This window comes from Flavobacterium psychraquaticum (assembly GCF_034497725.1).
Classification (GTDB): Bacteria; Bacteroidota; Bacteroidia; order Flavobacteriales; family Flavobacteriaceae; genus Flavobacterium; species Flavobacterium psychraquaticum.
Genome location: NZ_JAXKVR010000026.1, coordinates 1 through 57,671 on the forward strand (window position 1 = coordinate 1; position 57,671 = coordinate 57,671).

General features: G+C 31.9%; 51 protein-coding genes, 1 other RNA gene and 1 pseudogene (1 of these 53 running past the window's edge). 19 read left to right on the forward strand and 34 right to left on the reverse strand.

What is annotated here, in order from left to right:
• Together T1L09_RS05055 and T1L09_RS05060 are read right to left on the reverse strand one after the other, a co-directional pair.
• On the reverse strand, window positions 1–3,195 hold a 3,195-nt coding region (locus T1L09_RS05055), incomplete at its 3' end, for an HYR-like domain-containing protein (RefSeq protein ID WP_322549866.1).
• Between the two features lie 54 nt (window positions 3,196–3,249).
• Window positions 3,250–3,738 carry a hypothetical protein gene (locus tag T1L09_RS05060; protein WP_322549867.1) on the reverse strand — a complete coding sequence of 163 codons (489 nt, stop codon included), beginning with the start codon at window positions 3,736–3,738 and terminating at the stop codon, window positions 3,250–3,252.
• Window positions 3,739–4,055: 317 nt separating this feature from the next.
• On the opposite strand from T1L09_RS05060, the gene T1L09_RS05065 reads away from it, so the two are divergent.
• From T1L09_RS05065 to T1L09_RS05075, 3 genes are read left to right on the forward strand one after another with little or no spacing between them, the layout of a single operon-like run.
• The gene (locus T1L09_RS05065; protein ID WP_322549868.1) at window positions 4,056–4,547 is read left to right on the forward strand and encodes a SixA phosphatase family protein; all 492 of its coding nucleotides are present in this window, start codon (window positions 4,056–4,058) and stop codon (window positions 4,545–4,547) included.
• Window positions 4,540–6,627, forward strand: coding sequence for a polyphosphate kinase 1 (gene ppk1 / locus T1L09_RS05070; RefSeq protein ID WP_322549869.1), 2,088 nt, complete (start codon window positions 4,540–4,542; stop codon window positions 6,625–6,627). Before T1L09_RS05065 ends, ppk1 begins: the two co-directional genes overlap by 8 nt.
• A 15-nt stretch (window positions 6,628–6,642) precedes the next feature.
• A complete protein-coding gene (locus T1L09_RS05075) occupies window positions 6,643–7,533 on the forward strand; it encodes a Ppx/GppA phosphatase family protein (protein ID WP_322550057.1) in 891 nt (296 codons plus the stop codon).
• Between the two features lie 33 nt (window positions 7,534–7,566).
• Here the strand turns inward: T1L09_RS05075 and T1L09_RS05080 are convergent, their stop codons facing one another.
• The 7 genes from T1L09_RS05080 to dnaX form a co-directional block, all read right to left on the reverse strand.
• The gene (locus T1L09_RS05080) at window positions 7,567–8,286 is read right to left on the reverse strand and encodes a YoaK family protein (protein ID WP_322549870.1); all 720 of its coding nucleotides are present in this window, start codon (window positions 8,284–8,286) and stop codon (window positions 7,567–7,569) included.
• Between the two features lie 14 nt (window positions 8,287–8,300).
• Window positions 8,301–8,846 (reverse strand): GNAT family N-acetyltransferase, encoded by a 546-nt coding sequence (locus tag T1L09_RS05085; RefSeq protein ID WP_322549871.1) that lies wholly within the window; start codon window positions 8,844–8,846, stop codon window positions 8,301–8,303.
• A 67-nt stretch (window positions 8,847–8,913) separates the two neighbouring features.
• Window positions 8,914–9,399, reverse strand: a complete 486-nt coding sequence (locus T1L09_RS05090) for a hemerythrin domain-containing protein (RefSeq protein ID WP_322549872.1) — start codon at window positions 9,397–9,399, stop codon at window positions 8,914–8,916.
• Between the two features lie 10 nt (window positions 9,400–9,409).
• Window positions 9,410–9,727: a phosphoribosylpyrophosphate synthetase gene (locus tag T1L09_RS05095; protein ID WP_322549873.1), complete on the reverse strand. Its 318-nt coding sequence runs from the start codon at window positions 9,725–9,727 to the stop codon at window positions 9,410–9,412.
• Window positions 9,724–10,077: a DUF488 domain-containing protein gene (locus T1L09_RS05100; protein WP_322549874.1), complete on the reverse strand. Its 354-nt coding sequence runs from the start codon at window positions 10,075–10,077 to the stop codon at window positions 9,724–9,726. The genes T1L09_RS05095 and T1L09_RS05100 overlap by 4 nt, the downstream gene beginning before the upstream one ends.
• Window positions 10,078–10,429: 352 nt before the next feature.
• Window positions 10,430–10,903 carry a DNA polymerase III subunit gamma/tau gene (locus T1L09_RS05105; protein WP_322549875.1) on the reverse strand — a complete coding sequence of 158 codons (474 nt, stop codon included), beginning with the start codon at window positions 10,901–10,903 and terminating at the stop codon, window positions 10,430–10,432.
• Window positions 10,904–11,100: 197 nt separating this feature from the next.
• Window positions 11,101–12,174 (reverse strand): DNA polymerase III subunit gamma/tau, encoded by a 1,074-nt coding sequence (dnaX, locus tag T1L09_RS05110; RefSeq protein ID WP_322549876.1) that lies wholly within the window; start codon window positions 12,172–12,174, stop codon window positions 11,101–11,103.
• A 170-nt stretch (window positions 12,175–12,344) separates the two neighbouring features.
• Here dnaX and rnpB point away from each other — a divergent pair.
• Window positions 12,345–12,668: RNase P RNA component class A (gene rnpB, locus T1L09_RS05115), an RNA gene on the forward strand.
• Window positions 12,669–12,676: 8 nt separating this feature from the next.
• Here the strand turns inward: rnpB and rsmD are convergent.
• Genes rsmD through T1L09_RS05130 form a run of 3 tightly spaced genes read right to left on the reverse strand, consistent with a single transcriptional unit; the run spans window position 12,677 to window position 14,803 of the window.
• On the reverse strand, window positions 12,677–13,252 hold the full coding sequence (gene rsmD / locus T1L09_RS05120; protein WP_322549877.1) for a 16S rRNA (guanine(966)-N(2))-methyltransferase RsmD: 576 nt from the start codon (window positions 13,250–13,252) through the stop codon (window positions 12,677–12,679).
• Window positions 13,249–14,061, reverse strand: coding sequence for a DUF3822 family protein (locus T1L09_RS05125; RefSeq protein ID WP_322549878.1), 813 nt, complete (start codon window positions 14,059–14,061; stop codon window positions 13,249–13,251). Before T1L09_RS05125 ends, rsmD begins: the two co-directional genes overlap by 4 nt.
• Window positions 14,045–14,803 (reverse strand): hypothetical protein, encoded by a 759-nt coding sequence (locus T1L09_RS05130; protein WP_322549879.1) that lies wholly within the window; start codon window positions 14,801–14,803, stop codon window positions 14,045–14,047. The genes T1L09_RS05125 and T1L09_RS05130 overlap by 17 nt, the downstream gene beginning before the upstream one ends.
• Before the next feature lie 120 nt (window positions 14,804–14,923).
• On the opposite strand from T1L09_RS05130, the gene T1L09_RS05135 reads away from it, so the two are divergent.
• Window positions 14,924–16,348: an ATP-dependent DNA helicase gene (locus T1L09_RS05135; RefSeq protein ID WP_322549880.1), complete on the forward strand. Its 1,425-nt coding sequence runs from the start codon at window positions 14,924–14,926 to the stop codon at window positions 16,346–16,348.
• 25 nt (window positions 16,349–16,373) lie between these two features.
• Complete coding sequence (gene kdsB, locus T1L09_RS05140) at window positions 16,374–17,102, forward strand: 3-deoxy-manno-octulosonate cytidylyltransferase (protein WP_322549881.1); 729 nt, start codon at window positions 16,374–16,376, stop codon at window positions 17,100–17,102.
• An 8-nt stretch (window positions 17,103–17,110) separates the two neighbouring features.
• Here kdsB and T1L09_RS05145 read toward each other — a convergent pair whose 3' ends face one another.
• Window positions 17,111–17,773 carry a spermidine synthase gene (locus T1L09_RS05145; protein ID WP_322549882.1) on the reverse strand — a complete coding sequence of 221 codons (663 nt, stop codon included), beginning with the start codon at window positions 17,771–17,773 and terminating at the stop codon, window positions 17,111–17,113.
• 56 nt (window positions 17,774–17,829) lie between these two features.
• Between T1L09_RS05145 and T1L09_RS05150 the strand changes: the two genes are divergently transcribed.
• Window positions 17,830–18,393, forward strand: coding sequence for a 1-acyl-sn-glycerol-3-phosphate acyltransferase (locus T1L09_RS05150; RefSeq protein WP_322549883.1), 564 nt, complete (start codon window positions 17,830–17,832; stop codon window positions 18,391–18,393).
• Window positions 18,394–18,519: 126 nt separating this feature from the next.
• A complete protein-coding gene (locus T1L09_RS05155; RefSeq protein WP_322549884.1) occupies window positions 18,520–19,557 on the forward strand; it encodes a hypothetical protein in 1,038 nt (345 codons plus the stop codon).
• 55 nt (window positions 19,558–19,612) lie between these two features.
• Here the strand turns inward: T1L09_RS05155 and T1L09_RS05160 are convergent, their stop codons facing one another.
• Window positions 19,613–20,077, reverse strand: a complete 465-nt coding sequence (locus T1L09_RS05160) for a helix-turn-helix domain-containing protein (protein WP_322549885.1) — start codon at window positions 20,075–20,077, stop codon at window positions 19,613–19,615.
• Window positions 20,078–20,378: 301 nt separating this feature from the next.
• On the opposite strand from T1L09_RS05160, the gene T1L09_RS05165 reads away from it, so the two are divergent.
• The 3 genes from T1L09_RS05165 (at window position 20,379) to T1L09_RS05175 (ending at window position 22,641) form a co-directional block, all read left to right on the forward strand.
• Window positions 20,379–21,533 (forward strand): M14 family zinc carboxypeptidase, encoded by a 1,155-nt coding sequence (locus tag T1L09_RS05165; RefSeq protein WP_322549886.1) that lies wholly within the window; start codon window positions 20,379–20,381, stop codon window positions 21,531–21,533.
• A 57-nt stretch (window positions 21,534–21,590) separates the two neighbouring features.
• On the forward strand, window positions 21,591–22,070 hold the full coding sequence (locus tag T1L09_RS05170) for an Lrp/AsnC family transcriptional regulator (protein ID WP_262318519.1): 480 nt from the start codon (window positions 21,591–21,593) through the stop codon (window positions 22,068–22,070).
• A 61-nt stretch (window positions 22,071–22,131) separates the two neighbouring features.
• On the forward strand, window positions 22,132–22,641 hold the full coding sequence (locus T1L09_RS05175; protein WP_322549887.1) for a DinB family protein: 510 nt from the start codon (window positions 22,132–22,134) through the stop codon (window positions 22,639–22,641).
• A 39-nt stretch (window positions 22,642–22,680) separates the two neighbouring features.
• Here T1L09_RS05175 and T1L09_RS05180 read toward each other — a convergent pair whose 3' ends face one another.
• The 4 genes from T1L09_RS05180 to aroB all read right to left on the reverse strand — a co-directional run bounded on the left by T1L09_RS05180 (window position 22,681) and on the right by aroB (window position 26,885).
• Window positions 22,681–23,037 (reverse strand): DNA primase, encoded by a 357-nt coding sequence (locus tag T1L09_RS05180; protein WP_322549888.1) that lies wholly within the window; start codon window positions 23,035–23,037, stop codon window positions 22,681–22,683.
• Window positions 23,038–23,125: 88 nt separating this feature from the next.
• The gene (locus T1L09_RS05185) at window positions 23,126–24,100 is read right to left on the reverse strand and encodes a deoxyhypusine synthase family protein (protein WP_322549889.1); all 975 of its coding nucleotides are present in this window, start codon (window positions 24,098–24,100) and stop codon (window positions 23,126–23,128) included.
• A gap of 11 nt (window positions 24,101–24,111) precedes the next feature.
• Window positions 24,112–25,521: a type III PLP-dependent enzyme domain-containing protein gene (locus T1L09_RS05190; protein WP_322549890.1), complete on the reverse strand. Its 1,410-nt coding sequence runs from the start codon at window positions 25,519–25,521 to the stop codon at window positions 24,112–24,114.
• Between the two features lie 296 nt (window positions 25,522–25,817).
• Window positions 25,818–26,885, reverse strand: coding sequence for a 3-dehydroquinate synthase (gene aroB / locus T1L09_RS05195; RefSeq protein WP_322549891.1), 1,068 nt, complete (start codon window positions 26,883–26,885; stop codon window positions 25,818–25,820).
• 93 nt (window positions 26,886–26,978) lie between these two features.
• Here aroB and T1L09_RS05200 point away from each other — a divergent pair, with 93 nt between their 5' ends.
• On the forward strand, window positions 26,979–28,145 hold the full coding sequence (locus tag T1L09_RS05200; RefSeq protein WP_322549892.1) for a proline dehydrogenase family protein: 1,167 nt from the start codon (window positions 26,979–26,981) through the stop codon (window positions 28,143–28,145).
• Window positions 28,146–28,212: 67 nt separating this feature from the next.
• On the opposite strand, the gene trpA is transcribed toward T1L09_RS05200, so the two are convergent.
• The 9 genes from trpA to T1L09_RS05245 all read right to left on the reverse strand — a co-directional run bounded on the left by trpA (window position 28,213) and on the right by T1L09_RS05245 (window position 40,282).
• Entirely contained in the window at window positions 28,213–28,977 is a 765-nt protein-coding gene (gene trpA / locus T1L09_RS05205; protein ID WP_322549893.1) for a tryptophan synthase subunit alpha, read from the reverse strand.
• A gap of 3 nt (window positions 28,978–28,980) precedes the next feature.
• Window positions 28,981–30,174, reverse strand: a complete 1,194-nt coding sequence (gene trpB / locus T1L09_RS05210; protein WP_322549894.1) for a tryptophan synthase subunit beta — start codon at window positions 30,172–30,174, stop codon at window positions 28,981–28,983.
• Window positions 30,164–30,799: a phosphoribosylanthranilate isomerase gene (locus tag T1L09_RS05215; RefSeq protein ID WP_322549895.1), complete on the reverse strand. Its 636-nt coding sequence runs from the start codon at window positions 30,797–30,799 to the stop codon at window positions 30,164–30,166. The genes trpB and T1L09_RS05215 overlap by 11 nt, the downstream gene beginning before the upstream one ends.
• Complete coding sequence (trpC, locus tag T1L09_RS05220; RefSeq protein ID WP_322549896.1) at window positions 30,796–31,581, reverse strand: indole-3-glycerol phosphate synthase TrpC; 786 nt, start codon at window positions 31,579–31,581, stop codon at window positions 30,796–30,798. The genes T1L09_RS05215 and trpC overlap by 4 nt, the downstream gene beginning before the upstream one ends.
• A gap of 11 nt (window positions 31,582–31,592) precedes the next feature.
• Window positions 31,593–32,585, reverse strand: a complete 993-nt coding sequence (trpD, locus tag T1L09_RS05225; RefSeq protein WP_322549897.1) for an anthranilate phosphoribosyltransferase — start codon at window positions 32,583–32,585, stop codon at window positions 31,593–31,595.
• Window positions 32,586–32,677: 92 nt separating this feature from the next.
• Window positions 32,678–33,241, reverse strand: a complete 564-nt coding sequence (locus T1L09_RS05230) for an anthranilate synthase component II (protein WP_322549898.1) — start codon at window positions 33,239–33,241, stop codon at window positions 32,678–32,680.
• Between the two features lie 97 nt (window positions 33,242–33,338).
• Complete coding sequence (locus T1L09_RS05235) at window positions 33,339–34,739, reverse strand: anthranilate synthase component I family protein (protein WP_322549899.1); 1,401 nt, start codon at window positions 34,737–34,739, stop codon at window positions 33,339–33,341.
• A 208-nt stretch (window positions 34,740–34,947) separates the two neighbouring features.
• Window positions 34,948–37,350, reverse strand: coding sequence for an alpha-ketoacid dehydrogenase subunit alpha/beta (locus T1L09_RS05240; RefSeq protein ID WP_322549900.1), 2,403 nt, complete (start codon window positions 37,348–37,350; stop codon window positions 34,948–34,950).
• A 181-nt stretch (window positions 37,351–37,531) separates the two neighbouring features.
• The gene (locus tag T1L09_RS05245; protein ID WP_322549901.1) at window positions 37,532–40,282 is read right to left on the reverse strand and encodes a gluzincin family metallopeptidase; all 2,751 of its coding nucleotides are present in this window, start codon (window positions 40,280–40,282) and stop codon (window positions 37,532–37,534) included.
• Window positions 40,283–40,536: 254 nt separating this feature from the next.
• On the opposite strand from T1L09_RS05245, the gene T1L09_RS05250 reads away from it, so the two are divergent.
• Both T1L09_RS05250 and T1L09_RS05255 read left to right on the forward strand, forming a co-directional pair.
• The gene (locus T1L09_RS05250; protein ID WP_322549902.1) at window positions 40,537–42,507 is read left to right on the forward strand and encodes an endonuclease; all 1,971 of its coding nucleotides are present in this window, start codon (window positions 40,537–40,539) and stop codon (window positions 42,505–42,507) included.
• A gap of 101 nt (window positions 42,508–42,608) precedes the next feature.
• On the forward strand, window positions 42,609–43,046 hold the full coding sequence (locus T1L09_RS05255) for a hypothetical protein (protein WP_322549903.1): 438 nt from the start codon (window positions 42,609–42,611) through the stop codon (window positions 43,044–43,046).
• Between the two features lie 57 nt (window positions 43,047–43,103).
• On the opposite strand, the gene T1L09_RS05260 is transcribed toward T1L09_RS05255, so the two are convergent.
• The 5 genes and pseudogenes from T1L09_RS05260 to T1L09_RS05280 all read right to left on the reverse strand — a co-directional run bounded on the left by T1L09_RS05260 (window position 43,104) and on the right by T1L09_RS05280 (window position 49,603).
• Window positions 43,104–43,829, reverse strand: coding sequence for an LOG family protein (locus T1L09_RS05260; protein ID WP_322549904.1), 726 nt, complete (start codon window positions 43,827–43,829; stop codon window positions 43,104–43,106).
• A gap of 87 nt (window positions 43,830–43,916) precedes the next feature.
• The gene (uvrA, locus tag T1L09_RS05265; RefSeq protein WP_322549905.1) at window positions 43,917–46,748 is read right to left on the reverse strand and encodes an excinuclease ABC subunit UvrA; all 2,832 of its coding nucleotides are present in this window, start codon (window positions 46,746–46,748) and stop codon (window positions 43,917–43,919) included.
• Window positions 46,749–46,834: 86 nt separating this feature from the next.
• Window positions 46,835–47,008 (reverse strand): annotated as a pseudogene (locus T1L09_RS05270) (Fic family protein); the annotation flags it as partial.
• Between the two features lie 139 nt (window positions 47,009–47,147).
• A complete protein-coding gene (locus T1L09_RS05275) occupies window positions 47,148–48,965 on the reverse strand; it encodes a chloride channel protein (RefSeq protein ID WP_322549907.1) in 1,818 nt (605 codons plus the stop codon).
• A gap of 50 nt (window positions 48,966–49,015) precedes the next feature.
• Window positions 49,016–49,603, reverse strand: a complete 588-nt coding sequence (locus T1L09_RS05280; RefSeq protein ID WP_322549908.1) for an acyl carrier protein phosphodiesterase — start codon at window positions 49,601–49,603, stop codon at window positions 49,016–49,018.
• 167 nt (window positions 49,604–49,770) lie between these two features.
• On the opposite strand from T1L09_RS05280, the gene glmM reads away from it, so the two are divergent.
• Window positions 49,771–51,168 carry a phosphoglucosamine mutase gene (gene glmM, locus T1L09_RS05285; protein WP_322549909.1) on the forward strand — a complete coding sequence of 466 codons (1,398 nt, stop codon included), beginning with the start codon at window positions 49,771–49,773 and terminating at the stop codon, window positions 51,166–51,168.
• A gap of 42 nt (window positions 51,169–51,210) precedes the next feature.
• Here the strand turns inward: glmM and T1L09_RS05290 are convergent, their stop codons facing one another.
• Window positions 51,211–51,591: a RidA family protein gene (locus T1L09_RS05290; RefSeq protein ID WP_322549910.1), complete on the reverse strand. Its 381-nt coding sequence runs from the start codon at window positions 51,589–51,591 to the stop codon at window positions 51,211–51,213.
• Window positions 51,592–51,602: 11 nt separating this feature from the next.
• Entirely contained in the window at window positions 51,603–54,290 is a 2,688-nt protein-coding gene (locus tag T1L09_RS05295) for a putative LPS assembly protein LptD (RefSeq protein WP_322549911.1), read from the reverse strand.
• 71 nt (window positions 54,291–54,361) lie between these two features.
• Between T1L09_RS05295 and T1L09_RS05300 the strand changes: the two genes are divergently transcribed.
• The 4 genes in view from T1L09_RS05300 to T1L09_RS05315 are tightly spaced (at most 33 nt apart) and all read left to right on the forward strand, a layout consistent with a single transcriptional unit that may run on beyond the window.
• Entirely contained in the window at window positions 54,362–55,447 is a 1,086-nt protein-coding gene (locus tag T1L09_RS05300) for an N-acetylmuramoyl-L-alanine amidase (protein ID WP_322549912.1), read from the forward strand.
• Window positions 55,448–55,449: 2 nt separating this feature from the next.
• Window positions 55,450–56,574, forward strand: a complete 1,125-nt coding sequence (locus tag T1L09_RS05305) for an N-acetylmuramoyl-L-alanine amidase family protein (RefSeq protein WP_322549913.1) — start codon at window positions 55,450–55,452, stop codon at window positions 56,572–56,574.
• A gap of 33 nt (window positions 56,575–56,607) precedes the next feature.
• Window positions 56,608–57,561, forward strand: coding sequence for an MlaD family protein (locus tag T1L09_RS05310; RefSeq protein WP_322549914.1), 954 nt, complete (start codon window positions 56,608–56,610; stop codon window positions 57,559–57,561).
• A gap of 12 nt (window positions 57,562–57,573) precedes the next feature.
• Window positions 57,574–57,671 carry the start of a (Fe-S)-binding protein gene (locus tag T1L09_RS05315; protein ID WP_322549915.1) on the forward strand. 1,240 nt of this gene lie beyond the right edge of the window, so only the first 98 of its 1,338 coding nucleotides appear in the window; the start codon lies at window positions 57,574–57,576; the stop codon falls past the right edge of the window.

Sequence of the window (57,671 nt, forward strand, 5' to 3'; positions counted from 1 at the left end):
AGTAGCAGCAGTTGGTACTGCATCACATTCTACAGTCACATTTGCGGGAGCTGTTGAAGTGAATGTTGGAGCTGTTGAATCTTTAACCGTTATGATTTGCGATACAGAAGTTGCGTTTCCACATACATCAGTTGCAGTCCAAGTGCGCGTTAAGGTATAATCGCTTGCACAAGATCCATCTGTTCTTACTTCGTTAAACGTTACAGTTGCATTTCCACAAGTATCAGTTGCTAATAAAGTAGCAGCAGTTGGAACAGCATCACATTCTACAGTTACATTTGCTGGAGCTGTTGAAGTGAATGTTGGAGCTGTTAAATCTTTAACCGTTATGATTTGTGATACGGAAGTTGCGTTTCCACAATTATCAGTTGCAGTCCAAGTGCGCGTTAAGATATAATCGCTTGCACAAGATCCATCCGTTCTTACTTCGTTAAAAGTTACAGTTGCATTTCCACAATTGTCAGTTGCTAATAAAGTAGCAGCAGTTGGAACTGCATCACATTCTACAGTCACATTTGCGGGAGCTGTTGAAGTGAATGTTGGAGCTGTTGAATCTTTAACCGTTATGATTTGTGATACAGAAGTTGCATTTCCACAAACATCAGTTGCAGTCCAAGTTCGAGTTAAGGTATAATTACTAACACAAGATCCATCTGTTCTTACTTCGTTAAAGGTTACAGTTGCATTTCCACAAGTATCAGTTGCAGCTAAAGTAGCAGCAGTTGGAACAGCATCACATTCTACAGTTACATTTGCTGGAGCTGTTGAAGTGAAAGTAGGAGCTGTTAAATCTTTAACCGTTATGATTTGTGATACGGAAGTTGCGTTTCCACAATTATCAGTTGCAGTCCAAGTGCGCGTTAAGATATAATCGCTTGCACAAGATCCATCCGTTCTTACTTCGTTAAAAGTTACAGTTGCATTTCCACAATTGTCAGTTGCAGCTAAAGTAGCAGTAGTTGGTACTGCATCACATTCTACAGTCACATTTGCGGGAGCTGTTGAAGTGAATGTTGGAGAAATAAGATCATTAATAGTAATTGTTTGATTTAAAGTTACACTGACACAAGTAGTTGTAACTGTAAACTGTCTATTTACAATAGTTGGACAAGAACCAGTTGCAACGTCTACATAAGTAATAGTATAAGTTAATAAGTTATTTGATACATTACCACCAGCACTAATAAAATCTTGAAGAGTTATTGTAACTGGGATTGTACTAAATGCTAAAGGTGTAATTCCATTTGTTCCGCAGCCATTCAATGTAAGTGGAGAAGGTGATATAATTGTTGGAGCGTCATCTATAATTATAGTAAATTTAAAATAGCATCCGTTTGGATCTGGTGGAACAGCATAATAATCATTTGAACCTGCAATATTAGGAAATGAAGTTGTATACTGAACTGATGCAGAAGTTACGGGATATGAATTATAAAACAATGTTCCAATTGGATAGTTAGAAGCTATAGTATTAAAAGGAATTATAGTTGATGTACCACAAAAACTAAAATTTGAAGTTATTGGTGGATTTTGGCAATTTTGATTGACAAAATCTGCAGCATCAACATTGATTTTTATGGGTTCAGTTATTGGTTCTCCAAGACAAGTTCCAGAAGTTTGATATCCTTGAATAAAGGGTTGGTTAGCAATAGAAATACCAGTAATTGCACCAGTTCCATTAATAAAACCTTGAAGAGTTGCACTTGGTGTACAAATTTGTTGCGTAAGTAAAAAACAATCTTCCGTTATTTTAATTTTATATTTTAATTCGCCAAGGATTGTTGATGGATTAGCTGGTACAGGAAGCGTTCCTATATCCCAAGTCAATAAACCAGCAGGTCCAATTGAAGTATTAAAATTTAAAGAATTTGGACTAGGTAGCGGTGTGAAACTAATTGATTTGGTAGCACTTCCTGCTACATAACTAGCCATATATGGAATATCAATTTTTATTTTTGTATTATTAACTGCTTCAGTTCCTTGATTTACTATTTTAATAGAATACTCAAGTACTTGACCAGGTGTAACTGTTGTAGCACTTGTTGCTGGCACACCATCAACAGAAAGCAAAGACATTATTCCTTCAATTTCAGGTATATAGGCATCAACCGCCATGGCTGCCATAAAGACTATGTAAGTGTCTCCAGTAGAACCATAACGCAGCGAAGTAGATGTCTGGTTATTGGCAATAACAGAATTACTTGGATTAGGAATATTGAACATTGAAATATCAAGCCCCGTATTATTGACTAAAGTGGGGTTTCTAGTATTTCCACCGGTCTGTATAGAAGAATTAAAAAAGTTATCCACTGCATTTCCTGTATGATCTAATGGCAACCAAGTATTATTGACTTTACGAATATTAAAATAATCGCCATCGATTCCTCTATCACCTTCACCAGCCATTAATCCTAATTTCACGTTTACTTGTCCCGTTTGAACCGCGTTAAAACCTGAAATAGGAATTTGATGGCTCGTTGTGCTTGCAGCTACAAAGGCATGACCGTCAAATACAGTAATGTCTCTCCACTTCATTTTTGAGTTTTCATAAACAACGATGATTCCCCATCCACCATAATAACCTGTTCCACCACCATTACCTTCAATAAGTGCAATATCTGCAACGGTATATTCTCCAAGACCATTGATTTTTACGTAATCGGTAATTTCTGCAAACGCGGAATACATGTAATCATCAGTAGTTTGAGGGTAAAATATATCATTAGTTCCTGCTGTAAATTCAGTATATGAACTTGAAGTAGGCCCTTTCAATTTAACTTTTCGTTTGTTGAAAGTTTTAGTAGTAGAACCTTTTGTGACGTTAAATGTGTCAGGACTAGGAGACGAATTTGATGCTCTACCCGTCCAGTATAATCCGGCAAATACAACTTTGGAACAACTTGGTATCGCTCCATTTTCATTTGAAAATGTTAAATTTGCTGCGGAGGAATTAAAAGTGCTATTATCACCATCCACATCAACATATTTCATTGAACTATTACCATTTTGAGTTGTTAGGCCATAATTATTTAATGTTAAATTCGTATTTCCAATTAAGGTAAAATCTCCTTTTACATTGTAAATTGTTTGTGATGGATTTGCTGCTGGTTTTCTTGGTGTAAAACCAACTCTAACTTGTGCAACACTAAAAAAGCTACACGACAAGAAAAGCAACACATATAAATATGTTTTCATTTCAGTCATATTTTTGATAATGTAATTTTTTAAATTCATAATAGGTACTATTTTTTATTGAAGAATACTTATTTGATAGGATATCAAAACTTGAGGATTAGTCATAACAATTAAATCACGAATATTCCCCGTGATTAATGGAGTTTCAATTATTACATGAATAACTTCTAAATGCATAAAATGATTTAAAGCATTTAAGTTAATTGATGAGACAGGGGCTGTAATTTTTACAATACAATTTTTTATGTTCTGATTTGATACGCTAGTCACTTCACTTAAATTCGAATAATTTATTTCAAGTGTATTTATCACATTTCCTGAAGTAAGCGGAGAAGATGCTCTACTTGACATATCAGCTGAACTCAGTAAAATACTATCTGAATTTAAAATAGTATCAATCTTTTCTTTATTTATAATCCCGTTTGGTATGTGTGCCGTAACAGTATTATAATTAAAATAATCCTGAGCATTTGAAGTAGCAAAGCTCATAAATAAAAATAAGGTGAGTAATGAATGACTCTTAAATCTAGCTGTAGTTTTCATAATAAAATTTATAAAAAATTAATGATCACAGCAGATAAAGTAAAATAGTTAACTTGGGGTAAACTATGAGAATTTAATTTTGAGTTTTATATATTCAAGTTTCTTAAAAAATTATTTTATCTAAGAATTTGTTAAATAAATATTATAATACTATTAAAATTCAAAGGCTAAATTAGGAATAAAGTACTATCACTTAAAATATTGTTGTAGATATTCGATAAAGTGGTTGATATTATCCATTAACTCCCAGAAAAATTAAAAAAATATAGATATTAGGTAAAAAAAAATGATTAATTTAATATTTTAATTAACGAAATATGAAAAATTTAATTTTAGTTAGACATGCAAAGTCCAGTTGGGCCGTTCCTGTTCAAGATATTGATCGATCTATCTCTTGTAGAGGGGTCAAGAATGCCCATTTAATTGCACTCAAATCAGTTGATATTGTTCCTAAATCTTATATTGTTTGGTGTAGTAATGCAAAAAGAACAAAAGAAACAGCTTTTATTTTTTCGCAATATTTATCAATTCCTATAGAGGTCATTCAATTTTCAAACGAATTATACACTTTTGACGATAAACAACTACTTCAAATCATAAAAAAATGTAAAAATGAGCACGATAACTTAATTCTTTTTGGACATAACGAAGCTATTACAAAATTTGTTAATAAATTTGGGGATCTTTATATAGAGAATGTCCCAACAGCTGGTTTGGTTCATTTGCAATTTGATTCTAACAATTGGGAACATCTATCTAAAGGCAAAACAATATGTACTTTATTTCCAAGCCATTTTAAAAATGAATAATTCCAACCAAAATTCATATATCGATAGAGAAAAAAGCTGGTTAACTTTCAATGCGAGAGTTTTACAAGAAGCTAATGACGAATCTGTTCCTCTATTGGATAGATTTCGTTTCTTAGGTATATTTTCCAATAATTTAGATGAATTTTTTAGAGTTCGTTATGCCGCAATACGAAGATTATCCTTAGAAAGTAATGATACGGAAAAAATTCTCGGTGTTCCGGCTGAAAAATTGTTAAAAGAAATTACTGAAATTGTAATCGAACAACAATCTGAAAGTTTACGAATTCTCAGTGAAATTGAGAAAAAACTCGAAAAAGAAAATATTTATATCATTACTGAAAAAGATATTTCTAAAGAACACGAGCAGTTTATACATGATTATTTCATTCAAAAAGTTAGTCCTGCTGTGGTAACTATTATGTTGAATGATTTGGAAGAGTTTCCACTTTTAAAAGATACATCGGGCTATTTAGCTATCAAATTAGTGATGATTTCTGAGGCAAATCATAAAGAAATTCGTTACGCAGTTGTTGAAATTCCTAATACAATTAATCGTTTTGTGGTGCTTCCTTCTAATTCAGAAAAACAATATATAATGCTTTTAGACGATGTTATTCGCTATAATTTAAATAACATTTTCAATATTTTTGATTATGAAAGCATCTCTGCCCACATGATTAAAATTACGCGTGATGCACAACTCGAATTCGATAGTGATTTGAGTAAAAGTTTTATCGAAAAAATATCTTCGTCGGTAAAAGATAGAAGAGTTGGTGAACCCGTGCGTTTCGTATATGATCAAGGAATTAGTGCTGACACATTAGAATTTTTCTTAAAAGGAATGGGAATTGATAGTTCTGATAGCATCATTCCAGGTGGAAGATATCACAATCGTAGAGATTATATGAATTTTCCAAATTTAGGACGATATGATTTATTATATAGAGAAAATTTACCATTACCAATTCCCGGATTGTCCCTAGAAGGTAGTATTTTAGATAAAATTAAAAAGAAAGATTATTTGTTATACGCGCCTTATCAGTCTTTTTCTTACGTAATTAAATTTCTACGTGAAGCCGCTTTGGATCCAAAAGTAGCTTCAATAAAAATAACCTTATATCGCTTGGCAAAAAATTCGCAAATTGTAAGCTCGCTTATAAATGCTGCTAAAAACGGTAAAAAAGTAACCGTTCAAATTGAATTGCAAGCGCGTTTTGATGAAGAAAGTAATATCTCATATTCAGAACAGATGCAAACCGAAGGCATTGAGTTAATTTTTGGTGTTAAAGGTTTGAAGGTGCACAGTAAAATTTGCGTTATTGAGCGTATCGAAGAAGGACGAGTTAAAAGATACGGAGTGATTTCAACGGGAAATTTCAATGAAAATTCTGCTAAAGTTTATACAGATGTAACGCTTTTTACTAGTAATACCGAAATTTTAAAAGATGCTGCAAAGATTTTTGATTTTTTTGATGTGAATTATCGCGTGCATCGCTACAAACATCTAATCGTTTCGCCTCATTATACAAGAAGCCGTTTTAATAAATTAATTGATCGCGAAATTGCAAATGCACTTGCCGGAAAAGAAGCCCATATTAAGTTGAAAATGAATAGTATTTCTGACTTTAAAATGACTGACAAATTATATGATGCTAGTAGGGCAGGAGTAAAAGTACAGTTAATTATTAGAGGTATCTGCTGTTTAATTCCTGGTGTGAAGGGTATGAGTGAAAACATTGAAGCAATTAGTATTGTTGATCATTATCTAGAACATTCTAGAATTTATATTTTTGGAAATAGCGGAAATCCGGAAGTTTTTATTTCCTCTGCTGATTTTATGACGCGAAATTTAGACGCAAGAGTAGAAGTTACTTGTCCTATATATGATGCAGAAATTAGAAAAGAACTAATAGAAACATTTGAAATTGGTTGGAAGGCCAATATTAAAGCCAGAATGCACTCTGACGATTTAAAAAATGTATACCGCACTCGTGGTGCTGAAAAGCCGTTTAGAGCTCAGTTAGAAATGTATAATTACTATCAAAATAGGTTAGATGTAATTGCTGAAACGGTTGAATAACCTTAAATTTATATGATGATTACTATAAAAAAATATGCTGCAATCGATATCGGTTCAAATGCCATGCGGTTGTTGGTGACAAATATTGTAGAGCAAAAAAATTGTACACCGCAATTTAATAAATGTGCTTTAGTTCGTGTGCCAATTCGTTTGGGACAGGATGCTTTTACTGTTGGAGAAATTTCGGAAGAAAATATAGATCGAATGGTCGATGCAATGAAGGCATTTAAATTATTAATGAAAGTGCATAAAGTTGAAAAATATCACGCTTGCGCAACTTCTGCTATGCGTGAAGCTTATAATGGCAAAGAAATTGTAGATTTAATTAAGAAGAAAGCTGACATCAAAATTGAAATTATTGAAGGTAAAAAAGAAGCTACGATTGTTGCGGCGTCCGATTTAAATCACTTCATAAACTCAGATAAAACTTATTTATATGTCGATGTTGGCGGCGGAAGTACCGAATTTTCACTTTTCGATAAAGGTGTAATTATAGCCTCTAAATCTTTTAAAAATGGAACCGTCCGTTTGTTGAATAATATGGTTACAGAATTTGTTTGGGAAGAAATGGAAAAATGGATAAAAACTGTGACGGAACCTTTTGACGATATTAACTTAATTGGAACCGGTGGAAATATCAATAAATTATTCAAATTATCAGGGAAAAACCAGGAAAAGCCTTTATCATATATGTATGTGCAAGCGCAATATCAAAAATTGAATAGTATGAGTTATGATGAAAGAATTGCCAATTTAGCCTTAAATCCAGATCGAGCTGATGTAATTATTCCTGCCACAAGAATTTACTTAAATGCAATGAAATGGAGTGGCGCGCGACAAATTTACGTGCCAAAAATTGGATTGTCTGATGGAATAGTGAAAGCGATGTATTACGGAAAAATGTAAAGAACAATAAGTCACACACGTGGCTTTTTTCTTTTAAATATGTTTTCGTTTCCAACTTAATATTTGGAATTTAATGGTGTCATAATACAAACCAAATAATAATACCGTTGCCGGAATAAGCAACACATAAAGCGACCAGTACGAATAGAAAATTCCACCTAAAACACCACCAATAAAGAAAAATAAAATAATTCGCAATCGAAGCCTTATAGTTGATGTCAATTTTTCGTTTTGTTCTTTCGTTTTGTAGAAAAATAATTGCGATAATTCAATTCCTAAGTCTGTAAATAGTCCGGTTAAGTGAGTTGTTCTTACAATTGCTCCTGAAATTCGAGTCACTAATGAATTTTGTAATCCCATAGCAAAAAGTAGTGTAAAAGCAATAAAGTTGTAATGAGTGGCAATATTGTGTTGACCCAAAATAGCAACTGCAAATAAAATTCCACTTTCAATAAGTGTAGGAATTACATAAATATATCGATCATTTTTTTTTGAAATAATTTCAATGAATAGACTAGAAACAAACGATCCTAAAAAGAAGAATAAAATGTATAAAAAATAAATTAAACTTTCTGTAAAATGGAGTTTAAAGACTTCATCTATGAAAAAAGCAAAATGACCTGTTACATTTGTGGTTAGTCTTTGCACCGATAAAAATCCGGCAACATTTACAATTCCTGCAACGAAAGAAAGTAAGGAAGCAATCTTTTTGTTGTGGCTTAAAGTTCTTGTTTTGCCTTGATGTCTAAACATTGTTTTGTTGCCTTTTATTTTTTTGCTTGAAACGCTAACCAATCTTCTTTAGTTAAGCGATATATGAAGTTTAGTTTTGGTTCTTCGCCAAAATAAGTAACTTCGCGTTCGCCAATTTTAGTAACACCTAAGCGATTTATTGAAACTTGAGAGCGGATATTTTCGGCACCAATATGAAAGTCTACAATACAAACAAATTGAAAAATATAATCCAACATCATACTTTTTACGGCGTGATTTATTCCTTTTCCCCAATATGCTTTATCATAAAAAGTATAGCCAATTAAAATACTGTGTTCAGTTTCATCGTAATCGTAAAAGCGTGTACTTCCTATTACTTTGTTGTTGATTTTATCTACCACTTTAAAAGCACCATTACTTAGAATTGCTCCTTCGAAAAAATTTTTAAAAATCTGTTTTTGCCAACGATTTTTATTAGGATGTTGTTCCCAAATTTCAGGATTGGAAGCCGATAAATGCAAAGCTTCAAAATCATCGTTATTCAGAGGATAAAGAATTACAGTTTCATTTTCTAATACGGGTTGAATCGTAAAATTCATTGCGATTATTTATTGGATTGATTAATAGTAAGATAATTTTTTACCTTTATAAAAAGAGGAACATTTATTAGGATACTAACCAAAATTCATCTTTCCAAGCAATTTCGTGTTCACGTGTTCTTGCTTCCATTGCTTCTGCGATTTCTGATAATTCATCTTCTGAAAAAATTTCTTGCAGGTAATTAAACAATTCACGTTCTTCAAATCGAATGTGTTTTTCTAAAATATCAGCTAAATTTTCAATTCCGATTTTGTCTTCGGGATTATTTCGCAAAGCATCAATTTCTAACTTTATCAGTTTATGTTCTTCTTCGGCTTGAAGTCGTAATAAATTATCGGAAGGTAATTTGTTAAACAATAAGGTTTCTTCTTCTTCAAAATGAAAAATTAAATCGGTATCAAAAAAGTGAATTGCATAATTTATGATTCTTGATGGTTCGATTTCTTTTTTCAAACCTTGTCTAATTTTCCAAACGAGTAATAAGGCAAAATGATGATCTTTTGAAAAAGTTACAATTGCTGGATTTCGTTTGATAGGTTTTTTGGATTCCATTCTATTTTTTTTAAATGTGTTTTTTTAATCGGGATACAATTTTAAAAGTTAAAGGATCAGAATAAAGTCCATAGCCATTTACAACGATACCTTTTATATTGTGAATTGTGGAAGAAATTCCATAGACAATCATTTCATCTCCTGGATCAGAATCACCTTCAAAACGATGAATTTCGTCAATTTGAAATTCTTCCGGCGAAAGATAGGTGGAGTTTTCGTGACAAACTAAACATTCTTTTTCGACCATCAATTCGAAGTCTGTAGTATAACCTCTTTCTTTTAAACCTACTAATGCTTCGGTTACCGTATCATAAGAATAATTGCTCATAGTGTTTGATTTAAAATAGTGCTTAAAATGACTGCGTGATTTATTTCTTGATTTTTTGCTCCATATAAAAGTGTAACTTTTTCTGTTGCTGCTATTTTTCTAACTCGGTTAAGCTCTTCTTCTTGTTTTAGTAATTCTTCTTTATAGCGAATGGTGAATTCTTGGAATCGCTCTTCTTTGTGGTCAAACCATTTGCGATGTTCGGTAGAAGGTGCAATGTTTTTATCCCATTCATCTATGTTAACTTTTTCTCTTGAAATGCCACGAGGCCAAAGTCGATCTACTAAAATTCGATAGCCATCATTTTCAGATGCTTCTTCATACACTCTTTTAATGACAATTGGTTGCATAATAAGCGTTTTAGTTTAGTGACTTTTAAGTACCAAATAAAATATTTTGAAGTTCAATATCAGTATTATTTTGATACGAAGCCTATACAAATATACCGAATATAGTTCGGTTTGTGATGGTTTTTGGTCTGAAAAATCGAGTTGATTCATGAGTTAAAAATAAATAAAGTAGTACTTTACTCGACAGTAAAATAAGATTTTAGAACTAGATTTGAAGTAATCACAGGAATGCGTTAGGGATGGGAGTGGCATCCTTTTTGTTTTTTCTTTAAAAACAAAAAGATAGAACGTACAGCCCGACCAAAGGTAACGCCCAAATTATAGTATTAAAAATAATAGTTTTTCTTATTGTTTAAACATCCAAATCAAATACTTTTCGCAGTAAATCTAAATTGGGATTAATTTGTCTTAAACGCTCATATTTTTCTTGTGGTGTAAAAGCAAATTTCGTTTCGGTAACTTCATTGACAATTACTTCAATGCTAATTTCGTGGTTGTGTAATCGGCCTCTTAAATAGGTCATTAATTCATGACAACCCGATAAAAAATCTTCCTTTGTACCTTGATTTGGTAGTTCTAAAGTAATGGTTGTGCCGTTTAACGTTGGGTCGTTCATCTGCATATAAGTTGCTAACAAACGTTTGCCTTCTTGTCTCATTTTTTCGGCAAATTTTGTCCACAACAAAAGCATATCGGTTTCTGTAAAGGCTTGTGCAGGTGCGTTTTCTTGTGTTTTCTGATGACTTTGTTGCTGGGCTTCTATTTGTTTCTTGGCTTTGATACTCGCAATAGAAAGTGCAGAAACTTTGGTTCCCGTAGCGTTCATATGAGGAATAGCTTCGTTTATAACTGTCGGTGGAACTATTATTTCAGGTTGTGAAGCGTCAATTATTTGTTGTTCTTTTGGTTCACTTATAACAATAGATTGCGTTGCCTCTTTTGGTTCTAAAGGCTTTGGAACTGAAACTTCCGTAATAGAGTAGGAGTTGTTTTTGTAATAAGTAGCCGGAATTATAAATTTAGCTACTTTTTTTTTTCTCCATCAAAAGTGATAGAGGCTAGTTGCATTAAACAAAGTTCAACAAGTAGGCGTTGATTTTGGCTGACTTTAAACTTTAAGTCGCAATCGTTTGCCAATTCAATTCCTTTGATTAAGAAATCGTGCGTAGCTTTTTGAGATTGTGCTAAATACAAACTTTGAGCTTGTTCACCCACCTCTAATAAAGATAAAGTTGCCGGATTTTTACAAACCAACAAATCTCTAAAGTGTGATGCTAAACCAGCAATGAAATGATGACCGTCAAAACCTTTGGCCAAAATATCATTGTAAGCAATTAATAGATCTGGAATCTTATTTTCTAAAATTAAATCTGTAATTCTGATGTAATATTCAAAATCAAGTACGTTTAAGTTTTCAGTAACGGCTTGTCTTGTTAAATTTTTTCCACAGTAGGAAACTACTCGGTCAAAAATAGACAAAGCGTCACGCATGGCACCATCTGCTTTTTGTGCAATAATATGCAAAGCATCATCTTCGTAAGCGACACCTTGTTCTTTTGCAATTTCGGCTAAATGGTCTTTTGCATCTTTAACGGTGATTCTTTTGAAATCAAAAATTTGACAACGCGATAATATCGTTGGAATAATTTTATGTTTTTCAGTAGTTGCTAAAATAAATATAGCGTGTTTTGGCGGTTCTTCTAATGTTTTCAAAAATGCATTAAAAGCTGCTTGTGAAAGCATGTGCACCTCGTCAATAATATAAACTTTATATTTTCCGGTTTGTGGTGGTATTCTAACTTGGTCAATAATACTTCGAATATCGTCAACTCCGTTATTAGAAGCAGCATCTAATTCAAAAACATTGAATGAAAAATCTTCATAAGGATCATCATATCCTTCTTGATTGATTTTTCGAGCTAAAATACGTGCACAAGTTGTTTTCCCAACACCTCTAGGACCTGTAAATAACAAGGCTTGCGCCAAATGATTGGTTTCAATAGCATTCAACAAGGTATTTGTAATGGCCTGCTGCCCAACAACATCTTTAAATGTTTGCGGACGGTATTTTCTGGCAGATACTACAAATTGTTCCATAGAATATTATTGAGTGACAAATATAGGATATTAAATCTCAAAATTCAAGCTGAAAAAGCAATTTCAATACCTAAATTTAAGTCAACAAAACAGTTAAAATTTGATGCTTTTATTTTTTCTAAATTCTAAATTCTAATTTCATATTTCTGCATGCAAAAGACTATCTTTGCACCGCAGACCGCCTTATCGCTGTTCAGTAATGAAGAGAGGAAAGTCCGGACACCAAAGAGTAGCATAGCGGGTAACGCCCGTCCGTTGAAAGGCGAGGACAAGTGCAACAGAAAGTATGTACAGGTAATGCTGTAGTGAAACCAGGTAAACTCTATGCGGTGAAATGTCAAGTATATCAACTCCTCCTGATTTATTAGGATAAGGGCGACTCGTCCGATGTTGAAGGGTAGACAGCTTGAGCTAAGCAGTAATGTTTAGTCTAGATAAATGATAAGGCTCCAATTTATTGGGGACAGAATCCGGCTTATAGGTCTGCTTTTTTTACATACAATTATTCTTCATCGTCTTCATAATCTTCTTCTTCGTCACTTTCAAATTCGTAGAAAGAAAAAACAGAACCACCATAAATTTTTGCAAAAGAGAAATTGGTCAAGTGCTCTAGTTTTGTGTATTTTGAATGTTCTACGATTAACATTCCTTCTTCATCTAATAATTCTTTTTCGAAAATAAGTTGGACTAGTTTTTCAAAATCTTCCTGACTCATTTCGTAAGGTGGATCCGCAAAAATAATATCAAAACTAGCTTTACTTTTTTCAACAAAACTAAATACATCGCTTTTAACAGCTGTTATATCTAAATCTAAATCAGTGGCCATTTTTTTAATGAAATTTACACAACCCATATCACCATCAACACTAGTAATGGCGCCAGCACCTCGAGATGAAAACTCATAACTTATACTACCAGTTCCAGCAAATAAATCTAAAACTTTTAAACCGTGAAAATTGAAGTAATTGTTTAAAACATTAAATAATGCCTCTTTGCACATATCAGTCGTAGGACGAACAGGTAAGTTTTTAGGAGCAACTATGCGACGACCTTTATGTTTTCCAGAAATTATTCTCATGAATGATATAGTGTAAAGTGATTTCTAATATTTTTCTCTGTTTCGTCTAGCGCTGTTTTCATTGTGGAAACATCTAATAACGAACAGTTTCTAATGTATTTGTGGATGATTTTATAATTTGAATCTGATTCCAAACAGTTTCCTAAAATTTTAACCGATATCGTTTCTGGATTTAATTGCAATTGTTCGCACGAAAATAATATAAAATAAATTAAATCTTCTGGCGCCGTATAATTGAATGAATTGAATAAAAGCAACTCTTGATTTTTTATAATCACCAATTCAAAGGTGTTCTTTTGTATGTGAACAAAAATTTGCTTCTCTTCTTTGTTTTTGGCAAGGTCAAGTAACTTATTTACTAAAATTGAGTTGCTATTTTTGTATTCAAAACTTTCATATTGGTCTAATAGAAAATTGTTGATATTTACGAAAGGAACATAAATATTATTTATTTCATAAGGTGAGATTGTATCGAATGTGAAAAAATCAGTTTCAAAAACTTTTGTGTTATATTGCAAATAACTCGCTAAGTAATTGGCATCAAATAAAGAAGAAGGCACAAAAGCATTCAAATTATTATTATGCAAAACAACTATTTCATCGTATGGTTTTGTAAGGACGGTATGATCTACAAATGTGCGCCACAGTTGTTCTTCAATGACTTTATTTTTTTCGAAAGTGAGAGAAGAAGTATGTATAATCTTACTTGTAAATAGATCAAAGACACAAAAAGAAAGTCCACTCAAGGAAACCTGAATGGACAACTTTTTGTATGTTTTTAATGTAATGTCGTTATTCGTTATTACCATATTTTTTTGGCCAGTTTCCTGTAAGACTAACTTCTTCTAAAGAACCTAGAGTAATTTTAGGACCGTTGATTTCATCAATCGATTCTACTTTGTTTTCATTATTAACTAAATCCTGATCTAAATCTGCTAGTAAAGCATCTTTGTCAATCACAGCTTGAAAAACAGAAATATTCATATCATTTCTATTAACTAATCCTGTTTTCATAGAAACAGGAACTTCGATATTTCCAATTTTTACAACATTTAATCTTTTGTATCTATCTGAATTTTTGAATAACGAATCTTTTACAGATACGTTTCCTAATTTCTCAGTAATTACAACATCTTTATAAAAACCTCCAACACCGTCAGCTTCAACTTTGATTCCAAAGGCGTTATTTCTTGCGACATCAATAACTGAAGTGTCTTTACGAGATACAATTTCGAATTGACCTTCTTCAACAAATTTAATTAATTCATCAAAGTTTTCGGCAAATTTACCATTTACAGATTTGTATCCAGTTTGCAATTTTTTAATATCTAACATCGTTTTAACTGCTGCAGAAAAACGTGCTTCTTTTTCTTTTTTAAATTCTATAGGCTTCATAACAGAAGCGTAAATAAGGTAGGCAATAAAAATACAAACCGCCCATAAAGCAATAGACAAAATTGGTCTTGCTCCAGAAGGTAGGAATTTATCAATAAGTTTTACTAGTGCGAATGCAACGATGCAAGTGACAACAAAATAAATTAATAACAACATTTTTTATACTTTTTAGTTAAAATAGGTCGACAAATCTACAATTTTTTTTTCTTTAGAAAAGAATTTCTTGTAAAAATCATCAGTATCTTTGAAAAATTAATATTAGCCTAACATTTTTTTATGAATTATCAGCTGTTTTACAATTTATTACGTGAAAATTTCTTGTTTCAACCCACTCTAAAACAGGATATTTTTTTGCAGAAAATTGCCAATTATTTAATAAATTCCACTTCGGAGGATATTTTTGTACTCAAAGGTTATGCCGGAACAGGAAAAACAACCATTATTTCAAACGTAATTAATTCGATTCATAATGTAGAAATGAAATGCGTATTACTTGCACCAACCGGAAGAGCTGCAAAAGTTATTAGTAATTATTCCGGAAAGCCCGCTTTTACAATTCATAAACGTATTTATTATCCGAAAAAGAACAAATTTGGAGGTGTTAGCTTTACGCTCCAGCAAAATAAATTTAAAAACACACTCTTCATAGTAGATGAATCTTCCATGATTTCAGATACAAGTCAGGATTCTAAATTATATGAAAATGGTTCTTTGTTAGATGATTTGTTTTTTTATGTTGATGCAGGAAAAAATTGTAAACTTTTATTAATAGGTGATACCGCGCAGTTACCACCAGTGAATATGACCGTTAGTCCGGCTTTGGATATTGATGGACTTTCGTTACATTATCAAAAAAATGTACATCATATTGAGTTTGATGAAGTGATGCGTCAATCGGAAGATTCCGGAATTTTATACAATGCTACAATTTTACGAGATTTATTGAATTCTCATTTTATCGATACTTTTAAATTTAATTTGAAAGGTTTTAAAGATATTGTTCGTTTGCAAGATAGTTATGATATTCAAGATGCCATTCACGGTACTTATGATAATTATGGTTTAGAAGATACTGTTTTTATTGTCCGATCTAATAAAAGAGCAAATCAGTACAATCAACAAATTAGAGCGTCCATTTTATCTAAAGAAAATGAAATTTCGACAGGAGATTATTTAATGGTGGTGAAAAATAACTATTTTTGGTTGAAAGAAGAATCTGAAGCCGGATTTATTGCAAATGGCGATATTATTGAAATTTTGGAAATTAGAAAAATTCAAGAATTATACGGATTCAAATTTGCAACCGTAAAAGTTCGAATGGTCGATTATCCAAATCAACCTCCTTTAGATACGATTATAATGTTAGATACAATTATGAGCGAATCTCCTTCATTATCTTATGAAGAATCGAATCGATTGTACCAGGAAGTGTTGTTGGATTATGAAGAGGAGCGTCAGCAATATAAAAAACTGCAAAAAGTGAAGGCAAACGAGTATTTCAATGCACTTCAGGTGAAGTTTTCTTATGCAATTACTTGTCATAAATCGCAAGGTGGACAATGGAAAACTGTATTTGTGGAACAACCTTATTTACCAGATGGAATTGACGTCGATTATGTGCGATGGTTGTATACTGCAATCACACGTGCACAAGAAAAACTTTATTTAATAGGATTTAAAGATGAATATTTTGAAAATTAGTACTTTTACACTTTAAAACATATATATGAAGATAATTGCTGTAATTCCGGCACGCTATGCATCCACTCGTTTTCCTGCAAAATTGATGCAAGATTTAGGAGGCAAAACTGTAATTCTAAGAACATATGAAGCTGCAATTGAAACCAATTTATTTGATGATGTGTTTGTAGTAACCGATTCGGATTTAATTTTCAGTGAAATTATTTCGAAAGGTGGAAAAGCAATTATGTCCATAAAACAACACGAAAGTGGAAGCGATAGAATTGCAGAAGCTGTTGAAAATATGGATGTTGATGTAGTAATTAACGTTCAAGGAGACGAACCTTTTATCAACAAAAAGCCTCTAGAAGAATTAATTGAAGTTTTTAAAAATGACATCGATAAAAAGGTAGATCTAGGATCGCTAATGTTTCAAATTACCGATAAAGAAGAGATTAATAATCCAAATCACGTAAAAGTTATTACGGACCAACAAGGATTTGCTCTCTATTTTTCACGTTCGGTAATTCCTTTTCCACGAGAAGAAAATGTAGGCGTTCGTTACATGAAGCACATTGGAATTTATGCGTTTAGAAAACAAGCGTTACTTGATTTTTATAAGTTACCAATGTTATCTTTAGAAGCTTCAGAAAAGCTAGAACAACTTCGTTATTTGGAATACGGAAAACGTATTAAAATGGTAGAAACTTCACACGGAAGTATCGGAATTGACACGCCAGAAGATTTAGTAAAAGCAAGAAAATTATTGCAATAATCGTAAATTTAAGCTAATTTTTTAATTGTAAATAATTCGTTATGGTGTTCGATTTTTGGATATAATCTAACCGAATAATTGGTATTAAATTTTGTACGATATATTACATTTCTTTCCGAATCTTTTTTATCTAATATCATAGTATTGAATAAGATAAAACCATTTATGTTAAGTAAAAAATTAATACGATTTATAAAGAAATCTTCAAATAAAAAATTAGGCATTGTTGTATCTTGAAAGATATCAATCACGATTAAATCGTACTTTTCTTTGGTTTTTAAAACAAACTCAAAAGCATCATCAATTACGATTTCGACATTGTCAAATTGGTCCAAACCAAAATATTTATTGGCAATTTTAATTACGGTTGTATCAATTTCTACACCCGTAATTTTACCTTTGAATTTTAGATCATTTTTTAATGTTTCGATAACACTTCCGGCAGCAACACCGAGTATTAAAATCGATTCAAATTTATTTATTCGGTCATAACCGATATATTTCAAACCTTTTTTTAAAACGCGTTGTAAACTTCCAAAGGAATAATTAGTATTTTCAGAATCTAAAACTAAGAACCCATTATTCCACGTAACTTCCAGATTTTTACTGAATTCCGACTTCTTTTGATGGATATTTATGGGTAATAAGTAACTTAATAAGCGCTTTATCATCTGTTTTAGTTTGTAATCGTAAATATAATTTTATTTTTGTGTCAAATTAAGTCAAAATGAAACAAATTATCTACAAATTTATATTCTTAAATATCTTAGGTTGGAAAGTGATTGGGACTATTGCTCCAGAAGTAAGAAAAGCAGTACTAATCGTTGTTCCTCATACTAGCTGGTGGGATTTTTTCTTAGGCATTTTCTCTAGAGGTATTTTAAAAGTGGAGATTAATTATTTAGCAAAAAAAGAGTTATTCGTGTTTCCATTTAAATATTTCTTTGAGTGGACCGGAGGAAGAGCTTTGAACAGGGCTAAAAACGAAAATAAAGTTGATAGTATTGCAGCAGTTTTTGAACAAAATGATATTTTTAGATTAGCATTGTCGCCAGAAGGAACTCGAAAAAAAGTAAACCAATGGAAAACAGGTTTTTATTATATTGCTTTGAAGGCCAATGTACCTATAATTCCTGTTGTATTTGATTATGGTAAAAAAGAAGTCGTTTATCATCTACCTTTTTATCCGACAGGAAATATTGAAGAAGATCTTAAGGTTTTAGAATCGTATTATATTGGAATATTTGGTAAAAATCGAGCGTTAAGTTATTTTCCTGAAAAGAAAAAATAATAAAAAGCATCTATTTTTGATTAATCATATAGTAAAGAAAAATAAATTTTATAAAAAATAATAAATTCAACAAAACCAAGCAGAAACCTTTTCCGTAAATGAAAGCAAACTTAAAAACTTTCAAATATGAAAAAACTATTTTTACCCTTAGTTATTATCGCCATTTCATTCGCATCTTGCAGTGATGATGACTCTATGACAACTATCGCTAACCCGATGCCGCCAAATACAACTCCCACTCCTGCTATTGAATTAAAGCTTTTTACTTCAAGCAATACATCAGGAAAAATTTCTTTCACAGATTTGTTGGCTGCATCTCCAACTCCGAAAAGTTTCAACATATCTTCAACTGATTCTGATGGGATTTTTTATGATCCTTTTAGAGATCAAATAATTCAAGTTTCTAGAACTAATAATAAAGTTGATGTGTACTCTGGCTTAAGAAATTCAATTATTTCTGGTGCAACTGATTTAAATTTAGGATTTTCATCGGCATCAGACTTTACAAATGCACGTGAAATTGCAGTAACAAACGATAGAGTTGTTGTGGCACAAGATCAAAGTGCTACTAACGGAAATGTTAGTAAATTTTATGTTTATCAAAGAACTGGTTCAAACCTTTCGTTAATTAATACTTATACTGTAAATATTAAATTATGGGGGATACATATTGATGGCAATACAATGTATGCTATTGCTGATGCTACAAGTGATTTAGTAGTTTATGAGAACTTTTTCTCGAATATGACAGGTGAAATTATGGCTTCAAAAAGAGTTACTATTGAAGGTTTAGTAAGAACGCACGGAATAACGTATTCAACTCAAGATAATGTACTGATTTTATCAGATGTAGGTTTGGCAACAAACGATGCTGACGGTGGATTAATTGTTATTAAAAACTTTTCTTCAGTGCTAAATGCTACTACTAATATGGGAACAATTGCTATGAATAACCAAGTTAGAATTTACGGACCAACCTCCTTATTAGGGAATCCGGTTGATGTTGCCTACGATCATGTAACAAATGATATTTATGTTGCAGAACGTTTAAATGGAGGAGGACGTGTCTTAAAATTCGCATTTCCTATAACTAATGGAGATTTTGCGCCAACAACAAGTAGAATAGAAGCTGGTGTAACTGCATTATACTTGCTGAGAAGATAATAGAAAAGGTTATTAAATTCAATTTGAAAAGCTCTAGTTTTTACTAGGGCTTTTTTTAGGGCGTATAATTTTTAAAAGTGCCGTCTTTAAAGAATATTACGATTCGTTCAATAGCAGTATCGTTTTTTAAAGTAGGAGGAGTGTGTTGCGAATTTTTTGCTGCCTGAATTTCGTTTTCGGGGGTGCTGCTATTTTCTGCGGAAAATAAATCAGTTTCTAAGGATTGATCTTGTAAAATAACCTCTTCTTTTATTATCGGTTTTTTCTCTTCAATACTTAGATTTTTAATTTCAGATTTTGGAAAAGTTCCCTTTCCGTTTAATACCCAATATAAATCTACGTCCGGAAAAACTTCAATTACTTTTATAATAAAATCTAAACTCGGCTTGTTTCTTCCAGAGAGTAGGTGAGATAAACTAGAACGTTGCACACCAATTTTATCTGCAAAAGCAGAGGCTGATAAATTGTAATAATCAAGGATAATTTCCAAACGTTTAATAAAGTCATCAATGTTTACCATTGTAAATAGTGTATTAAAATTAATCAATTACAAATGTAAACAAAGAAACTTAATTAAGCAAGTTTACAATTGTAAATAGCTATTTTCACATTAGATTAATGGTTTATGTAAACAGTATTAAATAATTGATTTACAGTTAATAATTTACAATATTTTAAACTATTCATTACTGTAAACAATTTGTTGATATGTTTCGTTTTTCAGCAGTCATAACTGTTTACAAAAGTAATTTAAACGGGATAAATTGTTGTTTACAATTGTAAATGTAAAGTTGTTTACATTTGTAACATAATATAAACGTATGGATAATTTACAATTAGCAACACATTTTTTAGAGCCTAAACTAAAAGGTAAGTACATTCACTTAGATATTATTTTACCGTTATTAAATACTTATAAATCAATATTTGATATTAGTGTAATAGGAAAATCTGTTCAGCAAAGAAGTATTTTTCAAGTTAAAATTGGAACTGGTAAAACCAAAATTTTGATTTGGTCTCAAATGCACGGCAACGAACCAACCACCACAAAAGGTTTATTTGACTTTTTTAATTTCCTTAGTTCTGATATGGATTTGGCTAATCAGATAAAAGAAAAGTATACCTTAGTATGTATCCCGATGTTGAATCCTGATGGAGCTTTTGCCTATACTCGTGAAAATTCAAATGCAGTTGATTTAAATAGAGATGCTTTTATGGCAACACAACCTGAAATGCAATTGTTACGATCAATTTACGAAGCGTTACGACCTGATTATTGTTATAATTTACACGATCAACGCACAATTTTTGGTACGGAAGGTTTTCATCTTCCTGCTACGATCTCTTTTTTATCGCCAGCTTACAATGCTAAAAGGGATTATAATGATGTTAGAATTAAAGCAATTAAGGTAATCAATAGGATGAACAGAGCTTTGCAAGAGTACATTCCTAATCAAGTAGGCCGATTTGATGATAGTTATAATGTGAATTGTATAGGAGATTTTTTCACAACTAGTTCTACACCAACTATTTTATTTGAAGCAGGTTATTTTCAAAATGATTATAATAGGGAAGAAAGTAGAAAATATTTTTTTATAGCGCTTTTAAATTCATTTTTAATAACTGATGAAAATGCATTAGAAACGAGTAATTTAGATGAATATTTAAGAATTCCTCAAAATAATAATTTTTTTTTCGATTTTATTTATAAAAATGTTAAAATAATTGATAATAAAATTGAAAAAATAATTAACTTTGCAGCCCAATATCAGGAAGAATTAATAGATGATAAAATTAGTTTTATCGCTGTTATTTCTAAAATATCAGATTTAGATAATTTTTCAGGACACGTTGAGTATGATTGTGAATTGTTACTTTTTTCTTCTCAAGGAAAGAATTTGCCAGCAATAGGAGAAAAAGCGACATTTAATTTGAATAATTTAACTTTTTTTAACAACGGAGAAAAAATAATTTAATAAATTTGCATTGATATTGATTAAATTGCAATATTTTAACATTTATTATAAGTACTTATGAGTAAGTTTCGATTAGATGAAGTAGATCATCAAATTTTAGACATGTTGATTGATAACACAAGAGTTCCGTTTACAGATATAGCTAAAAAGCTATTAATTTCTGCCGGCACAGTTCATGTGAGGGTAAAAAAGATGGAAGATGCTGGAATTATTCAAGGTTCTTCATTGACATTAGATTATGAAAAGCTAGGTTATTCTTTTATTGCTTATGTTGGTGTTTTTTTACATAATACCTCTCAAACTAAGTTTGTTTTAGAGCGAATTAACCAAATTCCGTATGTAACTGTAGCGCACGTAACCACCGGAAAGTTTAATATTTTCTGTAAAATTAGAGCTAAGGATACGAAGCATGCTAAAGAAGTTATTTTTATGATTGATGATATTGAAGGAGTTTATAGAACTGAAACAATGATTTCTTTAGAAGAAAGTATCAACGACAAAAAACGATTGATGCACACAATTTTTAAAGAACTTTAATATATTAGCCTCTTAAAAGAGGCTTTTTTTTGTTTTTTTGTGAGAAAATAAAGAATCAAATATGAAAAACTTATTACCGAATGAAGTTGCTCCATATTACGCAGCTTATATTGATTTAGTTCCAGATCAAAATATTGTAAAAGGTTTAAAAAAGCAAAAAGAAGAATTATTACATTTTTTTAAGGCAATTCCAGTTTTTAAACATGAGCTTGCCTACGCTGCCGATAAATGGACGATTAAAGATGTGTTGTTACATTTGATCGACACAGAAAGAATTTTTGCTTACCGAACGCTAAGAATAGCGAGAAACGACAAAACGGAATTGCCGGGCTTTGACGAAAATAATTATGCAAGAGCGGCAAAAGCAAATGATAGAGAATATGAAAGTTTACTTCAGGAATATTCTTCGGTTAGAGAAGCTACAATAAATTTATTTGAGAACTTCGATGCGTCTACTTTATTAAATATGGGAACAGCCTATAATAACAGCTTTTCAGTTAGATCTTTGGGGTTTATAATACTTGGGCATGAATTGCATCATAAAAATATAATAATTGAGCGCTATTTATAAAAAAAAAAAGGGAATTCGACTGAATTCCCTTTTTTATGTCTAATCTTCTTCATCTAAATCATCAGGATCGTCTGAGTCATCCTCTTCATCATTTTCTTCTTCCTCTTCATCATCTTCGATATCAAGTTCTTTTAAACCAGGAATTTTGTCCACGATTACTTCTTCTTCAATGATATCATCTTCGTCGTAATTTTCGATTCTATCAGCTAATTTTGTACTAACTTTTACTAAGTAAATAGTATCATCAGTTCGAACTTCAACAGCTTCAATTGTTTCGTTCTTAGCATTTTTAAATCGGATGATATCTGAATCATCATAACTGTCTGGAAATTTCTCAACTAGTAAGGCTAAGATTTCATTTGTTAATTTAGCGTAATCAACAATAACTCTTTTCATTGGGTGGAATTTTATTCTTGTATTTTGGTCAAAAGTAATATCCTTAATTTATATTTTCAAGGAAATTTGAGTTTTTTTTCTAAAAATTTTACCAGCCTAAAATATATGCAAACATTAAAGGTGCAACTATCGTAGCGTCAGACTCTACAATGAATTTAGGTGTGTTGATATCTAATTTACCCCAAGTGATTTTCTCGTTGGGAACTGCTCCAGAGTATGAACCATAGCTAGTTGTTGAATCAGAAATCTGACAAAAGTAACTCCAAAAAGGCACATTTTCCACTTCTAAGTCTTGATCTAACATCGGAACAACGCAAATAGGGAAGTCTCCTGCAATTCCTCCACCAATTTGGAAGAAACCAATTCCTTTCCCTGCGCAATTTTTTGGATACCAATCTGCCAACCACATCATATATTCAATGCCACTTTTCATGGTAGTTGGTTTGAATTCTCCTTTTATGCAATAAGAAGCAAAAATATTTCCCATTGTACTATCTTCCCAACCTGGAACAACAATTGGTAAATTCTTTTCGGCTGCTGCAATCATCCATGAATTTTTCGGATCGATTTCGTAATATTGTTCTAAAACTCCAGAATTAAGCATTTGGTACATGAATTCGTGCGGAAAATAACGCTCTCCTTTAGAATCTGCATTGTTCCAAATGTCAAATAAATGTTGTTGTAATCTCCTAAAAGCCTCTTCCTCAGGAATACAAGTATCAGTTACACGATTAAAGTGATTGTCTAATAATTCTCTTTCCTCTGCAGGTGTTAAATCTCTATAATGTGGAATTCTTTTATACGAATTATGAGCAACTAAGTTCATAATGTCTTCTTCAAGATTAGCTCCTGTACAAGATATAATGTGTACTTTGTCTTGGCGAATCATTTCGGCTAAAGATTTACCTAATTCAGCTGTACTCATTGCACCTGCTAAAGTAATCATCATTTTTCCGTTATCTAATAAATGCTCTTCATATCCTTTTGCTGCATCCACTAAAGCTGCAGAGTTAAAATGAAGATAATGTTCTTCAATAAACTGACTAACTGGTCCTTTACTCATTATGTTTAATTTTATTGTTCTTTAATTTTGTTGTAACCTAAAATTGCTAAGACATCTTCTGCTTTTTGTTGTTCTGAGAAAACTTCTGTTGCAATAATACCATTTTTATCTTTATCAATCAAAATATGTTTTGGTTGTGGTAAAATACAATGGCTCAAACCTCCAAACCCACCAATGGTTTCTTGGTAAGCTCCGGTATTAAAAAATCCAATATATAATGGTTTTTCTTTGTTATACTTTGGTAAATATACCGCATTCATGTGTTGTTCCGAGTTGTAATAATCATCACCGTCACAAGTTAATCCTCCTAAAAGCACCCGCTCATAAGTTTCATTCCAACGGTTAATTGCTAACATAACAAAACGCTTGTTGATAGCCCAAGTATCTGGAAGTGTTGTAATGAATGAAGAATCAATCATGTTCCAATTTTCTCGATCATTTTGTTTCTTTTGATATAAAATTTGATACAAAGCTCCACCAGCTTCACCTACAGTAAACGATCCAAATTCTGTAAAAATATGAGGAACCGGAATTTCCGCATCATCACAAGCTATTTTAATTTGATTTAAAATTTCATCGACCATATATTGGTAATCATAGTCAAAAGCTAATGAATTTTTAATAGGGAAGCCACCGCCAATGTTCAAACTGTCTAATGAAGCACATTCTTTTTTCAAAGCAATATATACTTTTAAACATTTTAAAAGTTCATTCCAATAATAAGCCGTGTCTCTAATTCCTGCGTTGATAAAAAAGTGTAACATTTTTAGTTCTACTTTTTTATTTTCTTGAATTTGTTTTCTGTAAAAAGGAACAATGTCTTTATATCCAATACCTAAACGAGAAGTATAGAACTCAAATTTAGGTTCTTCTTCAGCTGCAATACGAATACCGATTTTAAATTTACCATCAATTTGTTCTTGTAACAAATCTAATTCTTCGTAATTATCTATTACTGGTATTGTGTTTTTGTGTCCGTTGTTAATTAAACGAGCAATATTTGTAACATATTGCGCGCGCTTAAAACCGTTACAAATCACAAAGGTGTTTTTATTTATTTTTCCTTCTGCCATTAAATTTTCAACAATGTCAATGTCAAAAGCAGAAGAAGTTTCAATATGAATATTGTTTTTTAAAGCTTCATTTAAAATGAATTCAAAATGCGAACTTTTGGTGCAATAACAATAGAAATACTTAGCATCATAGCCGTGTTTTTCCATTGCATTTCTAAACCACATCTTTGCTCTGTTGATATTCTGAGATATTTTTGGTAGATAGGTGAATTTTAATGGCGTACCATATTGTTCAACTAATTTCATCATATCAATTCCGTGAAATTGAAGTTCATCTTTGTTTAATGTAAATTCTTCTTGCGGAAAATAAAAAGTTTGATTGATTAAATCGTAGTATTTAGTGTTCATTTTGAAAAGTAGTAATTAATAATTAAAAAATTGAAATATTGTAGAAATAAATACAATTTTCAAACTCTAAGATTTGCATATCTAATCGGTAGTTTACCACTAAACATCTTTGATAGCTGGAATAAATCATTAATCTGTGCTGAAAAAATAGAAAAAACAAAAAAACCACTGATAAAATTGTTTCCACCTTTATCCTTAAAGAATTTATTGCGATTTGTTTTATTTTTATGTTCTTTCATTAGTGCAAAGTTAAAAAAATAAAATAGCAAATAAAGTAAACTTGATGCAAAAATAAATTAATGTACATAATCTTCAAACGCCTTGTATATCAAAGTGTTATCAGCTTCTTGATTAATTTTTATTTGACCAATTCCATCCAATAAGGCAAATTGTACTTTTCCGAACTCATTTTTCTTATCATAAATTAATAAATCAATGATATTTGCAATTTCTGACTGCGTAAAATCTACACGTTCAAAAATGTCGCTGATAATGTACTTAATTTCTTGGTATTCTTCAGAAGATAAAAGCCCTTTTTCCTGCGAAATATAGCTTTCTAAGATCATACCGATTGCGATTGCTTCGCCGTGTAGAAGGTTAGTTTTAGTTTCATCTTCCAAGAAATAACTTTCAATAGCGTGCCCTAAAGTATGGCCAAAATTCAATGATTTTCGAATTCCTTGTTCGGTTAGATCTTCAGAAACAATAGTGTTTTTTATTTGAATAGATTGATGAATTAACTGATTTAAATCGTCTGTATCTAAATCTTTTAGATTTTTAAATTTATCCCAATAGCGTTTATCGAAAATCAATCCGTGCTTCAACATTTCTGCTAAACCAGAACGCATTTCGTTTTGAGGTAATGTTTCTAAAAACTTAGTATCAACAACTACAGCTTTTGGTTCACGAATTATCCCAATTTGATTTTTTAAATTACCTAAATCAACACCGTTTTTCCCACCAATTGAAGCATCAACCATCGCTAATAAAGTAGTAGGAATATTTATAAAATCTATACCTCGTTTAAAAGTACAAGCCACAAATCCTCCTAAATCTGAAACTACTCCACCACCTAAATTTAAGATCATACTTTTTCGGTCGGCACCCAAATCAGACAGCGCTCCCCAAACTTCTGAACAAGTAGTAATGTTTTTGTTAATTTCTCCAGCTTCTAGCTCAATAATTTCAATTGCAACTTCAGTAGCTAAATTCTTTAATAAGTGTGGCAAACAATGTTCTGATGTGTTTTCATCAACAATAATAAACAATTTAGAATAATGTGTAGGAACAAGGATTGAAGCCAGTTTTTCATATCCAGTTGCATCAAAATAAACACTGTAATTCGTTGCGACAATAGTTTGCATAATAAAGCTAAATTTTAAGTGCAAAATAAGGTCTTTTTTATGTAATTTCACAAAAACTGCTGTATATTTGTGTCACTTTTTATTAAAAACACAATGGATAAAATATTTAACAATACAGAAATCGCTTTTTCCCTAAAAAGTGATACCGAATTAGAAAGAGCTTCTTTTTTATTCAAACTTATTGCCAGCCAACCTCTTGTTAAAATAGGAACTGCAGTTACGAATTTTGCTTTGAAAGCACATTTACCTGTAGAAGGATTGATTCGTTCGACTGTTTTTGATCATTTTTGTGGTGGAATTAACGAAAATGATTGTTTGCGAGTTGTTGATAATATGTTCACCAAAGGCGTTTCGTCTGTTTTAGATTATTCGGTTGAAGGAAAAGAAGAAGATGCTCAGTTTGATGCAGCTTTAGCGATGACTTTAAAAACAATTGAATTTGCGAAAGAACGTGAAGCTATTCCGTTTGCCGTTTTCAAACCTACCGGATTTGGTCGTACGGATTTATACATTAAAGTAGGCGAAAAAGCGACATTAACGCCAGCAGAACAAGAAGATTGGAATAGAGTAGTGGCGCGTTTTGATTTGGCTTGTAAAACTGCTTTTGAAAAAGATGTTTTATTATTAATTGATGCAGAAGAAAGTTGGATGCAAGACGCGGCAGATGCAATTGTAACCAATATGATGCAAAAATATAATAAAGAAAAAGCTATTGTTTTCAATACTTTACAACTATATCGTTGGGATCGATTGGATTATTTGAAAGAATTACATAAACAAGCAAACACAGAAGGTTTTTTTATTGGAATGAAACTTGTTCGTGGTGCTTATTTAGAAAAAGAAAACGAAAAAGCAGCAGAAAAAGGTGTGAAATCACCAATTTGTGTCACTAAGGAAGCAACAGATATCAATTATGATGCAACTGTTTTATATATGATTGAAAATCTAGATAGAATGTCCATTTTTGCAGGAACTCATAATGAAGAAAGTTCATACAAATTAATGGAATTAATGAATCAAAGAGGAATTGCTAAAGATGATAAACGTATCTTTTTTGGCCAATTGCTGGGAATGAGTGATAATATTAGTTTCAATTTAGCAGCTAATGGTTATAATGTTGCAAAATATTTGCCATTTGGACCGGTAAGAGATGTTATGCCATACTTAATTAGAAGAGCTGAGGAAAATACATCTGTAGCTGGACAAACTAGTAGAGAGTTGACGTTAATTAAGAAAGAGAAAGAACGAAGAAAATTGTAGTCATTCAAAAACAATAAATTCCCACTATGATATTTTTTATAGTGGGAATTTTTTATAATTGCATTTTTTATTTCAAGATTTTCTTTACAAAATCTCCTATTTTAGCAATTGAATTTTCTTTTAAAAAAGTAATAAAAGCACTACCGATAATCGCTCCAATTTGATATTTTGTAGCTTCTAAAAAGGTTTGATTGTCTTTAATTCCAAAACCCACAATTTGTGGATTTTTCAACTTTAAATCAGAAATTCGTTTGAAATAATGCATTTGTTCTGAACCAAACCCAGACTGACTTCCTGTAACCGCTGCCGAACTCACCATATAAATAAAACTATCCGAAATTTCATCTATTTGTTGAATGCGTTCATTAGTAGTTTGTGGTGTAATTAAGAAAATATTTTTTAAGCTATATTTTTCGAAAATAGCTTTGTATTCAGTTTCGTAAACGTGTAAAGGTAAATCAGGAATAATTAATCCATCAATTCCAACTGCCGCACATTTCTGGCAAAATTTTTCGATTCCAAATTGCATCATCGGATTAAAATAACCCATAATTAATAAAGGAATTTTTACGTTTTCACGAATGTTTGCCAATTTCTCAAATAGGAGTGAAGTGGTCATTCCGTTTTCAATTGCCTTAGTAGAACTTTCTTGAATTGTTGGTCCATCGGCTAAAGGATCTGAAAAAGGTAAACCAATCTCAATCATATCTACACCGTTTTTTTCTAATTCTTTAATGATCGAAACCGTATCGTTTAAATTTGGAAATCCTGCTGTAAAATAAATCGAAAGCAGTTTTTTATCTTTTTGTAATGTTTTATTTATTCTGTTCATTTTCTACTTATTTAAATTAAAATAATCGATATAAGTATTCAAATCTTTATCGCCTCTTCCTGATAAGTTGATCACCAGAATATCAGTTGGTTTGAAGCGCTTCTGATCCAAAACTGCAAAAGCGTGAGCCGTTTCAATTGCCGGTATTATGCCTTCCATTTTAGAGAGTGCCAAACCCGATTGCATCGCGTCAGCATCTGTAATTGATATAAATTCCGCTCTTTTTGTATCGTGAAGATGAGCGTGAAGCGGTCCAACACCTGGATAATCTAATCCAGCCGAAATAGAATAAGGTTCAGTTATTTGTCCGTCTTCCGTTTGCATTAACAATGTTTTGCTTCCGTGAATAATTCCGATTTTTCCTAAAACTGAAGTTGCTGCACTTTCTCCCGAATTTACTCCGTGACCCGCTGCTTCAACCGCAATTAATTTAACTGATTCTTCGTCTAAAAATTCGTAAAAAGCTCCAGCTGCATTGCTACCACCACCAACACAAGCAATTACGTAATCCGGATTTTCTTTGCCTTCTTGTGCTAATAATTGGGTTTTAATTTCTTTTGAAATCACACTTTGAAAGCGGGCAACCATATCTGGATAAGGATGTGGACCAACCACAGAACCAATAATATAAAAAGTGTCAACCGGATTATTAATCCAATCTCTAATTGCTTCATTTGTAGCATCTTTTAAGGTTTTTGAACCCGAAGTAGCTGGAATAACTTCTGCACCAAGCATTTTCATTCTTGCTACATTTGGCGCTTGACGTTTAATGTCCACTTCACCCATATAAACAATACATTCTAAGCCCATTAAAGCACAAACAGTTGCTGTTGCAACTCCGTGTTGACCTGCACCAGTTTCCGCAATAATTCTAGTTTTACCTAGTTTTTTAGCTACTAAAATTTGACCAATAGTGTTGTTGATTTTATGAGCTCCAGTATGACACAAATCTTCACGTTTCAAATAGATTTTTGTATTGTATTTTTCAGATAAACGTTTGGCAAAATAAAGTGGCGTTGGTCTTCCTACATATTTTTTTAATAATTCGTCAAATTCTGCTTTAAAACTTGGTTCTGAAGTAATATCGAGGTAATTATTCTTTAATTCTTCTACATTTGGGTATAACATTTCAGGAATAAAAGCACCTCCAAACTGTCCATAAAACCCATTTTCGTCTACATTATAGTTAGTTTTCATAAAGTGATTTTTTAAATTTTCTTAATTTATTTTCGTTTTTGTAGCCCGATTTTAATTCAAATCGACTATTAACATCTATTGCAATACAATTTTTTCCGGCTGTAGTTTCTAAAAATATTTTTATGGCATCGAGCTCAGTAGTGCCAATACCGCCACTTAAAAAATAGGGGGTTTGAAAGTAATAATTATCTAAAATTTTCCAATCAAATGTAATACCGTTGCCGCCAGGAAGTCTTCCTTTGGTATCAAATAAAAAATAATCTACACAACTACTATATTGTTTTAACACGTTAAAATTAAAATCATTACTGATAGAAAAAGCTTTAATTACTTCAACATTTTGTTCTTTTAACTTAGCACAAAATGCTGCCGTTTCATTACCGTGTAACTGAATCACATTTAAATCAAACTGATTTTTTCTAGCAGTAATTTCGTTCATAGAGGAATCAACGAAAACACCTACTTTTTTAATTTTAGAATCGAAATGAGGTAGTTCTTCCAAATCAAATCGTCGTTTCGAATTTTCCCAGAAAATAAAACCTAAATAGTCTGGTTGAAGTTCCGCAATAGCTTGGATATTTTTGGAATATTTCATCCCACAAATTTTAAATTGTAATGATTTCATTGGATTATTTTTTTGATGAAATTAAAAGCTGTTTTTCCTGGATTTTCGGTTTTCATAAAGTGTTCGCCCATTAAAAATCCCTGATAACCATATTGTTGCAATTCTTTTACGACTTCTACCGAACTAATACCACTTTCTGAAATTTTTACAAAATCGTCTGGAATTTTTGAAGCCAATTGTTTACTGTAATCTAAATTGACTTCAAATGTCTTTAAATTTCTATTGTTGACGCCAATCATATCCAAACTTGGTACTATCGATTTTTCTAATTCTTCTAAATTATGAACTTCTAGCAAGATTTCTAATCCTAAACTTTGTCCAAATTCAGATAAATTCTTAATTTCTTCACGAGTTAGAACGGAAGCAATTAATAAAATCACATCGGCTCCGTGGGCTTTTGCTTCTAAAATTTGGTATTCGTCTACAATAAATTCTTTTCGTAATAATGGAATGTTCACAGTGGCTTTCGCCAGAAGTAAATCGTCCAAACTTCCGCCAAAATACTTTGCATCAGTTAAGACAGAAATACCACAAGCACCCGCATTTTGATACCCTAAAACTACATCTTCAACGGAGTGATTATTGTTAATAATATCCTTAGAAGGTGAACGACGTTTATGTTCTGCAATGATTCCGACCGGACTATTTTTTATTAATTTACTCATTGAATACGTTCGAGAATTGAATAGTACAGAAGCTTCCAATTGAGAAACTGGAATGATACTTTTCTTTAGTTCGACTTCTCTTCTTTTATAAATAATTATTTTGTCTAATATACTCATAGTTAATAGTATTAATTACTTAACTTAATTAATTGATTTAATGTTTTGAAAGCTCTTCCACTGGCTAAACTTTCCTGTGCTTTTGCAAGAGCATCATCATAATTCGAGTTTTCTACCGTTTGAATGGCAACGGCTGCATTAGCACAAACTACATTATTTTGTTCGGTTGAACCATTTCCAGAAATGACCGTGTGAAAAATTTTCGCTGATTCTTCAACAGTTGTTCCGCCTTTTATTTGTTCTAGTTTAATAGTTGGAAATTTAAAGTCGGAAGGTTTTAAAATCTGTTCGGTTGCGTTCGAAATAATTTTCACATCATCAGAAAGCGAGACCTCATCAAAACCATTCAAACCATATAAAATACTATAATTTGTTGAAGTGTTTTGGTATAAATACGCATACATTCGAGCTAATTCTAGGCTAAAAACACCAACCATTTGATTTTTTGGAAAAGACGGATTTACCATCGGACCCAACATATTGAAAAAAGTTTTCACGCCTAATTCTTTACGAATTGGTCCTACATTTTTCATAGCAGGATGAAAAAGAGGAGCGTGCAAAATGGCGATATTTGTTTGTTCAATGGATTTCTGAAGAAAATCGGCGTCATTAGTGAATTTTACACCCATTTTTTCCATAACATTACTCGAACCTGAAATGGATGAAACGCCGTAATTTCCGTGTTTCGCGACTTTAATTCCTGCTCCAGCGACTATAAATGAAGCTAAAGTTGAAATATTGAAAGTGTCTTTTCCATCGCCACCAGTTCCACATAAATCAATTGTGTTATAAGCTGAAAAATCAACGGGAATACACAATTCTAATAAGGCTTCTCTAAAACCGGCTAATTCTTCAATTGTAATGCTTCGCATCATATAAACGGTCATAAAAGACGCTATTTGACTCGCATTATAACTTCCCGAAGAAATATTAACTAATACTTCTTTAGCTTCGACTTTGGAAAGTATTTCGTGATTGATTAATCGATTTAATATATTTTTCATTGTTTTATTTTTAAAATTGGACATAAATTGGGCTATACTTCATTCGTTTTTTAGGAATAAAGTAAATTATTCAGCTAATATGTTGTTGAATATTAGTGGCTAAGCCAATTTTCTAAGATTTTTTTCCCGAAAGGAGTTAAGACGCTTTCTGGATGATATTGTACACCACGAACATCGAAACGAGCGTGTTTCATTGACATAATTTGTCCGTTTGCATCGGTTGAAGTTATTATCAGATCTTCGGGTAAATTTTCATTGGAAACGACCCAAGAATGGTAACGTCCCACTTCAATTTCATCAGGTAAATCGTTGAAAATGAAATCGTCTTCGGTTTTTGAAACTTTTGTAGCAACTCCGTGATAGACTTTTTCTAAATTGGTCAATTGTCCACCGAATACTTCGCCAATAGCTTGTAAACCCAAACAAACTCCAAAGATACTTTTGGTTGAAGCGAATTTTTTAATCACATCTTTTAATAATCCTGCTTCGTTTGGAACGCCCGGACCAGGAGAAAGTAATATTTTATCGTACTTTTCTAATTCACTCAATTCGAATTCATCGTTTCTGAAAACGGTTACTTCCGCATTCAAATCTTCTAAATAATGCACCAAATTGTAGGTGAAACTATCGTAATTATCTATAACTGCTACTTTCATTTTTTTCAATTTCAATGTCAATTTCAATTTCAAAAATCAATTTTGACGGTTATTTTTTTTTAATTGTTATTGCAATTGAGTTTTGCAATTGATATTGTTAAATTGTTTCTGCTAAATCTAATGCTTTTTGCAATGCACCAAGTTTATTATAGACTTCTTGCATTTCGTTTTCTTCCGAAGAACTTTCCACAATTCCGGCTCCAGCTTGAAAATATAAAGAATGATTTTTACTCAAAAAGCTTCGAATCATAATGGCGTGGTTGAAATTTCCTTCAAAATCTAAAACTCCGATGGCACCACCGTAGAAACTTCTGTTGGTTTTTTCAATTTGCTCTATCAATTGCATCGCTTTTACTTTCGGAGCTCCTGATAAAGTTCCTGCTGGAAAAGTTTTGGCTACTAATTCCATAAAAGTATGGTTTTCTTTTAATTTACCAGTTACTTTTGAGACCAGATGAATTACGTGTGAGAAAAATTGAACTTGCTTGTATTGTTCCACTTTTACTTCGCTACAACTTCTGCTTAGGTCGTTTCGAGCCAAATCGACTAACATAACGTGTTCGCTATTTTCCTTTTCGTCTTGCACTAATTTCTTAGCTAATTCCGCATCTTGTTCGTCATTTCCTGTTCGTTTGAAAGTTCCTGCGATAGGATGAATTTCGGCGATATTATTTTTAATCACCAATTGTGCTTCGGGTGAAGACCCAAATATTTTAAAATTCCCATAATCGAAATAAAATAAGTAGGGTGAAGGATTGATACTTCGTAAAGCACGATAAACATTGAATTCATCACCTTTAAATTCTTGAGAAAATCTTCGGGATAAAACCAATTGGAACACATCACCTAAATGACAATGTTTTTTTGCTTTCGTAACATAATCTTTAAATTCATTGTCCGTTAAATTTGAAGTTGGATTTCCAGTTTTCTGAAACGAAAAAGAAGCGAAGTTTTTAGCTTGAAGCAATTGTTCAATTTCTAAAACATTACTTTTTCCGTCTGAATTGTGGCAAAAGATATAGGCTTCGTTTTTGAAATGATTTATAGCAATTACATTTTGGTAAACGGCATAATAAATTTCGGGAATTTCATTCTCTTTTGATTTTTTCGCAATCGAAAGTTTTTCAAAATACTGAATCGCATCGTAAGCGATATAACCAAATAAACCTTGTGAAATAAACTTAAAATCAGATTTTTCTGTAATGAATTGGTTCGAAAATTTTTCAATTTCTTTGACAACATTTATTTTAGCATCAATTGGAGTAATTTCCGAAAATCCATCGGGAAAATTAGTTTCAATTGCATTATTTTCGACTTTAATCGAAGCAATCGGATTGAAACAGATGTAAGAAAAACTGTTATCATTCGCGTGATAATCCGAACTTTCTAACAAAATACTATTCGGAAATTTATCGCGAATTTTTAAATAAACACTTACTGGAGTAATGGTGTCGGAAAGAATTTGTTTGTAATGTGTATGTAATTGATACGTTTTCATTTGATTTTTTGATTTTAGGCAATAAAAAAAGGCTTGTCGTGAATGACAAGCCTTTTATATGTATTTTGTTTTTAAAATATACAATAGAGGATTCGCTCACGAAGTTCGACGTAAGTAATTCCACCACCAAGTATTGTTTAAAATTGTTTTCATTTTTCTAATTCTATTGTGCAAATGTAACGAATAGTTTTTTTACTTTCCAAATATTTTAATATAAACTTGGAAATTTTATTGGATTTGCTTCATTCATAATGGCATATACTTTCTCAAAAATATCCTCTGTTGAAGGTTTAGAGAAGTAATCGCCATCTGTTCCATACGCTGGTCGGTGTGCTTTTGCAGCTAACGTTTGAGGTGCGCTATCTAAGTATTTATAAGCCGATTGATTTTCTACAATTTCTTGCAAAATATAAGCAGAAGCGCCACCAGGAACATCTTCGTCAATTACTAATAAACGATTGGTTTTTGCTACCGATTTTACAATATCGTGATTCACGTCAAAAGGCAATAACGATTGAATATCAATGATTTCAGCGCTAATTCCAACAGCTTCTAATTCATTTGCAGCTTGTTCCACCAAACGCAACGTTGAACCATAAGAAACCAAAGTAATATCCGAACCTTGTTTGATGGTTTCAACCACACCAATAGGCGTTTTAAATTCTCCTAAATTGGTTGGCATTTTTTCTTTCAAACGGTAACCATTCAAACATTCTACTACTAATGCAGGTTCGTCAGTGGCTAATAATGTATTATAAAAACCAGCTGCTTTAGTCATATTTCTAGGTACTAAAACGTGAATTCCTCTGATAGCGTTGATAATCATTCCCATTGGTGAACCCGAATGCCAAACACCTTCTAATCGGTGTCCACGCGTTCTAATAATTAGCGGTGCTTTTTGGCGCCCAGCCGTTCTGTATTGTAAAGTCGCTAAGTCATCACTCATAATTTGGATTGCATACAACAAATAATCTAAATACTGAATTTCAGCAATTGGGCGTAAGCCTCTCATTGCCATTCCAATACCTTGACCTAAAATAGTAGCTTCACGAATTCCGACATCGGAAACACGTAATTCGCCATATTTTTCTTGCATTCCTTCTAAACCTTGGTTCACATCACCGATAGTTCCTGCATCTTCGCCAAAAATTAAAGTTTCTGGATATTTTGCAAAAATTGCGTCGAAGTTATCTCTTAAGACTAAACGAGCATCTACATCTTCTGCAGCATTATCGAATGTTGGTAAAACTTCTTTCGTATGAAAAATTGTTTTATCAGATTCAGAAAATAAGTTCGAGCTGAATTTTGGTTGAATTTTCGCGGTATAATTTTCAATCCAAGTAGCTAAAGAAGCACGAGAACTTTCTTTTACAATCATTCGCAATACTTTTCGCGCTGCGACTAACAGATCCTTGCGAATTGGCTCTTTAATCGATGCAATTTCGTTCGCAATTTTCTCAATAAACACTTTATTATCACTTTGTGATGCAATTGTATTTAATAAACTAACTATTTCTTGTTGTTCTGCTTTAACTGGAGCCGTAAAGTTTGTCCAAGCGGCTTTTTTGCCATCTAAAACGTCTTTTTTAGCTTGATTATCGATTGCGTCTAATTCTTCTTGCGTTGCAAAATTATTTTCAAGCAACCAATTGTTCATTTTTGTTAAACAATCAAATTCTACTTCCCAAGCTAGTCTTTCTGCATTTTTATAACGCTCGTGACTTCCTGAAGTTGAGTGACCTTGTGGCTGTGTTAATTCTTGAACGTGAATTAAAACAGGAACGTGTTCTTCTCTTGCAATTTGAGATGCTTTTTGATACGTATCAACCAAAGCTGGGTAATCCCAACCTTTAACTCTTAAGATTTCGTATCCTTTATTATCTTCATCACGTTGAAACCCTCTTAAGATTTCAGAAATATTTTCTTTGGTCGTTTGATGACGTGCGTGAACCGAAATTCCGTATTCGTCATCCCAAACGCTCATTACCATTGGTACTTGTAAAACACCAGAGGCATTGATTGTTTCGAAAAATAAACCTTCTGAAGTTGATGCATTTCCGATGGTTCCCCAAGCGACTTCATTTCCTTTTTCAGAAAAATTAGTTTGGTCGATTCCGGCAACATTTCTATATATTTTCGAAGCTTGAGCCAATCCTAACAAACGAGGCATTTGCCCAGCAGTAGGAGAGATGTCTGCACTTGAATTTTTTTGTTGTGTTAAGTTTTTCCAATTTCCATTTTCGTCTAACGAATGCGTTGCAAAGTGACCACCCATTTGACGACCAGCACTCATTGGATCAAAATTAATATCGGTATGACCATATAAACCAGCAAAAAATTGTTCGATGTTCATAGCGCCAATTGCCATCATAAAGGTTTGGTCACGGTAATATCCTGAACGGAAATCACCATTTTGAAACGCTTTTGCTAAAGCCAATTGCGGTACTTCTTTACCATCGCCAAAAATCCCGAATTTTGCTTTTCCAGTTAGTACTTCTTTTCTTCCTAATAAGCTACATTCTCTACTGATTCTTGCAATTTTATAATCGTTAATAACTTCTTTTTTGAAATCTTCAAAAGATACTACTTCCGATGTGGCTACATTTTTCATAAACTAGATATAAAATTGATAATTCCACAAATTTAATTAAAAGGAATTAGAAAACAATATAGTGTCCTTTATTTTATCGATTATTATCTTTTTATCAGTTGATTTGATTAAATATCTCTAATAATTTGGTTTAATACCGATATTTTAGTGCGAAATTCGTAAAAAATTTAACGGTTTAACATTAAAACCATTTTCTAGTAAATAGCGAGACTAAAGTTTTAGGACTTAAGGTAACAACAAATCGGATTTTTTCGCCATAATTGTTGGTATTTAATTCGAATCCGTTTGAAGAATAAACGGGTAGAAATAATTCAAAATAATCGGGAACTAAATTCAAATGTAAACCTGAGTCATAAACAAATTCGGGATTCGAATATTTGTTTTTTAGCATTCCAACATCGCCATAAACTTGAATCCAATTCCAGATATTGAATTTTCCATTGACAGTTGTGATCCATTGATTTGCAAAACGCGTATCTAACTTTGATTTAAATCCTCCTTCCGCGTAAACGTATTGTTGACTATAAATTCCAGTAGATTCACTTCGACCTAATAAATTATAATCAAACATATAATCATTCGGGCGATCTACTCCAAAACTAAAAAAATCAGACGTTGTACTGCGGAACATAAAAGCTCCTGCAAAAAATCTTAAGCTAATTTGTCGGTTGTTTTCGAATAACTTTCGGTATTGTATTTCGGTAGATATTTTTCCAAAAGAACTAGCAATTTGTAAATCATTTAATAATGAAAAATGCTTGGTTCCTTCCGATTGAAAATTTCCATATTTTGCATTGAAAATATTATAATTTTCTGTTTTTGCATCGGTTATAAATGGCGAACTATCCCTATTTACATAAACCTGACGCAATTGTATCAGTTCACTTTTGTTACTTCTTAAATTTTGATCTCTAAACCTAAACTGAATTAAAGGTGTTAAATTTGTATAAAAAGCATCTTTTGTATAGTGAAAACGATTTCCTGCAAACATATACTTAATGTTGTATAATTTGCCTTTTTCGCGGATATTATCTTCTACAACAGCGGAAAATTTCCCAACTAGAGTCCCAGTATTTGTAGAATACATTGGCGTAACGCTAAACGTAAATGGCTTGTTTAGAATCGAACGATTATTAAGCCGCATTCCAATTGCAACGCCGTCGTAAGCATTAAATTCAACTTCAGGAACAAAGAAAACTTGGTTGTAATAGGGTTCTTCCAAATCCTTGAAAAAGTTAAATTTTAGTGGACGATTATTAAAGAAAAAGCCTTTTAGCGATTTCCAATTGTTTCTTAAATTGTATTCTGGAACTTCATTATTATAATTTAATACAATTTTATCAGATTCTAATCTTGGAATTACAAAAGTAGAATCGGTAGTAATATTGTTTAACCAAATTTTATTAACTACTTCATTGTCTTTTAATTGAAACAATGAAATAGGAGCATTTGTGTTGGTTTTATTAATTACATTAATAGTAATAGAGTCTTTAGTTTTAGTTACTTTTCCGAACTTATAATCAATCAAATCGCGCGATTCTACCAAAGTTCTAAAAAACCAACTGATATCTTCTGAAGTATTTTTTTCTAAAATAGTTTCAAACTGACGTTGATTAGATTCTAAATATTTATTTTCTTGAATAAACTCTTTAATGCTCGCAAGTACGATATCGTTTCCAAGGTAATTATTCAAATAGTTCAAACTTAAACCAGCTCTATATTTACTTGCTATTTGTTCGTTGAATTTAATTAATCTGTTTTTTGGTTCGTTCAAAGGTTGATCCAAGTTTTTACGAGCCATCAGCATATACAAATAGTTGTATTGTTGATTAAACGGAAGGTTTATAAAATGATACGATTTTAAAATTTTAAAGCCCGATAAATTTCCAGTCATTGTTATATCTGGATAATTTTCATCAATATATTGCATCATCAAGAAAACCTGAATTCCATCGTAAATCCAAGCTTCTTTTCTGGGATTTAACTGTAAATTTTCTTTTAAATAGTTATTTAGATACGTTTTTAGAAACTTTAATTCAAACATAAATTCATCCGGAAACGGACTCAAAAAACCTGGCAACTGATTCAAACCATAAAAAGGTTGACGTTGATAGTCTATTTGTGAAACTAGGATTTTTGGAGTTAACGGATTCCCTAATTTTGAAGCGGTAAAGCGTGTTATTTTATCAATTAATATTGCTTTTTGAATATCTGTTATTTTATTGTAATCTAATCCGCAACTAACCTCAATAATTTCATTTTTATAAGTAGTAAATTTATTAATTGGTTGCAAATGAATTGTAACATCGTTTTTATTTGAACCAGATAATAGATATTCTTTTTTAGAGGTTAAATTTTCTGTTTTTATTTCTGATAAATTACTTGCAATACTATAATTTTCAGGGATTTCAACTTCAATTTCAAAATCTGAAAATGCATTTGGAATATCATCTAAATTCTCATTGCTTTGTTGTACAAACTGCTTGTTTTCATATCTTGAAGGATTTAAAAACCAATTTTTCAATGCGATAGTTCCGTCCGAATCAAATCCATATTTTGTGAATTTTGCATTTGGAATTTTCATAATATACAGCAAGTGAATCGTGTCTTTCGAACAAGGCAAAATAGGGGAGTTAAGTGTGATCTTTAATAAATCTACTTTGTCATTTGGACGTTCCCAACTCATATTACTTAATTTAGCATCAACAATAGATTTTATAGTTGTACTCCCACGGTCTTCGTCTTTTGCCAAGTGAAAAGCTCTTGAAAACTCATCCGAAAAACGTTTCGCTAGAGGCGATGATTTGGATGAAAATGCATTATTCCAATCGTTTAATACTATGTGTTTAATCGTATCGTTTGAAATATTATTGTAGATTAAAGTATGTTTTATATATAATAATTTCTTTTCTACATCAACTTTTACATTCATTTTAGCCGAATGTTGAGCTGAAGCGGAAAGAGCAATTAATAAAAATAGTATGTAGGAAATTTTAAGTTTCAATATGGAATTTATCAATAAGATTACTGTACTAATTAAATGGTTGCGTCTGATAATAATAATTTATAAAAATAGATAAAAATATTCCTACTAATACTTAAATTTTCATTAATATTAACACAATAATAAGTCAAATATCTATTAAATGGTTCTTTATAATGGTATATTTGATAAAAATAATCAATATGCCCCTAAAATTACTTTTTAACCTAATTTTTCTATTAGGTTTCTTCGCCAACGCACAAGTTGTTATTAACGAAATAGATGCAGATACTGCTGGTTCCGATCAATTAGAATTTGTAGAATTAAAATCAGTGACGCCCAATTTTTCATTAGATGGTTATGTTTTAGTTTTTTATAATGAAACCAATACTGCTTGCTATTATGCTTATGATCTAGATGGTTTTAGTACGGATATAAATGGAATTGTTCATTTTGGAAATAGTCAAGTTTCTCCAGCACCAGCAGGAATTATCTCTAATAATAAAATACAAAATGGTCCAGATGTAGTGGCTCTCTATTTGGGTAATGCCTCTGATTTTCAATTTTCAATTCAACCGGGAACTATTGCCACACCAACGAATATGATTAATGCATTGGCGTACTCAAGTAGCAATACTGCTCCAACAAATCTTATGACTATTTTAGGGTTAACTGTATTTACCAATGAAAATTTAACTTCAAGTGTAATTACGCATTCAATTCAAAGAAAGAATGATGGAACTTATGAAGTAAAACTGCCAACTCCAGGTGTCAATAACGATGGAAGTGGTGTAGTTTTGAATAATATTTCAGTTTCAATTCCGCAATCTAGTTATATTGAAGGAGAAAATATTCCAATTACTTTTACAACTAGTCAACCAGTTACTGGAGCAGATTTAATTTTTAACTTTACCTTAGATAATGGAAACTTTATGGTTAATGATTTTACGGGAACAAATTTAACAGTAAGCATTCCGGTGGGTTCGTCAACAGCGGAAAATACAGTTTATCTATTTAATGATAATACAGACGAAGGGGATGAAGAAATGTTGATAAATATACAAACCCTTCCCTTTGGATATGTTGCTAATAATAATAACGTAATTATTAGAATTTATGATAATGATTTTATAGTTCAATCCTATGGAACACCTTTAAATCCAACTTATGGCGTAGTTACACCAACAATTCCAGCGGGGTATTACGATACTTTAGAAGGTTTGTCTGGAAACTCCTTAAAGCAAGCACTTCAAGAAATTATTGCAAACCCTGCAGTTGTTCGTGCGCACAGCTATGGTGATATTTGGGAAATTTTAAAACAAGCAGACCAAAATCCGGCCAATAGTAATGAGGTTTGGATGCATTACGTAGAAGCACCAAAAGCAAAATTAGATCAACAAGTGGGAAGTAGTGGTATTGGAAAATGGGTTAGAGAACATGTTTTTGCTCAGTCAAGAGGAGGGTTTTCTAGTGGAACATCATCGACGGCCGACGGAATTAATATATGGCTGCCAACGAATGCGAATGATATTATGTCAGCGCATGCAGATGCACATCATTTACATGCAGAAGATGGTCAAGAGAATATTTTAAAAAGTAATAAAGATTTTGGTTTAGATTATAATGGTCCAGTTGGTACACAAGGAAAATGGAGAGGTGATGTTGCAAGAGCACTATTTTATATGGCGGTTCGATATAATGGTTTAAGCTTAGTAAATGGAAATCCTTCGGATGTAACTGGAAATAAAATTATGGGTGATTTAGCATCGTTATTAACTTGGAATGTGACTGATGCAAGAGATGATTTTGAAATGAATCGAAATAATTATATTTATACTTGGCAAATGAACCGTAATCCATTTGTAGATTATCCAAATTTAGCTGATTATATTTTTGGAGCTAATTATGGTCAGCCTTGGTCAGCCACTTTGTCTTCAGAAAATCCTAGTGTAAATAGTATTTTGGTTTACCCAAATCCAACTACAGATTATATAATAGTGTCAGGATTAGAAGGAAATTCTAAAGTTGAAATTTATACGATTACGGGACAATTGGTTCAAGAAACTACTTTTGATTCGGAAATTAGATTAAATATTGATTTAAATTCAGGATTATATTTAGTAAAAGTTTCAGCTAACAATCAATCGATTACTAGAAAAATCATAGTAAAATAGGCACTTTACAATGTTAGAATTTACGTTAAACTTATAAAGAATTACTTTTTTGGCATCCTTATTGAAAGCTACTTCATTAATAGTAATTAAAATTAGAAATTATGAAGTCAAATAGTAAATTAGGATTGTTTATAGGAACTTTAGTTTTAGTTTTTATGCTGGTCATCCCAACTGATGCGTTTTCACAAGGTCCGCCACCGTGGGCTAAAGGTCATTCATACAAGGCTAAAACAAGATACGTATATTTTCCAGACCAAAATATGTATTATGATATCCAGCGTAAATCATATATCTATGCTTCAAACAATAATTGGGAAGTAAGAACTCAAGTTCCATCAGTTTATGTTGGTATTAACTTGGGTAAAAGTACGCAGGTTGAATTGGATTTTTATGGTGATGCACCACAACGATACAATACTTCGCATAGAACAGTTTATAAAACTAAAGTAGTTTATGTAGATAATCATAAAGATCATCACAAGCATTACAAAAAACAACAAAAAAGAAGGAAAGAACATCACAAAAAACATCATAATTAAAAATATGATTAATAACACATAAAAAAGTCAGATTTTTCAATCTGACTTTTTTGTTTTTTAGAAGTTTGGTGATAAATTATATTTTTTGTAGAAATTGTCTAATGCTTCAACGACTTCCTCTTCAGTATCCACGATTTTAATTAAGTTCATATCATCTGGACTCGCATTTTTCATTTTATCGATCATCACCGTTTTAATCCAGTCTAATAAACCTGACCAAAATTCAGTTCCAACTAAAATAATTGGAAATTTACCAATTTTCTTCGTTTGAATTAAAGTTATTGCTTCAAACAATTCATCTAATGTTCCAAATCCACCTGGCATTACAACAAAACCTTGAGAATATTTAACAAACATTACTTTCCTTACGAAGAAGTAATCAAAATTTAAGTTTTTATCTTTATCAATATAAGGATTAAAGTGTTGTTCAAAAGGCAATACAATATTCAAACCTGCTGAAATTCCACCACCAAAATGAGCTCCTTTATTTCCCGCTTCCATAATTCCAGGACCACCGCCTGTTATCACTCCATAACCGGCTTTACTAATTTTATAAGCAATTTTTTCTGCTAATAAATAATATTTATCCTCGGGTTGAGTTCTCGCTGAACCAAAAATAGATACACAAGGGCCAATTCTTCCCATTGCCTCATATCCATTTACGAATTCGGACATAATTTTAAATATTGCCCAAGAATCGTTAGTTCTTATTTCATTCCAAGTTTTTTGTTTTAATCTTTCTTGAAGTTCTAAGTCTTCATTTTGTAACTGATTTTCTGCCATAACAATTTTAGTTAATTTGTTGCTACACAAATTATAAGGTTAAACAATAAATTTTAGCAGTGTTGTTGTTGTAAAGTAGTTGAACCGCTAAGATAGCTCTTTTTTCAGAAATTGTGCTGTATAGCTCTTTTTGTTTTTTATCAATTCTTCTGGAGTTCCTTTTGCTACAACCTCGCCACCGCCTTTTCCGCCTTCATAACCAATATCAATTATATAGTCTGAAAGTTTAACAACGTCTAAATTATGCTCAATAATTAGCACCGTATTTCCTTTGTCAACAATCACATTAATAACATCCATTAATACGCGAATATCTTCAAAATGAAGTCCAGTTGTGGGTTCATCTAAGATATAAAAAGTATTACCAGTATCTTTTTTAGATAATTCAGTTGCTAATTTAATACGTTGAGCTTCACCACCAGAAAGCGTTGTACTTTGCTGACCTAAAGTGATATATCCCAAACCAACATCCTGAATCGTTTTTACTTTTCTATAGATTTTAGGAATCATTTCAAAGAAATCAACAGCTTCGTCAATCGTCATATTTAAGACATCCGAAATCGATTTTCCTTTGTATCTGATTTCCAAAGTTTCTCGGTTAAAACGTTTTCCCATACACGTTTCGCATTCGACATAAACGTCTGGTAAAAAACTCATTTCAATGGTTCTAACGCCCGATCCTTCACAGGTTTCACAACGTCCGCCTTTCACATTAAAACTGAATCTTCCGGGTTTATAACCACGAATCATCGCTTCGGGAACCATTGTAAATAAACTTCTAATTTCCGAAAATACTTCGGTATAAGTTGCTGGATTACTTCTTGGCGTTCTACCAATCGGACTCTGATCAATTTCGATAACCTTGTCAATATGTTCTAAACCTTCAATTTTTTTGTAAGGTTGTGGTTTTTTTACACCGTTGAAAAAATGTGCATTTAGAATAGGATAAAGCGTTCCATTAATTAAAGTCGATTTTCCACTTCCCGAAACTCCAGTTACACACACTAATTTTCCTAATGGAATTTCGATCGTAACATTTTTTAAATTATTTCCTGTTGCTCCTGATAATTTGATTGATTTTCCGTTTCCAGCTCTTCTTTCTTTCGGAATTTCCAATTTCATCTTACCATTCAAATATTGAGCAGTAATTGTATCTTCTTTTAATAATTCTTTTGGCGTGCCGCAACTAATGATTTCACCACCAAATCTTCCTGCTTTTGGTCCGATATCAATCACATAATCAGCACTTTCAATCATATCTTTATCGTGTTCCACTACAATAACGGAATTTCCAATATCGCGTAAACTTTCTAATGATTTAATCAAACGTTCGTTGTCTCTTTGGTGCAAACCAATACTCGGTTCGTCTAAAATATAAAGGACACCAACCAATTGCGAACCAATTTGCGTTGCCAATCGAATGCGTTGTGCTTCACCACCAGATAATGATTTTGAACTTCGGTTTAAGGATAAATAATTCAAACCAACATCCAATAAAAATTGAACTCTTGTCGAAATTTCTTTGATAACTTCAACAGCAATAACTTGTTGTTTTTCAGTGATATGATTGTGTAAATCTGCAAACCACTCCGATAATTCAGTGATGTCCATTTGAACTAATTCACCAATATTTTTGCCATTTAGTTTGAAATATAACGACTCTTTTCGCAAACGCGTTCCCTGACAATCAGAGCAATCGTTTTCGTCCATAAATTCTTTTGCCCAACGTTTGATGCTTGCTGAATCGGAATTATCATATTGGTTTTTGATAAAATTTGAAATCCCTTCAAAATCGATTTTATAGTCTTTCGTAATTCCCATAACCTTTGAAACTACTGCGAATTTTTCATTGCCACCTTTCAAAATCATTTCCATTGCTTCTTGCGGAATATCTTCAATGGCATCCGTGATTTTGAAATCATATTTTTGAGCAATAATCTCTAATTGCTTGAAAATCCAAGTATTTTTGTAGTCGCCCAAAGGAGCAAAACCACCATTTTTAATTGATAATTTTGGGTTTGGGATGATTTTATGAATGTTGATTTCATTCACCGTGCCTAATCCATTACAAGACGGACAAGCACCTTTTGGAGAGTTGAACGAGAAGTTATTAGGTTCCGGATTTGGATAAGAAATTCCCGAAGACGGACACATTAAATTACGACTGTAAAAACGAACTTCCTGACTTTCTTGTTCAATAACCATCATTACGTCATCACCGTGATACATTGCCGTTTTGATACTTTCCGACAAACGTTTGTCCGTATCTTCTTCTGTATCAATTGCCATTCGGTCGATAACAATTTCGATTTCGTGTGTTTTATACCGATCGACTTTCATTCCAAATTCTAAATCCTTAATCTTTCCGTCTACACGAACTTTCAAAAAGCCTTGTTTAGCAATTTGTTCAAATAATTCACGATAATGTCCTTTACGTGAACGAATTACAGGAGCTAATATATTAATTCTTTTTCCGTCGAAATCTTGTAAAATAAGAGATTTAATTTGTTCATCGGAATAAGAAACCATTTTTTCGCCCGAATTATAACTGTAAGCATCAGAAGCTCTAGCATATAAAAGACGTAAGAAATCATAAATTTCTGTAATGGTTCCAACCGTAGAACGAGGTGATTTACTTGTGGTTTTTTGCTCAATGGCAATAACAGGCGAAAGTCCGTCGATTTTATCCACATCCGGACGTTCTAAACCTCCTAAAAACTGACGTGCATAAGCAGAAAATGTTTCAATATAACGACGTTGTCCTTCGGCATAAATAGTGTCAAAAGCCAACGATGATTTTCCCGAACCTGATAAACCCGTAATAACAACGAGTTTTTCACGCGGAATGCTCACGTCTATATTTTTAAGATTGTGAACTCGAGCTCCAATAATTTCGATAGTATCTTCAGTGTGTTGCATAATTTTTGGCAAAACGCAAAGTTACTGATTTCTAACCAATTTTTAGGTGATACAAAGTTAAAGAAAACTATAAAAAAACGAAAGCATTATAATAAACGCTTTCGTTGTCTGTTGTTGATATATTCATTAATTGCTTTTTTTGTGGTTACCCAATTTCTACCTTCTTTATAAGCATCAATTTTTCCTTGACGTGCCAATAAACTTACATATTCTTGGCTGTAAGGAGAATTTGGTTCGCTAACAATAGATTGAAATTCTTGGCGATATTTGAGATCAATATTCCACAAAGATTAGATAATCATATAAATAAAAGCATTACTACGGTTTTGAATAAAAAAACATCTTATCCGATATTAAGGAATTTTACAGAAAAAATACAACTACTTGAATTATATAGTGTTACTCAATAACCATCGATTTCAAACGCATTCTATATTTTTCAAGAATTAATTGTTTGCTGATGAAACCGAGAAAAATACCTTCTTGTAAAACGGGTAAAACTTTAGAACCCGATGCATCAAATTTTTCCATAATAGTTTCCAAAGTTTCATCATAAAATATAATTTCTTTTGGTTGATGCATAACTTCATCTGTTGTAGTATATTTCACTTTAAAAGGAGAAAAAACGATCGGACGAATGTCATCTAAAAATATCAATCCTAAAAGTTTGTGCTTTTCATCTAAAACTGGAAAAATAGTATCGTCGGATTCTTGAATTTTCTGAACCAATTCGTCTAGATTTGGGCTAACCTTAATCGCATTATAGTTCGATTCAACTAGTTTTGAAACATCAATTGAATTCAAAATATTGGTATCGCGATTGTCTGTAAAAACTTCGCCTTTATCGGCTAAATTTTTAATATCAAAAGAATGCGGTTCAAAGCGTTTAGAAATAGCAAAACTCACTGAAGAAACGATCATTAATGGAACCATCAAATTATAACCACCAGTAATTTCGGCAATTAAGAAAATAGCAGTTAAAGGAGCGTGAAATAATCCACTAAGAATTCCTGCCATTCCTACTAACGTGAAATTTCCGATTGGAAGTTTACTGATTCCTGTTAAATTGAAAAATGTAGCTAATGAAAATCCCAAGTATGATCCTACAAATAGGGAAGGAGCGAAGTTTCCTCCATTTCCACCAGCACCTAAAGTCAAACTTGTTGCATAGACTTTTACAAGCATTGTTACACTTATTACTACCAACAAAATCCAAGAAGAATCGCTAAAACGTTCAAAAACAGTATTTTTTACCATTAATTCGGGATTATTATCGGCAAGAATTTTAATATTCTCATATCCTTCACCGAAAAGTGATGGGAAAAAGAAGATTAAAACCCCTAAAATTCCAGCTCCAAAAAGTGCTTTATTAATGGCATTGAATTTTAAACTTGCAAGATAATGCTCCACTTTACGGAATGTTCGAGCATAATTTATAGAAACTAATCCGCTTAAAACACCTAATAAAATATAGTAAGGTAAATTGTGAAAATCATACAGTTCTACATTTTTAAAAGAAAACAGAATATCTTCATTTAAAACCACAGTTGAAATTAATGCTCCAGTTGCAGCACTAATCATAATTGGAATAAACGCTGTAATACTAATTTCGGCTAAAATTACTTCACTGGCAAATAGAACTCCGGCAATAGGAGCGTTAAAAGCTGCTGCAATTCCCGCCGCAACACCACAAGCTAATAAAAGTGTTCGATCTTTATAGCTTAATCTATAATTTTGAGCGAAATTACTTCCAAAAGCTGCTCCAGTAACTGTAATTGGTGATTCTAAACCTGCACTTCCGCCCATTCCTACGGTAAAAGAACTAGTAATTATTTGAGCGAACATTTGCTTTCTCGGCATAATACCGCGCTTTTTCGCAACAGCGTACATAATTTGAGAAGTTCCTTTTTCAATAGAACCACCTAAAAGTCTTTTGGTTATGATTACTGTAATTACAATTCCAATAATTGGTAATGTACTATTGCTATAAGGTAAATGGAAAAATGCATCTAAACGTTGCGAAGATTTAAAAACCCAATGCGCAAATGTTTTTAGTATAATTACGGCAAATGCTGAGGACATTCCGACTAAAACACAAGATAAATAGATAAATTGTCTTGGTGTTAGCAGATCTTTCAAAAGAAAAATCAATTTCTCAAGTCTACTGAAGGTTCTTTTCAGGAATCGTTTAATTAGAAATGATTTGGCTTTTGGCATAATTATATTAAAAATGCGAAGTTAGTTTTTTTTGTCCTCAAATAAAAAAATCAACCTAGTGCATTTATTTTTTCTTGACAGGATTTAATTAATTCATCGAAAAATAGGAAAAATTCTCCTTCAAATTCTAAATAAAAAGCTTCTAATTCGACCATAGCTTCTTGCATATGAACGCGATGCTTCGTTCTGTAATCCATTTGATAAAGTATTTTCTCGATTCCGGTGAGGGAAGCATAACTTAGTAGCCAATTTTGTTCAATCATATATGGAATGATTGATTTGATTTTTTCGGTAAGAATTGCTTCGTTATTTTGTAATAAATTATAGAAATTAGCTGCGTAATCTTCAAGCGATTCATCAGAATAGCTGGTCCAGTTTTTGGCTAAAAAATGATCATATAAAATATCCATTATTACTCCTGAATAATGACCATATTTTTCGTGCAACCGGTGTTTACTTTTTCGATAAATCGGATGAGCATCTGTAAAACTATCAATATGACGGTGTAATAAAATTCCTTTCATTATTTCGTCATCAAATAATTTATAAGTATTTCCTTTGATACTATCTGCCATAAAATTCCCGATTTTTAATAAATCGTTAGTTCCTGATAAATATATGTGGGCAAGATAATTCATAAAATTCTTATGTTCTTTTTGTAAATATATAAAAAACTTGGCCTGTTCACGTGTTTCTGTCGTTTGTAATTGAAAAATATTGAATAAAAGGACGGAAGAAGTAAGAAAAATAAGCCGGTAAATTTCTAAAAATTATGTAGGTTTGTAATTCAAAATTTAAATCTACAATGACATTAATAAAATCTATATCAGGAATTCGCGGCACTATTGGTGGTGTCGTTGGTGAAAATTTAACACCAGTTGATGCTGTAAAATATGCAGCGGCTTATGGAACATTTTTAAAAGTAAAAAATTTAGGAATTAAGAGTGGCAAATTAAAAGTCGTTGTGGGAAGAGATGCTAGAATTTCTGGTCCAATGATTCATAACTTAGTGATAAATACTTTAGTGGGCTTGGGAATTGATGTAATAGATTTGGGTTTATCGACAACGCCAACAGTTGAAATTGCTGTTCCAATGGAAAAAGCAGATGGTGGGATTATTTTAACTGCATCACACAATCCCAAACAATGGAATGCATTGAAATTATTGAACGAGAAAGGTGAATTCTTAAATGGACATGAAGGTGAATTAATTTTAGAAATTGCCGATAAAGAAGCTTTTGATTTTTCCGAGGTTGATCATTTAGGAGAAATTTTTGAAAACACTGCTTATATGGACATTCACATTGATGAAGTTTTAGCCTTACAATTAGTAGATGCTGATTTAGTAAAAACAAAGAAATATAAAGTAGTTGTCGATGGCGTGAATTCTTCGGGAGGAATTATTATTCCTAATTTATTAGAACAAATGGGAGTTGAAGTCGTGAAATTATATTGCGAACCAACGGGAGATTTCCCTCACAATCCAGAGCCTTTAAAAGAACATTTAGGAGCTATTTGTAAATTAGTTGTGGAAGAAAAAGCCGATTTTGGAATAGTAGTTGATCCAGATGTAGATCGCTTGGCTTTTATTTCTAACGACGGTGAAATGTTTGGTGAAGAATATACTTTGGTTGCTATTGCTGATTATGTTTTGAGCAAAACACCAGGAAATACGGTTTCAAACATGTCTTCTTCTCGTGCGTTACGCGATATTACTGAAAAGCACGGTGGAACTTATCAAGCAAGTGCTGTGGGCGAAGTAAATGTGGTGGAATTGATGAAGAAAACCAACGCTATTATTGGTGGTGAAGGAAATGGTGGAATTATTTATCCAGAATCGCACTATGGAAGAGATAGTATGGTTGGCGTCGCTTTATTTTTAACTTATTTGGCAAATCAAGACAAAACTGTTGCCGAAATAAGAGCGAGTTATCCGCAATATTATATGAGTAAAAATAAAATTGAATTGACACCTCAAATCGATGTTGATAACGTTTTAGCTACTCTAACTGAAAAATATAAATCAGAAAATTTAACTACAATTGATGGAGTGAAAATTGATTTTCCGACGGAGTGGGTGCATTTAAGAAAATCAAATACCGAACCAATTATTAGAATATATACGGAAGGCCCAACGCAAGCTGAGGCGGATAATTTAGCCGAACGATTTGTAAAGGAACTAAAAGAAATAGCAGGAATTTAATACAAAAAAGGTCAGATTTAAATCTGACCTTTTTTATTTGTTTTATTTCATTGCAATCATTGAAATTTCAATATTTACGTTTCTTGGCAAGCAAGCTACTTGAACCGTTTCTCGTGCAGGCGCAGTAGCATCATCAAAATAACTGCCATAAACGGAATTGATTCGAGCGAAATCGCCCATATTCATTATGAAAATTGTTGTTTTAATTACATTGTCGAAAGTCATATCAGCTGCATCTAAAACAGCTTTCATATTTTCCATAACTTGTTTCGTTTCCACCTCAATGTTTTCTACAACCAAATCCATTGTTGTTGGATTTAAGGCAATTTGTCCAGATGTATAAAGAACATCATTAATAAGTACTGCCTGATTATAAGGACCGATAGGAGCGGGTGCTTTTTCGGTAAAGATTATTTTTTTCATTGTAATTTTATTTAAAAAACTCTATCGGGTATTTGACGTTTGTCGTATTTGATATCACTAAGAATTGAAGAAGAAATTCCGATGAAGAATCCCCAATAAGTATTTGTTCCAATTGGAACCCAGTTGAAACTCATTCGCCAACTTTCTAAATCTCTTTCAAAACGCAATTGCGTAAATGTAATTCCTTTTTGCTTAAAATCATATCCTGAAGAGAATCCTACTTTCCATCTTGGTGCTAATTCAATATTTCCAGAAGCCATCAATGAATTAGAAGAAATTTCATTTTCGCGATTTGAATTATTGTAAGTTATCGAGTACGCTAAACGTAAATCCCAAGGTAATTTTGTAGCATACCATTCATTTGAAGTTGTTTTTTCAAGATTTTCATCATCATCTTTCTTAAAAAGACTTTGTCTTGAATCACTTAAATCGGTACTAGTTCCAAATAAATCATCACCAGTTCCGCCATTTTGTTGGTTTTGTTTATCTTTTTTCTTATCGCCATCTGTACTTGAAAAAGAGTAATTTAAAGTCATATTTGCACTTGTCATTCTGAATAAACTTCCTCCATTATCGATATTAAATTTTTCAATTCTTTTTCCAGAATTATCAATAGCATAAGGATCTAAAGTAGTAGCGAAATTAATATCCATTTTTTGGTTAAAAAGTTGAGTTCCACCAGAAATTCGCACAGGTGACCAAGCTAATGAATCAGCAGCTAAATTATAATTTGTTGCTAAGTTCAAGTTGTTTAACAACATCACTTTTTTAGTTTCATCTTTCTTACTTTCTTTATCTTTTACCTTTGCTTCAAAAGTATTACTTAATGAAAAACCCAAATTATTAGCGTATGATTTGCCTGGCGCTCCAAATAATCCGCCATCAAATTTTGTATATTCCGCAGTAGTTAAACCCGTTGCATCAATCGCGTAAGTATCGTAATATTTTTCAAAACTTGGCGTGTATCCAAAAGAAATATTCGGACGCATAACGTGACGAATAGCTTGAATTTTACTGTTTTCACCAAAATTAAACATCCCATATAATGTAGTACCAATTCCAGCATTAAAATTATATGTTCTAAAAGCTTCGAAGCCATTCTGATCTTCAGTAATAATTTTGTTTTCAAGCGCGCTAAATTCTTTTTGGATTGTATTAAAAGCCCAAACTTCATTATAAGCCGCTCCCATGCTAACGCTAAAATACTTTAAAATTTTGAAATTGGTGTTAACTGGAATACTATGCTGAAAACCTGCTTTTGCATCTCTAAACATTTGTGGTTTAAAGAATAAAGAATCAGCGGTTTTTATTCTGTTTTCTGCTCTAACGCTATATTGTAAATTAATATTTTTAATTAATCCTTTCTTAATTCCGTCTTTTGGAGCAAATGGATAAATTCGGTCAACACTAGCCTGAAAAGTAGGCAATGTCATATCAATTTGTTTTGTATTTGTGTTTTGAGAGTGTGTAGCCGTCAGCGACATATTCACTTGTGGTACAGTTTGAAATGTTTTCGAATAAGAAACTGAAGAGCTTAAGTTATTATTTAAACTTGCACCTACATTATTCAGATTTAAAGATTGTCTATAATATTGACTACTTCCTAAATTTACCGATGCTGAAAAACGCGAATTTGCGGCTGCTTTTGGATCTTGATTGTGCGACCATTGAATATTATATTGTTTCGATTTGACATAATCGGGGAATCCTTTTTCACTTTGAATATTATTTTCTAATCTCAAATTAAACCTTCCAGTGAATTTATATCTTTTAGCATAGCTGCTTTCCGCCCGAAGACCATAACTACCATTCGTATAATAATCCCCTAAAACTGCTAAATCATAAAAGTCACTAAGTGCAAAATAATAACCTCCGTTTTGTAAAAAATATCCTTGACGGTTATTCTGACCCGGAGTTGGAATAATAAAACCAGAAGAACTAGTTTCACTCATTGGAAAATATGCAAAAGGTAGAAAAATAGGTGTTGGAACATCTGCAATAACAAGATTTGTAGGCCCGACGATTACCTTTTTATTAGGTACAAATTTAACTTTCGTTACATAAAAGTAATATTCAGGGTCATCAATATCTTTTGCAGTGGTTAAACGTGCCGATTTCATAAAAACAACAGAATCATTTTCTCTTTTTGAAATTTCTGCTTTGATATTCATTTCGCCTTGTTTTGTTCGCGAATTCCAAATTAATGCTTTTCCACTTACGGTATTATAAACAATCGAATCGGGTTCAATCACATTGGTTCCTTGAGTAAAAACAGGTCTTTGAATAAAATTTCCGGCAGAATCCTTTAATCTTCCGGCATAAACTTGTTTTTTTTCAAAGTCATAAACAATCTTTCCCGCTTTGATGTCAAAACCGGTGTATTTTATTGACGCTTCATCTTGTAAAGTAAGTTGCTTCTTTTTTTGGTTCATTTTCTCAAAACCTTTAGCTTTCATATTAACGATACCGTCGAGAAAAGGTTTTGGCTTTTTCGAGGAATCTTTAATGATAGAGTCTTTAACCGTAAACAAGTCTTTTGAATCAAGTTTAATGGAATCAGAGAACGTAATTTCTTGAGAAAAAACTGTTGCAGTTCCTAAAGTTAGAAAAATTACTGAAAAAACGATATGAAATAACTTTGTATACAATGCTTTTAATAGTATTTTTGTAAAAATTTGGCGTACTTTTTGAAGTGTCAAACTTACATATATTTTTTTGCAAAAATAATGTTTTAATATAAATATAACTTATAAACTCTCTTAATAATATTATGCGCTATCCAATTTATATCAAAAAATTAATTTTAATCCTTTTTTTGTTTGTTTCGTTGGCTACTTTTGGTCAAAGTTCAACCAAGTTTAAAGTTGTTTTAGATGCGGGTCACGGCGGAAAAGATCCAGGAACAATGCGTGGTTCTATTCAGGAAAAAGATATTGTTTTAGATGTGGTTTTAATGTTAGGCAAAATCTTAGAACAAAATAAGGAAATCACAGTAATATACACGCGAAAATCAGATGTTTTTATTGAATTACGAGAACGCGCCAATATTGCAAATAAAGCAAAAGCAAATTTATTTATTTCTGTGCACTGTAATGGAGTTAAAAATACTTCGGCTAAAGGAACAGAAACCTTTGTCATGGGAATGTCTCGAACGGACACAAATTTAGATATTGCCAAAAAAGAGAATGGTGTAATTTTTTTAGAAGATAATTATAATGAAAAATATAAGGGTTTTGACCCAAATAATCCCGAAACGCTTCTAGGTCTGCGAATATTGCAAGAAGAGTTTTTAGGACAAAGTATTGAATTAGCTTCGGAAATTGAAAAAAACTTCATTACAAATAATAAACGCTATTCAAGAGGAGTAAAGCAGCAGCCCATTTGGGTTTTAGATGCAACCGTGATGCCAGGTGTTTTAATTGAATTGGGATTTGTTTCGCATAAAGAAGAAGGTAATTATATTAGCTCGGAAAGTGGAAAAGAGGAAATGGCAAAATCGATTTCAGATGCAATTACTTCTTACAAAAACAATTATTTCTCAGGGAATAAAGATAGTGCACCTGAATTATCCACAGCAAATACGGAAGAAAAAAAATCTAAAGCAACTTCTCAAAATACTAAAACCGTTAGTTCTACTACAATTTACAAAGTACAAATAGCGGCAGGAAGTAGCAAAATTGAAACCAAACCTTCAAATTTTAAAGGTTTAAAAAACATTTCTTTTAAAAAGGAAAATAAGCTTTACAAATATTATTACGGTGATGAATCAGATTTTGATTCTTGTAAAAAACTTTTAGAAGAAGCAAAATTAAAAGGTTATAAATCGGCTTTTATTGTAACTTTTGACAACAAATAAAAATGATGAAAAGATATATTTTAAGTATTCTATGTTTGATAAATGTTTTTATAGGGTACAGCCAAACCACCAAATTTAAAGTTGTTTTAGATGCGGGACATGGTGGAAAAGATTATGGCGCTGTGTATCACGGAAATATTGAGAAAAATATAGCCTTAAAAATAATGTTAAAAGTTGGAGAGTTATTGGAAAAAGACGCACAAGTTGACGTCGTTTATACCCGAAAATCAGATGTTTTTATTGAATTACAACAACGTGCAAATATTGCAAATAAGTCAAAAGGAAGTATTTTTGTTTCGATGCATTGTAATGCTAGTCAAAATCAATCGGCTTCTGGAAATGAAACTTATGTAATGGGAATTACGCGAAATCAATCCAATTTGGAAGTAGCTAAAATGGAAAATGAAGTGGTTACTTTAGAAGCAGATTACAAAGTTAAATATGATGGATTTGATCCAAATTCACCTGAATCGGTGATCGGAATTTCTATTTTACAGGAGGAACATTTAGATCAAAGCATTGAATTAGCTGGTAGAGTACAACAATTTTTTACAAAAAAGACCGACTATAGAAATAGAGGAGTTAAACAAGCCGGATTTTTAGTTTTACGCCAAATAACAATGCCAAGAGTTTTAGTAGAAATGGGATTTGTCTCCAACAAAGATGAAGGCGCTTTTTTAAATTCGGATCAAGGACAAGAAGTTTTGGCACAAGCCATTGCTGGTGCTATTTTAGATTATAAAGATGAATTCTTCGTGCCTTCAAAAAATGACAATCTACAAGAAAAGGAAGTTCAACAGCCGCCTGAAAAAACTGCACAAATTTTAAAAGCAGCAGCTCCTGAAAAAGTAGAAAAAAGCAGTGAAACAAAAAACGAAATTATTTTCAAAGTACAAATTTCAGCAAGTGCTACAAAGCTAGATATTGTACCTTCAAACTTTAATGGTTTGTCTTCGATTGCAATAGAGAAACAAGATAAATTGTATAAGTATTTTTATGGTGCTGAAAATAAGTATGATGACGCTAAGAAAAATTTAGAACAAGCCAAGAAAAAAGGATATACTTCTGCATTTATAGTTGCTTATAAAGACGGATTAAAAATAAGCATTTCAGATGCTATTAAATAAAATAAAAGTTTAATTTTGTTAAAAATTTTTGATTTGAAACTAACTAGAGAAATTAAGACCGCCATATTAGTCATTATATCCATCTTTTTATTTATTTGGGGATATAGTTTTTTAAAAGGAAAAAACCTGTTTGACAGCAGTAATAAATTATTTGTAATTTATGAAAATGTTGCTGGTTTAGCTCCTTCAGCACCTGTTACGCTTAACGGTTTAACTATCGGAAAAGTAAATGCAATTAACATTCAAACTGACGGAAAATTATTAGTTGAATTAACTATTACTACAGATTTTCCAATTTCTAAATCAAGTATTGCGGAAATCTATGATTCTGGGTTAGTTGGCGGAAGACAAATTGCTATTAAACCAAATCTAGAAGACAAAAATTACACGGTCTCTGGAGATTATCTTCAAGCTTCAAGTAAGTTAGGCTTAACAGATGCTTTGGCACAACAATTAGAGCCACTTCAATCTAAATTACAGCAAGTATTGGATAATGCTGATTTGCTTTTTACAAATGTAAACGATGTATTAGACACCAATACCAAACAAAATCTAAAAGGAAGTATTTCTGAGTTAAACAAAACATTGTCGGAATTTAGTGTGGCTTCAAAAAGCATTAATGAATTAATTGATGATAATAAATCAAAATTAAATTCTACACTTACAAATTTCGATAAAACATCTGGTAATCTTGCAAAAATGTCAGATTCTTTGGCAAAAGCAAATTTAGGTCAAACAGTTAAAAACTTAGAGAAAACATTAGCAAATGTAGATAAGTTAATGGCTGATATTGAGAAAGGTAAAGGAACTGTTGGAAAATTGATGAAAGATGAAACAATGTATAATAACTTTACTAAAACTTCAAAAGAATTAGAATTGTTACTGCAAGATCTACGTTTAAATCCAACGCGTTACGTGAATGTTTCTCTTTTTGGAAAGAAAAATAAGCCATACTCGGCGCCTGTAAACGATACAATTAAAAAGTAAAAATTATCTGATATGAGTTATCTACAAAATATTTTGTTCGTATTGATTTTAACCGTAGGAGTAGGTTATTTTGTTTTCAATGTTAAGAAATTAATTCGCAATATTAAATT

Excerpts from the sequence above, each read along its gene's own strand:
- T1L09_RS05060 (WP_322549867.1), bottom strand. The coding sequence starts at position 3,738 with ATGAAAACTACAGCTAGATTTAAGAGTCATTCATTACTCACCTTATTT.
- T1L09_RS05065 (WP_322549868.1), top strand. The coding sequence starts at position 4,056 with ATGAAAAATTTAATTTTAGTTAGACATGCAAAGTCCAGTTGGGCCGTT.
- ppk1 (WP_322549869.1), top strand. The coding sequence starts at position 4,540 with ATGAATAATTCCAACCAAAATTCATATATCGATAGAGAAAAAAGCTGG.
- T1L09_RS05075 (WP_322550057.1), top strand. The coding sequence starts at position 6,643 with ATGATTACTATAAAAAAATATGCTGCAATCGATATCGGTTCAAATGCC.
- T1L09_RS05080 (WP_322549870.1), bottom strand. The coding sequence starts at position 8,286 with ATGTTTAGACATCAAGGCAAAACAAGAACTTTAAGCCACAACAAAAAG.
- T1L09_RS05085 (WP_322549871.1), bottom strand. The coding sequence starts at position 8,846 with ATGAATTTTACGATTCAACCCGTATTAGAAAATGAAACTGTAATTCTT.
- T1L09_RS05090 (WP_322549872.1), bottom strand. The coding sequence starts at position 9,399 with ATGGAATCCAAAAAACCTATCAAACGAAATCCAGCAATTGTAACTTTT.
- T1L09_RS05095 (WP_322549873.1), bottom strand. The coding sequence starts at position 9,727 with ATGAGCAATTATTCTTATGATACGGTAACCGAAGCATTAGTAGGTTTA.
- T1L09_RS05100 (WP_322549874.1), bottom strand. The coding sequence starts at position 10,077 with ATGCAACCAATTGTCATTAAAAGAGTGTATGAAGAAGCATCTGAAAAT.
- T1L09_RS05105 (WP_322549875.1), bottom strand. The coding sequence starts at position 10,903 with ATGAACGCTACGGGAACCAAAGTTTCTGCACTTTCTATTGCGAGTATC.
- dnaX (WP_322549876.1), bottom strand. The coding sequence starts at position 12,174 with ATGGAACAATTTGTAGTATCTGCCAGAAAATACCGTCCGCAAACATTT.
- rsmD (WP_322549877.1), bottom strand. The coding sequence starts at position 13,252 with ATGAGAATAATTTCTGGAAAACATAAAGGTCGTCGCATAGTTGCTCCT.
- T1L09_RS05125 (WP_322549878.1), bottom strand. The coding sequence starts at position 14,061 with ATGGTAATAACGAATAACGACATTACATTAAAAACATACAAAAAGTTG.
- T1L09_RS05130 (WP_322549879.1), bottom strand. The coding sequence starts at position 14,803 with ATGTTGTTATTAATTTATTTTGTTGTCACTTGCATCGTTGCATTCGCA.
- T1L09_RS05135 (WP_322549880.1), top strand. The coding sequence starts at position 14,924 with ATGAATTATCAGCTGTTTTACAATTTATTACGTGAAAATTTCTTGTTT.
- kdsB (WP_322549881.1), top strand. The coding sequence starts at position 16,374 with ATGAAGATAATTGCTGTAATTCCGGCACGCTATGCATCCACTCGTTTT.
- T1L09_RS05145 (WP_322549882.1), bottom strand. The coding sequence starts at position 17,773 with ATGATAAAGCGCTTATTAAGTTACTTATTACCCATAAATATCCATCAA.
- T1L09_RS05150 (WP_322549883.1), top strand. The coding sequence starts at position 17,830 with ATGAAACAAATTATCTACAAATTTATATTCTTAAATATCTTAGGTTGG.
- T1L09_RS05155 (WP_322549884.1), top strand. The coding sequence starts at position 18,520 with ATGAAAAAACTATTTTTACCCTTAGTTATTATCGCCATTTCATTCGCA.
- T1L09_RS05160 (WP_322549885.1), bottom strand. The coding sequence starts at position 20,077 with ATGGTAAACATTGATGACTTTATTAAACGTTTGGAAATTATCCTTGAT.
- T1L09_RS05165 (WP_322549886.1), top strand. The coding sequence starts at position 20,379 with ATGGATAATTTACAATTAGCAACACATTTTTTAGAGCCTAAACTAAAA.
- T1L09_RS05170 (WP_262318519.1), top strand. The coding sequence starts at position 21,591 with ATGAGTAAGTTTCGATTAGATGAAGTAGATCATCAAATTTTAGACATG.
- T1L09_RS05175 (WP_322549887.1), top strand. The coding sequence starts at position 22,132 with ATGAAAAACTTATTACCGAATGAAGTTGCTCCATATTACGCAGCTTAT.
- T1L09_RS05180 (WP_322549888.1), bottom strand. The coding sequence starts at position 23,037 with ATGAAAAGAGTTATTGTTGATTACGCTAAATTAACAAATGAAATCTTA.
- T1L09_RS05185 (WP_322549889.1), bottom strand. The coding sequence starts at position 24,100 with ATGAGTAAAGGACCAGTTAGTCAGTTTATTGAAGAACATTATCTTCAT.
- T1L09_RS05190 (WP_322549890.1), bottom strand. The coding sequence starts at position 25,521 with ATGAACACTAAATACTACGATTTAATCAATCAAACTTTTTATTTTCCG.
- aroB (WP_322549891.1), bottom strand. The coding sequence starts at position 26,885 with ATGCAAACTATTGTCGCAACGAATTACAGTGTTTATTTTGATGCAACT.
- T1L09_RS05200 (WP_322549892.1), top strand. The coding sequence starts at position 26,979 with ATGGATAAAATATTTAACAATACAGAAATCGCTTTTTCCCTAAAAAGT.
- trpA (WP_322549893.1), bottom strand. The coding sequence starts at position 28,977 with ATGAACAGAATAAATAAAACATTACAAAAAGATAAAAAACTGCTTTCG.
- trpB (WP_322549894.1), bottom strand. The coding sequence starts at position 30,174 with ATGAAAACTAACTATAATGTAGACGAAAATGGGTTTTATGGACAGTTT.
- T1L09_RS05215 (WP_322549895.1), bottom strand. The coding sequence starts at position 30,799 with ATGAAATCATTACAATTTAAAATTTGTGGGATGAAATATTCCAAAAAT.
- trpC (WP_322549896.1), bottom strand. The coding sequence starts at position 31,581 with ATGAGTATATTAGACAAAATAATTATTTATAAAAGAAGAGAAGTCGAA.
- trpD (WP_322549897.1), bottom strand. The coding sequence starts at position 32,585 with ATGAAAAATATATTAAATCGATTAATCAATCACGAAATACTTTCCAAA.
- T1L09_RS05230 (WP_322549898.1), bottom strand. The coding sequence starts at position 33,241 with ATGAAAGTAGCAGTTATAGATAATTACGATAGTTTCACCTACAATTTG.
- T1L09_RS05235 (WP_322549899.1), bottom strand. The coding sequence starts at position 34,739 with ATGAAAACGTATCAATTACATACACATTACAAACAAATTCTTTCCGAC.
- T1L09_RS05240 (WP_322549900.1), bottom strand. The coding sequence starts at position 37,350 with ATGAAAAATGTAGCCACATCGGAAGTAGTATCTTTTGAAGATTTCAAA.
- T1L09_RS05245 (WP_322549901.1), bottom strand. The coding sequence starts at position 40,282 with ATGAATGTAAAAGTTGATGTAGAAAAGAAATTATTATATATAAAACAT.
- T1L09_RS05250 (WP_322549902.1), top strand. The coding sequence starts at position 40,537 with ATGCCCCTAAAATTACTTTTTAACCTAATTTTTCTATTAGGTTTCTTC.
- T1L09_RS05255 (WP_322549903.1), top strand. The coding sequence starts at position 42,609 with ATGAAGTCAAATAGTAAATTAGGATTGTTTATAGGAACTTTAGTTTTA.
- T1L09_RS05260 (WP_322549904.1), bottom strand. The coding sequence starts at position 43,829 with ATGGCAGAAAATCAGTTACAAAATGAAGACTTAGAACTTCAAGAAAGA.
- uvrA (WP_322549905.1), bottom strand. The coding sequence starts at position 46,748 with ATGCAACACACTGAAGATACTATCGAAATTATTGGAGCTCGAGTTCAC.
- T1L09_RS05275 (WP_322549907.1), bottom strand. The coding sequence starts at position 48,965 with ATGCCAAAAGCCAAATCATTTCTAATTAAACGATTCCTGAAAAGAACC.
- T1L09_RS05280 (WP_322549908.1), bottom strand. The coding sequence starts at position 49,603 with ATGAATTATCTTGCCCACATATATTTATCAGGAACTAACGATTTATTA.
- glmM (WP_322549909.1), top strand. The coding sequence starts at position 49,771 with ATGACATTAATAAAATCTATATCAGGAATTCGCGGCACTATTGGTGGT.
- T1L09_RS05290 (WP_322549910.1), bottom strand. The coding sequence starts at position 51,591 with ATGAAAAAAATAATCTTTACCGAAAAAGCACCCGCTCCTATCGGTCCT.
- T1L09_RS05300 (WP_322549912.1), top strand. The coding sequence starts at position 54,362 with ATGCGCTATCCAATTTATATCAAAAAATTAATTTTAATCCTTTTTTTG.
- T1L09_RS05305 (WP_322549913.1), top strand. The coding sequence starts at position 55,450 with ATGATGAAAAGATATATTTTAAGTATTCTATGTTTGATAAATGTTTTT.